The sequence below is a fragment of the Methylobacterium sp. E-046 genome, from assembly GCF_022829625.1.
GTDB classification, from domain to species: Bacteria; Pseudomonadota; Alphaproteobacteria; order Rhizobiales; family Beijerinckiaceae; genus Methylobacterium; species Methylobacterium longum.
Window position 1 is genome coordinate 339,435 of sequence record NZ_JAKSYP010000290.1, and the last position, 54,065, is coordinate 393,499.

Here is a 54,065-nt window from a genome sequence, read left to right on the forward strand (position 1 = left end):
CTCGGAAGCGCGGCGATCCGTGGATCGCGTACACGGAGGTCGCGCAGTCCCGTCAGGCGGACGGCGGCACCGGCATCGTACGGCCGGATCGAGATCCTTGCAGCCGATCGTCGAGGAGGCCGTGCGTGGCCCCTCCCATATGGCTCCGCGCGCGTGGTGCAGTTCCCCGCCGGCTGCTTCGCGTGGGCCGCAACGACACCGGATCGGAGAGGCGGGCGGCCGACCTCACCCGTGATCGTGCCCGGCATGATCCTCCGGATCCGGCAGGGTCAGCCCGAAATGGCTCACCAGATCGGCGATCTGCCCGGGACTCAGTTGCCGCGGGTTGAGGTTGCGCAACAGCAGGTAAAGCTTGGCGGTCTCCTCCAGCTCCTCCGTGGCGAAGACCGCGCCCTCCAGGCTGTCGCCGGCCACCACCGGTCCGTGGTTGGCGAGCAGCACCGAGCTGTACTTCCCCGCGAGGCCCCGGATCGCGTCCGCCACGGCCGGGTCGCCCGGACGGTAATAGGGCACCAGCGCCGTGCCGCCGGTGCGCATCAGGTAGTAGGGCGTCAGCGGCGGCAGCACCTGACGCGGGTCGATCTCCGGCAGCATCGAGACCGCCACCGCGTGGGTCGAGTGCAGGTGCACGATGGCCTTCGCGTCTGTCCGGCTCTCGTAGAGCGCGGTGTGCAGCGGGATCTCCTTGGTGGGCTTGTCGCCCGAGACGAGGCGGCCCTCGCCGTCGAGCCGGGAGATCCGCGCCGGGTCGAGGAAACCCAGCGACGCGTTGGTCGGCGTCACGAGCCAGCCGCCGTCGGGCAGGCGGAGCGAGATGTTGCCCGACGAGCCCGGCGTCAGGCCGCGCTCGAACAGCGAGCGGCCGTAGCGGCAGATTTGTTCGCGCAACGCCGTCTCGTTCATGCGGTCGCTCCCTCGATCAGCTCGTATCCGAGATCGATTCTCTTCGGACCGCCCCCCGTCAGGCAGGCGGCGGCCTGCCGGCCGATCTCCAGCCGCGGTGTGCGCACCGTCGACAGGGGCTGAGGCATCGCGGCTGCAAAGTCGAGCCCGTTGAAGCCGAACAGCGCGATCCGACCCGGCACCACCAGCCCGGCCGACAGGCAGGCGAAATAGCCCCCGAGCGCCATGTCGTCATTGGAGAAGTAGACCGCGTCCAGATCCGAATGACGCGCCAGCAGCGCTTCCAGACCCGCCCGCCCGGAGGCCGGCGAGGACGGTCCCGGCCGGATTTCCCGGCCGAGAAGTGCCAGCCCGACATCCGCCAGAGCCTCCTCGAAACCCGCCAGCCGCTTGCCCGCGCGCAGGTCGACCGCGAGATCGTGGCCGAGATAGGCGATGCGGCGATAGCCCCGCCCCGCCAGATGGCGGGCGCTCGCCGCCCCGACGGCCCGGTTGGAGAAGCCGACCACGGCGTCGATCCCGTCACCATCCGTGTCGATCATCTCGACGACGCGCACGCTTCCGGCCCTGGCCAGGGCGACGGTCCCGGGATTGTGCTCCAGGCCGGTGAGCAGGAGCGCGGCCGGGCGCCACGACAGGAGCGCGGCCACCAGCGCCTCCTCCCGGTCCGGATCGTAGTCGCTCACGCCGATCACGCACTGGATGCCCTCGGCGTCGAGGGAGGCGGTCAGGCCGCGCAGCAGGTCCGGGAAGACCACGTTGGCGAGGGAGGGGATCACGACGCCGACGAGCTGCGCGCTCGCCCCCGACCCGGCCAGATTCCCGGCCAGGCGGTTCGGCACGTAGCCGAGCCGAGCCACGGCTTCCGCCACCCGCTCGCCGGCGCGCTTGGAATAGGACCCGTGGTTGCGCAGGACCCGCGAGACCGTGCTCTCGCCGACACCGGCCGCGCGGGCGACGTCGGTGAGGGTCACGAGCCGCCCCGGCGGCTGAATGTCGTCCATGACCCGGTTCTCCCGACGCGGTCTCGTCTCGCGACGCCCTTCGTACCTCCCGCCCCTCGCCCTCATCCCGAGATGCCCGCCCGAGAGGCCCGCGCCAGCGGCCCCGGAGAGGAGCCCTCCGGCTGGCCGCGCGATCCCGGGAGGACGCCTTCGAGGCCTCCGCTGGGCTTTGGCACCTCGGGGTGAGGGGAGGGATGGGACGACCGTCCTCGGCGATCCGCCAGCCGACATAGCCGCCTGCATTATCGCGCACAACCGCATTGGCAGCGCTGCCAAAAGGAGATATGGCACCGGTCAGCGCCGCCCGACGAGCGGCGAAGACCATCGTCCGGCGACCGCACGGTCCGGATCAGGGAGTACGCCATGCCGGTCCGAGCCGCCCCGCTGGGGGGCGCCACCCAACAAGCAGACGAGAAGACCTTCGACGACCGCACCTACGCGAAGGTCTTCTGGCGCCTCGTGCCGTTCCTGATGCTCTGCTACGTCGTGGCGTATCTCGACCGGGTGAATGTCGGCTTCGCCAAGCTCCAGATGTCGCAGGAGCTGAAATTCTCCGAGACGGTCTACGGGCTGGGCGCCGGTATCTTCTTCCTCGGCTACTTCCTGTTCGAGGTACCCTCGAACGTGATCCTGCACCGGGTCGGCGCCCGGGTCTGGATCGCCCGGATCATGATCACCTGGGGGATGATCTCGGGGGCGTTCCTGTTCGTGAACTCCGAGTGGAGCTTCTACGGGATGCGCTTCCTGCTCGGTCTCGCCGAGGCCGGCTTCTACCCGGGGGTGATCCTCTACACGACCTCGTGGTTCCCGGCCCATCGCCGGGCCAAGGTGATCGCGGTGTTCATGGCGGCGATCCCGATCTCCGGCATCTTCGGCAACCCGCTCTCGGGCTGGATCATGGACGCGCTCAACGGCGCCCACGGCCTGTCCGGCTGGCAATGGATGTTCCTGATCGAGGCGGTGCCGGCGGTGCTGATCGGCGTCGCGGTGTTCCTCTACCTCGACAACCGCCCCGCCGAGGCGAAGTGGCTCACCGACGCCGAGAAGCAGCTCTTGGAGCGCGACATCGCCGCCGACAACCACGGCAAGGAATCGAGCCCGCACTCCATCGCCACCGTGTTCCGCAACGGCCGCGTGTGGTTCATGAGCCTGATCTACTTCGCCTTCGTCACCGGCCAGTACGGGCTGACCTTCTGGATGCCGACCATCGTCAAGGCATCGGGCGTGCAGGGCAACTTCAACATCGGGCTGATCAGCGCCATCCCGTTCGTCTGCGCGGCGATCGTGATGGTCCTCCTGGGCCTCTCCGCCGACCGGATGCGCGAGCGCCGCTGGCACCTCATCATCCCGGCCCTGCTCGGCGCCGTCGGCTTCGTGGTCTCGGCCAATGCGGGCTCGACCACGGTCGCGGTGGCGGCGCTCTCAGTGGCGGCGGCCGGCGTGCTGACCTGCTCGCCCCTGTTCTGGTCGCTGCCCACCGCCTTCCTGAGCGGAGCCGGCGCGGCGGCCGGCATCGCGCTGATCAACTCGGTGGGCAATCTGGCGGGCTTCGTCAGCCCCTACGTGATCGGGGCACTGCGCGACGCCACCGGCAGCACCGCCACCGGCATGTACGCGTTGGCGGTGATGCTGGTGGTCGGCTCGATCTGCGTGTTCGTGACGCCGGCCCGGATGGTCAATCGCTGAGGAGATGCTCCCCCTTCCCCCCGGGGAAGGGCCAGGGGCGGGGTGGCGCGGACGGCACCGCATCGCCCCATCCCGTACCACCCCACCTCTCACTCCTCCCCGCCAGGGGGAGGAGCGCGCGTCGCCCGCGGTGACGTCGCGTCGGCCATGCCGGCCTTGAAGCTCGTGAGGCATTCGATGACCACCGACACGCACATCCGCCGCGCCGCGGTGATCGGCCTGGGCTCCATGGGCTCCGGCATGGCCGGCTCGCTCCTGCGGGCCGGCTTCACGGTCGCCGCCTGCGACGTGAACCCGGACGCGGTGGCACGGTTCGAAGCCGCCGGCGGTCGCGGGGCCGCGAACCCCGCCGCCGCGGCGCAGGACGCCGACGTGGTGGTGAGCGTGGTGGTCAACGCCGCGCAGACCGAGGCGGTGCTGTTCGGCGCGAACGGCGCCGCCGCCGCGATGCCGGAGGGGGCCGTGTTCGTCTCTTCCGCCACCATGGATCCGGCCGTCGCCCGGGCGCTCGCGGCCCGGCTGGAGGCCACCGGCCGCCACTACCTCGACGCCCCGATGAGCGGAGGCGCCGCCCGCGCGGCGGATGGAGGGCTGACCTTCCTGGCCTCGGGCTCGGCGGCGGCCTTCGCGAGGGCCCGGCCCGCCCTCGATGCCATGGCGGGCACGCTCTACGAACTCGGCGACGCGGCCGGCCAGGGTGCGGCCTTCAAGATGATCAACCAGCTGCTCGCGGGCGTCCACATCGCCGCCGCCTGCGAGGCGATGAGCTTCGCGGCCAAGCAGGGCCTCGACCTGGCGCGCGTCTACGAGGTGATCACCAAGTCGGCCGGCAATTCGTGGATGTTCGAGAACCGAGTGCCGCACATCCTGGAGGCGGATTACGCTCCGAAGAGCGCGGTCGACATCTTCGTCAAGGACCTCGGCATCGTGCAGGACATGGCCCGGGCGGAGAAATACCCGGTCCCGGTGGCGGCGGCGGCGCTGCAAATGTTCCTGATGGCCTCCGGTGCCGGGATGGGCCGGGACGACGACGCCTCCGTGGCTCGGCTCTACGCGCAGGTCTCGGGGGCGAAGCTTCCGGGGACGAAGTGACCAGCGGCGATCCCCCCGCGCCCGCACCCTGAGGTGCCAGCGTCGGCAGGCTTTCGAGAAGGGGGCCGGGGACCGCGCGGCGGGCTGGCGGACTCCCGCGAGGCTGCGGCGCAGCACCTCGGGATGAGGGAATCGGGGATGACGGTTCGCTGAGCGGATCGGACGGGTGTCGAGAACCGGGCAGGGAGGCCCAAGAGAATGCCGCGCTTTGCCGCAAACCTGAGCCTGATGTTCAACGAGGTGCCGTTCCTCGACCGGTTCGAGGCCGCCGCCCGGGCCGGATTCGACGCCGTCGAATTCCTGTTTCCCTACGAGCATTCACCGGAGGCGGTCGGCGCGCGGCTCCGGGACAACGGCCTGACCCAGGCGCTGTTCAACCTGCCGCCAGGCGATTTCTCAATGGGCGAGCGCGGCTTAGCGGCGTTTCCTGAACGGTTCGACGAGCTGAAGGCCGGGGTCGACACGGCGTTGCGCTACGTCGAGGCGACCGGCGTCGGCCGGTTGCACCTGATGGCGGGCCTCGCCCCGCACGACGATCCCGGCGCCGTCGCGGCCTACCGCCGGGCTGTCACCTGGACGGCGGAGCGGCTGGCGCCCGCCGGCCTCGACCTCGTTCTGGAACCGATCAACGGCCGGAACATACCGGGCTATTTCCTCAACGATTTCGGCCGCGCCGCGGACCTGATCGAGGATCTCGGGCTGTCGAACCTGAAGCTGCAGTTCGATCTCTACCACTGCCAGATCCTGCACGGCGACGTGACCATGCGTCTGCGCGCCCTGATGCCGATCATCGGCCACGTCCAGACCGCGAGCGTGCCCGAGCGGCACGAACCCGGAACCGGCGAGGTGAACGACGTCTTCCTGTTCGACGAGCTGGATCGACTCGGCTACGCCGGCTTCGTCGGCTGCGAGTACATCCCGGCCGCCGACACCGTCTCGGGTCTCGGCTGGCTCGCCGCCTACAAGGGGAGAAGCGCCCGATGAGCCTCGCGCTGGGATGCGTTGCCGACGATTACACGGGCGCCTCGGACCTCGCCAACACGTTGACCAAGGCGGGCCTGCGCACGATCCAGACCATCGGCGTCCCGGAGGATGACCGCGCCCTGCCGGAGGCCGACGCGGTGGTGGTGGCGCTGAAGAGCCGCTCGATCCCCGCCGACCAGGCCGTGGCGCGCTCCCGCGAGGCCGAGGGCTGGCTGCGGGCGCGGGGCGCCGCCCACGTGATGTTCAAGGTCTGCTCGACCTTCGACTCCACGGAGGCCGGCAATATCGGCCCGGTCATGGACGCCCTGCGGGGGGATGCGGGCGAGGCCATCGCGCTCGTCACCCCGGCCTTCCCGGAGACGGGGCGCAGCGTCTACCAGGGCAACCTCTTCGTCGGCGCCGTGCCGCTGAACGAGAGCCCCCTCAAGGACCACCCGCTCAATCCGATGCGCGATGCCAACCTGGTGCGCGTGCTCGAGCGCCAGAGCGCGTATCCGGTCGGGCTCGTGGATACCGCCACGGTCGCCCGCGGCGCCGAGGCCGTCGCGGCCCGCCTCGAAGCCCTCGTGGCGGAAGGTAAGGGCGCCGCCATCGCGGACGCGATCTTCGACAGCGACCTCGCAGTGCTCGGCCGGGCGATCATCGAGCGGACATTCTCGGTGGGCGCGTCCGGGCTCGGACTCGGGCTCGCCCGGGCACTGGTTGCCGCGGGACGCGGCACCCGGGACGCGGCCGGAGCGGCGATCGGCGAGCCGGTGGGCGGATCCGCCGCCTGCCTCGCCGGCAGTTGCTCGCAGGCGACGCTCCAGCAGGTCGGCGCCGCCGAGGCGCTGATGCCGGTGCTCCGCCTCGATCCGGCGCGGCTCCTCGCCGGCGCCGACGTGGTGGGCGAGGCCCTGGCCTTCGCGGAGGAACGGCTTCCTTCCGGCCCGGTGCTGATCGCCTCCTCGGCGCCTCCCGAGGCGGTCCGGGCCCTCCAGGCCGCCCATGGGGTCGACGCCGCCGGCCACGCCATCGAGGCGGCGCTGGCCGCCATCGCCGAAGGCCTCGTCGCCCGCGGCGTGCGCCGGCTCGTGGTCGCCGGAGGCGAGACGTCCGGCGCAGTGGTCGACCGGCTGGGCCTCACCGCCTTCCTGCTCGGGCCGGAGATCGCCGCGGGCGTTCCGGTCCTGCGCACCGCCGGACGGCCCGAGCCGATGCTGCTCGCCCTGAAATCCGGCAATTTCGGCGGTCCGGACTTCTTCGGCCGCGCCCTCGACATGATGGCCTGACGCCGCACAACCCGACGGGAGGTTTTCCATGCATGCCCTGATTCTCGGCGCCGCCGGCATGATCGGCCGCCGCCTCGTGGACACCCTGGTGAAGGCGGGTCAGGTCGGCGGTCAGCCGCTGAGCGCCCTGACCCTGCTCGACGTGGTGCAGCCCGCCGCGCCCGGGGGCTTTTCCGGCCAGGTGCGGGCCGACGCGGCGGATCTCACCGCCCCCGGCGCCGCCGAGGCCGCCATCGCCGAACGGCCGGGCGTGATCTTCCACCTCGCCGCGGTGGTCTCGGGCGAGGCCGAGGCCGACCTGGAACTCGGCTACCGGGTCAATCTCGACGGCACGCGGCTGCTCCTCGACGCGATCCGCAAGGCCAACGCGGCGGACGGGTACCGGCCGAAGCTGATCTTCACCTCCTCGCTCGCGGTGTTCGGCCCCCCCTTCCCCAAGGTGATCCCGGACGACCACATCCTGCGTCCGGCCTCCTCGTACGGGGTGCAGAAGGCCATGGGCGAGCTGATGCTCGCCGACTACGCCCGGCGCGGCTTCCTCGACGGGATCGGCCTGCGCCTGCCGACCATCTGCGTGCGGCCCGGCAAGCCCAACAAGGCGGCCTCCGGCTTCTTCTCGGGCATCATCCGCGAGCCGCTGGCCGGCCAGGAGGCGATCCTGCCGGTGCCCGACACGGTGCGGCACTGGTTCGCCAGCCCCGACGCGGCGGTCGGCTTCTTGGTCCACGCGGCCGGGCTCGACCTCGCGGCGATCGGCCCGCGGATCAGCCTGACCATGCCGGGCGTCTCGGCGACGGTCGCCGAGGAGATCGAGGCCCTGCGCCGCGCGGCCGGCGACAGGGCCGTGGCGCTGATCCGGCGCGCCCCCGACGCCACCATCGCGCGGATCGTCGGCTCCTGGCCGGAGGCGTTCGAGCCGGAGGCGGCCCTGGGTCTGGGTTTCCGGGCGGATGACTCCTTCGACGCCATCGTGGCGCAGCACGTGGCCGAGTTCCACGGCGGCTGAAGCGTCAGGACCGGGCTGAGGGATGTCGGTCTGATGTCGGTCTGCGGACGGCCGTCGCCGACACCGCGCAGCGGGACGCCGTCGACTTGCGCGCCGGCCGAGGCGACGCGGTCGCCGAGGCGCAGGCCTGCGGGGGGCGGCCCGTGCCGTGGCCGGCATGGGCGGCGGTGGCGAGGTGCCTTTGCTGCCCGTGATCGGGGCCAGCGCACGTCCCTTGCGTCCAGGACGCTGTCCACGACGGATCCGGCCCTGTGTGGCTCGCTTCTCCGGCGTCGCGCAAGGGCGAGCACCGCCTCATGGACGGCGACACCGCGCGCGAGCCGCGCGGGTATCGCGCGCAGGCAATGCCGCAGATCCTCATGGCCCGGCTCCCGGAGCGGGATCGCCACGATGGCCCGGGCATCGACGGACGTCACGCGACGTTCGGGCCGTCGTCGAACGCCTCGTCGGCCTCGGGACCGGATTTCGGCGAGGAGGCGCGCGTCCTGAACCCGCCGATGCGCGCCGGGAGCGCATCGCTCCCGCGGTACTGGCGGTCCAGCGCGTTCGTTAGCGCGATCCGCGCCGCCTCGGCCTTGCTCACGCCGGCCCGCGATGCCAGCTTCTCGGCGCGGGGCTTCAGCTCTTCGCTGCGGATGTTGAGCGGCACGACCGCCTCCGTGTAGACGCGCGGGGGCTAGGGTCTCCATATCCGCGCCGCAGACTCGGTGCCGACACCCGATCAAGGATTCCGATGACCCGCCTCGACGAGGCCCGCGCCGCGCTCAAGAAGACCTTCGGCTATGAGGATTTCCGACCCGGCCAGGACGAGGTGATCGGTGCGGTGCTGGACGGCGCCGACGTGTTTGCCGTCATGCCCACGGGCTCGGGCAAGTCGATGACCTACCAGCTCCCGGCCTTGGTCGATCCGGGCCTCACGGTGGTGGTCTCCCCCCTGATCGCGCTGATGCACGATCAGGTGCAGCAGATGAAGAGCGTCGGCATCCAGGCCGCGACCCTCAACTCGTCGGTCGCGGAATCGGATTCGCGCGAGACGTGGCGCGCGTTGCGCTCGGGCGACCTGCGGCTCCTGTTCGTCTCCCCCGAACGCCTGCTCATGGAGGGCTGCATCGAGGCGCTGCGCGGGGCGGGCGTCCGGCGCCTGGCGGTCGATGAGGCGCACTGCGTCTCGCAATGGGGCCACGATTTCCGGCCCGAATATCGGGAGATCGCCCGGGCCCGGACGACGCTCGGCGACGTCCAGACCCTGGCGCTGACCGCCACCGCCGACGCCGCCACCCGGGCCGAGATCGCCGAGCGCCTGTTCCCGCAGGGGCGTCCGCCGAAGATCTTCGTCCATTCCTTCGACCGGCCGAACATCCGCCTGACCTTCCAGCCCAAGGACAATCCCGCCCGGCAGATCGAGCGGTTCCTGAAGCACCGGCGGGCGGAGAGCGGGATCATCTACTGCTCGTCGCGCAAGCGCACCGAGCAGCTCGCCGAGACCCTCAAGCGGGACGGGTTCGACGCGCTGCCCTACCATGCCGGCCTCGATCAGGGCACGCGGATGCGGAACCAGGATCGGTTCCTCCAGGAGGACGGCGTGGTGATGACCGCCACCATCGCGTTCGGCATGGGCATCAACAAGCCCGACGTGCGCTTCGTCTGCCACGCCGACATGCCCAACAACGTCGAGGGCTACTACCAGGAGATCGGCCGCGCCGGCCGCGACGGTCTGCCCGCCGACACGCTGACCCTCTACGGCCTCGACGACATGGCGCTGCGCCGCCGGCAGATCGACGAGAAGGAGATCTCCGACGAGCGCCGCCGGGTCGAGCGGCGCAAGCTCGAGGCGATGATCACCCTGTGCGAGGGGGCCAATTGCCGCCGCCAGTCGCTGCTCGCCTATTTCGGCGAGGCGAGCGGTCCCTGCGGCCGCTGCGACCTGTGCCGCGGCGGCGTGACCCTGGTGGACGGGACGGTCTCGGCCCAGAAGGCCCTCTCGGCCATCGTGCGCACCGGGCAGCGCTTCGGCGCGGCGTATATCTGCGACCTCGTCCACGGGAAGGAGAGCGAGCAGATCCGCCGCAACGGGCATGCCGGCCTCAAGACCTTCGGGGTCGGCGCCGACAAGCCGGTGGCGGCCTGGCGGGCGATCCTGCGCCAGCTCTTCGCCGCCGGGGCCATCGCCGAGAATGCCGACGGCTACGGCGGCCTGTCCATGACCGAGAAGGGCGAGGCGATCCTGTTCGGGCGGGAGCCGGTCCAGCTCCGCCCGGATCCGGAGCCGCGGACGGAGGCCCGCGAGCGCCGCCGTGCCGCCCCGCGCGAGGACGGCGAGATCGCCCTCTCCGAGGCGGACGAGGCCCTGTTCCAGCACCTGCGCGGCCTGCGCGCCACGCTGGCCCGGGCCGAGGGGATCGCCGCCTTCATGGTCTTTCCCGACCGGACGCTGATCGAGATGACCCGCCAGAAGCCCGTCGACCTCTGGGCCCTGCGCACGGTCCACGGGGTCGGCGAGCGCAAGCGCGAGGCCTACGGCGACAAGTTCGTGTCGGCCATCGCGGAGTTCCTGGCTCAGCCCCCGGCCCCCTGACGACGCAGGTTCGCACTGGCGCGCCGGGCCGGTTCGTGTAGGCAGGCGGCCCCCAACCCGCACCGATCGGATCGACCATTTCGACACCCGCACATCCCGCCGCGGCCCCCATCCAGGACGCCCCGCAGGTTCCGGCGGCCGAGCCGGACAGGACCGCGCCGTCGTCGCTGACCTCCCGGATCGTGTTCTACATGCCGGGTTTCGACCCGCGCGATCCCGAGACCTACTGGGGCCTGTTCCGCCGTGAGGCCCGGCTCACCGGGGCGCGGCGCGGGGCGGCGATCACGGTCGGCGATCCGGTCCGCTCGGCGGACGGGATCGAACTCACCTGGACGGCCGAGGCGCACGGCGTGTCGACGCGCTACGTCCTCCTGCGCTGGGAGGAGATTGTCCGGGCCCGCTTCCCGCAATCCGACTGGACGCGCCTGACGGGGGTCCCGGCGCTGCTCTGGCGATTGTGGCGGTCGGGCTACAAGGCGGATCTGCAGCGTGAGGGCTGGCGCTTCGCCACGGTGATCTTCTGCGTCCACTACATCTACATCGCCCTCGCGCTCCTCAGCCTTGCGGCGGCGGCGAGCCTGGCCGCCCTGGCCCCGTCCGCGCTGCAGCCCTGGTCGATCCTGGCGGTCCCGCCGCTGGCCTTCGCGTTCCTCGCCGTCCTGATGCGGGCGACCCGCGGCAAGCCGCTCTACGTGCCCCACCTCGTGGACGACACCGCCTTCACGCATGCCTATGCGGCGGGTGCGGCCCCCGAGATGCAGCCCCGCCTCGATGCCTTCGCGGCGCGCATCGGCGCGGCCGAGGGCGAGGCCGACGAGGTGGTCGTCGTCGGCCATTCCACGTCGAGCTTCCTCGGTATCGAGGTGCTGGACCGGGTGCTCGCCCGCGATCCCGGCTTCGGCCGTCGCGGCACGCCGGTCTCGTTCGTGAGCATCGGCAGCGTCATCCCCTGGCTCGGACTCGATCCGGCGGCGGTGGGGTTCCGCGACACCCTCGCCCGCTTCGCGCGGGCGGCGCAGATCGGCTGGCTCGACGTGCGCGCGCCCTGGGACTGGCTGTCGATCCACAAGCGGAATCCGCTCACCGCCTGCGGCCTCCCCGTGCCCGATGCCGGCCGGCCGGCCGAGCTCTGGGTCATGATCCACGACCTGATCACAGGCTCCGACGTGGGGCGGCGCCAGTGGAACCTGTTCCAGATGCATTTCCAGCTGCTCATGGCGAGCCAGAGCGCCACCGGGTTCGATTATCTCGACATGGTCACCGGGCCGGAACCGGTCCACACGCTGATCGCCCGGTGCCGGGCGCGCGTCAGGACCCGGGCGACCGCCGCCGAGGCGGGGATCTGATCGCCGACCCCCGCGTCGGCGGTGATCCCTCGCCCGCCGCCATCCGCAGACCGTCCCGACCTGGGATGTTGCCACCGTGGGCGCTTCCGCTCTAGAGCCGGGGCAGCCTGGATCCCCGCCCGGTTCGGGTTCGCCGCGGCCACGGCCTCCGGCACGGACCGCTCTCGCCGAGACCCTTCGCATGTTCCGCAACGACGTTCCGATCACCCCCGAACTCGTCGCCCAGCACGGCCTGACGCCGGACGAGTACGCGCGCTTCCGCGGCCTGATCGGGCGCGACCCGACGCTGACCGAACTCGGCATCGTCTCGGCGATGTGGAACGAGCACTGTTCCTACAAGTCCTCGCGCAAGCACCTGCGCGGTCTGCCGACCTCGGGCCCTCACGTGATCCAGGGGCCCGGCGAGAACGCGGGCGTCATCGACATCGGTGACGGTCTCGCCTGCGTCTTCAAGATGGAGAGCCACAACCACCCGAGCTACATCGAGCCCTACCAGGGCGCGGCGACGGGCGTCGGCGGCATCCTGCGCGACGTCTTCACGATGGGCGCCCGGCCGATCGCGGCGCTCAACGCCCTGCGCTTCGGCTCCCCCGACCACCCGCGCACGCGCAGCCTCGTCTCGGGGGTCGTGGCGGGCGTCGGCGGCTACGGCAATTCCTTCGGCGTGCCCACCGTCGGCGGCCTGACCGGCTTCCACAGGCGCTACGACGGCAACATCCTGGTCAACGCCATGGCGGTGGGCCTCGCCCGCACCGACGGCATCTTCTACGCGGCCGCCGCCGGCGTCGGGAACCCGATCGTCTATCTCGGCTCCAAGACCGGCCGTGACGGCATCCACGGCGCCACCATGGCGTCCGCCGAATTCGACGAGGCCTCGGAGTCGAAGCGGCCGACCGTGCAGGTCGGCGATCCCTTCGCCGAGAAGCTCCTGCTGGAGGCGTGCCTGGAGCTGATGGCCTCGGGCGCGGTGATCGCCATCCAGGACATGGGCGCGGCGGGGCTGACCTGCTCGGCGGTGGAGATGGGCGCCAAGGGCGACCTCGGCGTCGAGCTCGACATCGACAAGGTGCCGGCCCGCGAGGAGGGCATGACCCCCTACGAGATGATGCTCTCCGAGAGCCAGGAGCGCATGCTCATGGTGCTCAAGCCCGGCATGGAGGCGGAGGCGGAAGCCATCTTCGTGAAGTGGGGCCTCGATTTCGCGGTGATCGGCCGGACCACCGACACGCTCCGGTTCGTCATCAAGTGGCATGGCGAGACCGTGGCCGACCTGCCGATCAAGGAGCTGGGCGACGAGGCGCCGCTCTACGACCGGCCGCATCGCGCCAACACCCACCAGCCAGTGATCGCGGTCTCCGAGGTGCCGGCCCCGGCCTCGCTGACCGACGCGCTCAAGCGCCTCGTCGGCTCCGCGGACCTCGCCTCGAAGCGCTGGGTCTTCGAGCAGTACGACCACTTCATCCTGGGCAACACGGTCCAGAAACCCGGAGGCGACGCCGCCATCGTGCGGGTCGAGGACGGGCCGAAGGGCCTCGCGCTGACCTGCGACGTCACCCCGCGCTACTGCGAGGCCGACCCGGTCGAGGGGGGCCGCCAGGCCGTGGCCGAGGCGTGGCGCAACATCACCGCGGTGGGCGCGAAGCCACTCGCGATCACCGACAACCTGAACTTCGGCAATCCCGAGAAGCCCGAGGTGATGGGCCAGCTCGTCGGCTGCCTTCAGGGCATCGGCGAGGCCTGCCGGGCGCTGGACTTCCCGGTCGTGTCCGGCAACGTCTCGCTCTACAACGAGACCAACGGCGTCGGCATCCTGCCGACCCCGACCATCGGCGGCGTCGGCGTCCTCGACGACGTGGCGCGCCACGCGACCATCGCCCTCAAGCGCGAGGGCGACGTGCTGGTGCTGGTCGGGGCGGGCGAGGGCTGGCTCGGCCAGTCCGCCTACCTGTCGGTCATCGAGGGCCGCGAGGAGGGCGCGCCGCCTCCGGTCGACCTCGCCCTGGAGCGCCGCAACGGCGACTTCGTCCGCACCCTGATCCAGGCGGGCACCGTCGACACGGTCCACGACATCTCCGACGGCGGCCTCGCGGTGGCGCTCGCCGAGATGGCCATGGCGGGCGGCCTCGGCGCGGCGCTCCCGGAGGTCCCGGTGGACCTCGCCCCCCACGCCTACCTGTTCGGCGAGGATCAGGCCCGCTACCTGCTGGCGGTCGAGCCGGAGGCGGCCAGCGACCTCCTGTACAGCGCCTCGGCACAGGGTATCGCCGCGGCCGTGGTCGGCGTCACCGGCTCCGACCGTTTGACCCTGCCGGGTGGCGAGACCATACCGCTCGCCGAACTGACCGCGGCGCACGAGGGCTGGCTGCCCGCCTACATGGCCAGCCAGCCGGCCGCTCCGGCGTCCTGAGCCCCGTTTACCACAAGGAGTTTCCCGATGCCGATGGATGCGGGCGAGATCGAGCGCATGATCCGCGAGGCCCTGCCGGACGCGCAGGTGGAGATCCGCGACCTCGCCGGCGACGGCGACCATTACGCGGCCACCGTCCTGTCGGCGGCCTTCAAGGGGAAGAGCCGGGTAGCGCAGCACCAGATGGTCTACGGCGCTCTCCAGGGCCGGATGGGCGGCGTGCTCCACGCCCTTGCGCTGACCACGGGCGTCCCGCAGGATTGAGCCCTCTCGCGGCAGTTCTCCCTATGGATCGACCGAGTCTCTATGACGACGATATCGTGACCTGGGCCGAGGAACAGGCGGCGGCCCTGCGCGCGCTCGCTGAGCGGCCCGACCTGTCGAATGCGGTCGATTGGGAGAACGTTGCCGGGGAGATTGAGAGCGTGGGGCGTGCGCATCTGCGGGCCGTCGAAGGGCTGCTGATCCAGACGCTCGCCCACCTCCTCAAGCGCGCGTCCGCCCCGCTTGCGCCGGCAAGCTTGCATTGGCGGGCAGAGATCGCGACATTCCAGATCACGGCCTGGAATGCCTACGAATCGTCGATGCGGCAGAGGTTAAACTGGCCCAGGATCTGGACATCCGCGGTCACAGCCGCGGAGGCCGGTCTTGGTGCCCTTGGGAACCAGCTTCTTCCGGGATTGCCGGATTCGTGCCCGATCGTGCCCGAGGATCTTCTTAACGACCGCTTTGATGTCGATCATGCACTCCGCGTGATCGCTGCCTCGGTTGCGCGCCGCTGATCGAGACAGCACATACGAGACCGAACAGCTGAGGACAGAACGATGACCGACGCCAACACGACCATCCAGAACGAGATCGCCTCCCAGGACGTGGTGGTGTTCATGAAGGGCACGCCGCAGATGCCGCAATGCGGCTTCTCCGGTCAGGTGGTGCAGATCCTTAACTACCTCGGCGTGCCGTTCAAGGGCGTGAACGTGCTGGCCGACCAGGAGATCCGCGAGGGCATCAAGGCCTTCTCGAACTGGCCGACGATCCCGCAGATCTACGTGAAGGGCGAGTTCGTCGGCGGCTGCGACATCACCCGCGAGATGTTCCAGTCGGGCGAGCTGCAGACGTTCCTGTCCGAGAAGGGCGTGCCGGTGAAGACCGCCGCCGCCTGATCCTTTCAGGATTGACCGGACGGATCGGGGCGCCTGCGGGCGCCCTTTTTCGTGTTCGAGGTCGGGGGCCGGATCAGCGCGGCTCCCGCGCCACGAAGAGGGCGACGCAGCCGACGACCGTGATCTCCACCGACCGAAACCGCTGGTCCAGCGCCGCCCGCAGGGCCGGCAGGGTGTCGGCGGCGTTCGAGAACACCCCCTTCCGGTTATAGACCCGCATCAGCGCCCGCGCCGCGGCACCGAGCGGGACGCCGCCCGCCAGGATCGTGGCGCCGAACACCACGCCGTCGCCGGCCAGGCACGGACGCACCGCGTCGAAGGCTCTCGCCTTCGCGGCGATGTCCCCCGGCAGGCAGTGCAGCAGGTAGGTCATCCCGATCGAGTCGAACGGCGCGATGCCGGTCACCGGGGCGCCGAGCACGTCGACCCGGTAGGTCTCGGGCCGGTGGCGCGCGATGCGGCGGGCCGCGAAGGCGAGGCTGTCGGCGTTGAGGTCCATCAGGCCGATGCGCGGCGCAGGCGTGGGGAAGCGGCACCGGTCGAGGTACCAGCCGGTCCCGACCCCGACATCGAGATGCGCGAGGCCCACGTGCCGGTCGTAGAGGTCCAGGATCCGCGCCGTGGGGCAGCGCCAGATCAGGGGGTTCGACAGGCGCAGCACGACGAGGTCGTAGACCTGCAGCGTCCGCGGCGTGTAGATCGCCTGCCCGGCTCGGGTGTCGGTCGCCATGGCTCTCCGTCGGCCCCCCTGTGGGCGGCGCGCATTCGCCTTCGCCGCCGCGATCGCCTATACCAGACCCTTTCCAATCGTATGGATCGTTTGAACGCCATGGCGACGCCGTCGCTCGACAGCGCCCGCGCGGCCGATGCCGCGATCGAGAAGGCGCCGGATCCCCTCCCCGAGGCCCTGCCCGGCCGGCGCCCGTCGCTGGTCGGCCTGACCCGCGACGCCCTCAAGGCACAGCTCATCGGGATGGGCGTGCCGGAGCGCGAGAGCCGGATGCGCGCCGGCCAGCTCTGGCACTGGGTCAACTTCCGCGGGGCGACCGACTTCGCCGAGATGACCAATGTCGGCAAGGCGTTGAAGGCGCAGCTCGCCGAGCACTTCACCCTGGAGCGGCCCGAGGTGGCCAGCCGGCAGGTCTCCCGCGACGGCACCCGGAAGTGGCTCCTGCGGATGGCCCCGACCAACCGCCAGGAGCACAACCGCGGCGCCGAGATCGAGTGCGTCTACATCCCCGGGCCGGACCGGGGCACGCTGTGCGTGTCGAGCCAAGTCGGCTGCACGCTCACCTGCTCGTTCTGCCACACCGGCACGCAGCGCCTCGTGCGCAATCTCTCGGCCCCCGAGATCGTGCAGCAGCTCGTCACGGCGCGCGACGAACTCGGCGACTGGCCCGGCCAGATGCCGAGCCGCGACGCGGGTGGCTCCGGCGAGGTCGGCCGGCTGGTGACCAACATCGTGTTCATGGGCATGGGTGAGCCCCTCTACAATCTCGACGCGGTGGTGGATGCCGTGGGCGTGATGTCGGACCAGGAGGGGCTGGGCCTGTCCAAGCGGCGGATCACGGTCTCCACCTCCGGGGTCGTGCCGCAGATCCCCCGGCTCGGCGAGCAGGCCAACGCCATGCTGGCGGTCTCGCTCCACGCCGTGCGGGACGAGCTGCGCGACGAGCTGGTGCCGCTCAATCGGAAATACCCAATCGCCGAGTTGCTCGCCGCCTGCCGGGCCTATCCGGGCTTGAGCAACGCCCGCCGGATTACCTTCGAGTACGTGATGCTGAAGGGCGTCAACGATTCGGACGCGGACGCCCGCGAGCTGGTGCGCCTGCTCAAGGGCATCCCGGCCAAGATCAACTTGATCCCGTTCAACCCCTGGCCGGGCAGCCGCTACGAGTGCTCCGACTGGGACCGGATCGAGCACTTCTCCGAGATCGTGTTCAACGCCGGCTACGCCTCGCCCGTGCGCACGCCCCGCGGCCGGGACATCCTGGCGGCCTGCGGGCAGCTCAAGAGCGAGACCGAGAAGCTGCGCGCCCGCGCCCGGATGATGCAGGAGGAGGGCATCGGCGTGGAGGGTTTCTACGCCGGCGCGGACGATTGAGGACCCGCCCGGCGCCGCAGACCCGACCCCGTCAGGGCGGACCGCGACGGAGCTGCGCGGATGCGGTGGCGAATGGTGCGGCGCGGGTGCGCCTCACCCCTCGATCTTCGCGAACTCCGCCACCTCCCGCGTCGCGGCCCGGAGGGCGTTGAGCAGCAGCAGGCGATTCTCGCGCAGGCCCGGATCGGGGGCGTTGACGGTGACGTCCTGGAAGAACGCGTCCACCGGCGCCCGCAGGGTCGAGAGCGCCTGCATGGCCCCGGCGAAATCCTCCCGTGCGACGGCCGCCGAAGCCGTCTCCCGCGCCCAGCCCAGGGCCTCGGCGAGGGCCCGCTCGGCCGGCTCGCCCGCGGCGGCGAGGCCTGCATCCGGCGCGGCATCGTAGGCGCGGCCGTCCTTCTTCTCCTCGATCCGCAGGATGTTGGCCGCGCGCTTGTAGCCCGCGAGCAGATTCCTCCCGTCCTCGGTGTCGAGGAACGTCTGCAGAGCCTCGACACGGCGAACGACCATCAGCAGGTCGTCCTGGCCCGGCAGGGCGAAGACGGCGTCGATCAGGTCGTGGCGGGCGCCCTGGTCGCGGAGATAGACCTTCAGGCGGTCGGCGAAGAAGGCGAGGAGGTCCTTCGCATCCGCGCCACCCCGCCCGGCGAGCCCCCGATCCGCCGCGCCGACCTGCTCCAGCAGGCGGAGGCGCAGCGAACGGTCGAGGACCAGCCGGATCACGCCCAGCGCCGCTCGTCGCAGCGCATACGGGTCCTTGCTCCCCGTCGGCTTCTCGCCGATGGCCCAGAACCCGACCAGCGTATCGAGCTTGTCGGCCAGTGCCACCGCGATCGAGACCGGGTCACTCGGCACCCGGTCGGAGGGGCCGAGCGGCTTGTAGTGCTCCTCGATGGCCGCGCAGACGCTGTCGTGCTCCCCTTGGAGCGCCGCATACTTGCGCCCCATCAGCCCCTGGAGTTCGGGGAACTCGCCGACCATCTCGGTGACGAGGTCGGCCTTGGCGAGCCGCGCGGCACGCGCGGCGAGCGCCGGGTCGGCCCCCAGCAGCGGCGCCAGATCCTGCGCCATTGCGCCGATGCGGGCGATCCGCTCGCCCTGCGTGCCGAGCTTCTCGTGGAAGACGATGGCGTCGAGCTTGGGCAGACGGTCTTCCAAGGGCACCGCCCGGTCCGTATCCCAGAAGAACTTCGCGTCCGACAGGCGGGCGCGGACCACCCGCTCGTTGCCGGCGGTGATCGCTTGCCCGCCATCCGAGGCCACGAGGTTCGAAACCAGGATGAAGGCCGGCGCCAAATCCTCCAAACCGCTTTTCCGCAGCACGAAGCATTTCTGGTTCGCCCGGATCGTCGCGCGGATCGCCTCGGCGGGGATGTCGAGGAAGGCTTCGTCGAACGAGCCCATCAGCACCACCGGCCATTCCACGAGGCCCGACACCTCGTCGAGCAGGCCCTCGTCCTCCACGAGGTCGAGGCCGCGGGCGAAGGCGAGGTCGCGGGCGTCGTGCAGGATCACGTCCTTGCGCCGCTCGGGGTCGAGGATGACCTTCGCGCGCTCTAGGGCCTGGATGTAGTCGTCGAACCGGCGCACCTCGATCGCCTCGGGCGCCAGGAACCGATGCCCGTAGGTCACCGTGCCGGCCGCGATCCCGCTCACCGAGAACGGCACCACCTCCGGCGTCTCGGTCTCCGGCCCGAAGGTGGCGACGATGGATTGCAGCGGCCGCACCCAGCGCAAGCTGCCGGGCTCCGCCGAGGCCGCACCCCAGCGCATGGATTTCGGCCAGGGGAAGGTCCGGACGATCTCGGGCAGGAGTTCGGCCAGCACGTCGAGGGTCTCGCGGCCGGGACGCTCGATCACCGCGAGGTAGAACGCACCCTTCTTCGGATCGGTGACGGTCCCCGCCTGGTCCAGGCTCGTCAGGCCGGCGCCCTTCAGGAACCCCTGGACGGCCGCCTCGGGGGCGCCGACCCGCGGGCCCCGGCGCTCCTCCCGGACGGCCTCGCCGCGGGCGGGCAGGCCGGCGATGTGCAGCGCCAGCCGGCGGGGCGTCGAGAACGCCTTGGCGCCCTCGTACAGGAAGCCGCGCTCCACCAGGGCGTCGGTGACGAGCTTCTTGAGATCCTCCGCCGCGCGCCGCTGCATGCGGGCGGGGATCTCTTCCGAGCGGAGTTCGAGCAGGAGGTCGGGCATGGCGCGGCCATATCGCCGCGCCGCAGGCCTGTCGAGGGCTATGGCGCCGGGGTCAGTGCGCCTCGCCCTTCAGGATGGCCGAGAGCTGCCACTTGCGGTCGCCGATCGCATGGGCGTCGGACACCTTCCAGTTCCCGTCCTCGCGCACGAGATCGTAGACCACGGCGTTCGCGCCGTTCCCGCCCTTGCGCTCCACGGTGACCTTCGCCTGATCCTTGCCCTCGGTGGCCTCCCTGAAGGTGAGGTTCTTCACCGTGTCGGGCTTCAGGGGCTCACCGTTGAGGCGGTAATCGAAATCGAGGTTGCCGGTGGCGCCGTTGGCCTGCTTGGCGTCGGCGTCGAACAGGCTCTGCAGACGCTTCGTGTAGACGGCGGAGTGCTTCGGGTGTGGCTCGGCATAGAGTTTCTTGACCACGGCCTCCGGGCCGGGATCGGCCGCCAGCGCGGGCGCGAGGGCGAGCCCGAGGGCGCCGAAAGTCAAAAGAATCTTCTTCATCTTACTTGTCCCGCGTCTGCGGACGCGCCGGAGCGCGCCGGTTGGCGGGGGTTGCAACGCGCGAGGGCGCCAGGGGCTCCGCCAACCAGCATCCCGCGAAGGCGAGCCGGCGGGCTGCGCCGCCTTGTTCGGGCTTGTTCGGGAGGGCCTCACGCCCCCCCGGCCGCCGTCCGCAGCCACGCCGCCCCGCAGGCCTTGGCCAGTTCCCGGACGCGCAGGATGTAGCTCTGCCGCTCCGTCACCGAGATCACCCCGCGCGCGTCGAGCAGGTTGAAGACATGGCTCGCCTTGATGCACTGGTCGTAGGCCGGCTGCGCCATGCGGTGGCGCGCGCCGTCCGAGTCGGGCGCGCCCGCGTCGAGGTAGGACCGGCAGGCCGCCTCCGCGTCGGTGAACTGGCGGAACAGCATGGCGGTGTCGGCCGCCTCGAAATTGTGGCGGGAATATTCCTGCTCGGCCTGCAGGAACACGTCCCCGTAGGTGATCCGGTCCGGCCCCTCGGCGCCGTTGAAGTCGAGGTCGTAGACGTTCTCGACCCCCTGGACATACATGGCCAGCCGTTCCAGCCCGTAGGTCAATTCGCCCGCCACCGGCGCGCACTCGAAGCCCGCGACCTGCTGGAAATAGGTGAACTGCGAGACCTCCATCCCGTCGCACCAGCATTCCCAGCCGAGCCCCCAGGCGCCCAGGGTCGGGCTCTCCCAATCGTCCTCGACGAAGCGGATGTCGTGCAGCTTCAGATCGACGCCGATCGCGTCGAGCGAGGCGAGGTAGAGTTCCTGCAGGTTCGGCGGGTTCGGCTTCAGGATCACCTGGAACTGGTAATAGTGCTGCAGCCGGTTGGGGTTCTCCCCGTAGCGGCCGTCCTTGGGCCGGCGCGAGGGCTGGACGTAGGCCGCCTTCCAGGGCTTCGGCCCGAGCGCCCGCAGGGTCGTGGCCGGATGGAAGGTCCCGGCGCCGACCTCCATGTCGTAGGGCTGGAGGATCGCGCAGCCCTGCGCGGCCCAGAACTCCTGAAGCGTCAGGATCAGACCCTGGAAGGATTTTGTCTGGGACATGGGATTCGAAGGCTCGGACTCGCGCGGCGGGTCGGGCCGCTGGCGGGTCGGTTTAGGTGCGGGGGGGCGGGGGTGCAAGGCGCAGATGTCCGGCGGCGGCATCCCGGCGAAGGCGATCAAGGCGGCGCGCCCGGGTTGCGCATCCGGGGCGGATGGTGGTCCCATCCCGGGGGACGGCGCCCGGAGGGAACCATGGACAGCGACACGGCCGGCATCGCGATTCGCCCGATCGGCCCCGGCGACCGCGAGGCGTGGCTCCCGCTCTGGCGGGGCTACCAGGCCTTCTACAGGGTCGACCTCTCGGCGGCGGTCACCGACACGACCTGGGCCCGCCTCAACGACCCGGCCGAGCCGGTCGACGGCGCCCTGGCCTGGCGGGGCGCCGAGGCCTTGGGGCTCGTCCACCACATCCGCCATCGCTCGGCCTGGACGGTCGGCGATTACTGCTACCTTCAGGACCTGTTCGTGGCGGACGGGACCCGCGGTCTCGGGATCGGGCGGCGGCTGATCGAGCACGTCTACGCGGCGGCCCAGGCGGCCGGCTGTTCCCGCGTCCACTGGCTGACGCACGAGACGAATGCCGACGCGATGCAGCTCTACGACCGGATCGCGGAGAAATCGGGCTTCGTGCAGTACCGCAGGAACTTCTGAGCCCCGGCGTCCCACGTGCGGCGGGACACCCAAGCGTGGCGGTTTTCGGGCAATAAGCCGGAACCGCCGAGCTGACGGCCAAGTTATCAGCGCAACAGGGGATCTCGGCACCTCAGCGCTGCCGAAGCGAATACGTCGGAAGACCGATCATGCGCACGACTCGCACTCTCAACACCAGCGGCCGCAAGAACATCGCCGTCCTCGCCGCGCTCGCGATCTCGTCTCTGGTCGCCACGCCCTTCGTGATGAGCGCCAGCCGCGCGCTGGCCACCTCGGAGGAGCAACCCGTCGCCGCGACCCTGCGGGTCGAGCCGGTGGAGGTCACCCCCGTGGCGGCCGCACCCAAGGCTGAGGGCACCTGCCTGCGCAAGGTGCGGGTCGTCTACAGCGGCTACGGCAAGCCCGCGGACGGCTGCGCGGCCCATTGAGGGGATCGCCCCGGCCTAACCGTGGGCCGCCGTGGTCCCGGCCAGACGCTTGAGGTGGAGTTCCTCCAAGTCGATCTCCGCCTCCAGCTGCCGCAGCACCGAGCTGTGGATCCGGTTCTCCCTGTGCAGCCCGATCAGCGCCGACCGGCCTGACCGGACGGCGAGCAGCGCGGCGGCGAAGTGCTCGGTCTTCTCGGCCTCCAGGGCCTTGCGCTCGTCCCGGTCCCGGGATGTCGCCCGCACCCGCCGGCGGTACTCGTCCACGAGGCGGGGATGCTGCAGCCCCCCGGTCTCGGAGAACACCAGCCCTTCCAGGGCGGCGAGGCCCGCCTCGTTGACGACCACGCGGGCCATGGGCGCGTCCAGATGGCCGTCGGGCAGGTGCGCCGTGGGGTCGAGGCGGAGCCGGCGGATCAGCGGGCCCAGCGTCGAGCCCTGCACCAGCACGGTGAACAGGATCACCCCGAAAGCCGCGATCAGGATCGCGTCGCGGCCCGGGAAACCGGCCGGCAGCGCCAGGGCGGCCGCCAGGGTCACGACCCCGCGCATGCCGGCCCAGCCGATGATCAGCGGCACCGCCGGGTTCGGCGGCGGCTCCTGCGCCCGCACCCGCGCCGAGAGGATGCGCCGCAGGTACACGGCGGGGAACACCCAGAGCAGGCGGGCGGCCACGCAGGTCGCCGTGACGGCGAGTGCCAGCGGCAGGTTCGCCGAGACAGCCCCGAACTCGCCCCCGGTCCGGGCCAGCACGCCGCGGAGCGCCAAGCCGATCAGCACGAAGACCAGGGCCTCCAGCACGAAGACCACGAACGCCCACACCGCCACGGAATGGCGGCGGGCCTGAGCGTCGAAGGTCTCGTGCTCCCGTCCGCCCATCATCAGGCCGCAGGCCACGACGGCGAGGACGCCGGAGGCGTGGACCTCCTCGGCCAGCAGGTAGGCACCATAGGCGGCCAGGAAGCTCAGCACCGTGATGGCGTTGGCCTCGTGCAGCCGCCGCATCACGGTGTTCACCGCCAGGCCGCACGCGATGCCCACCGCGACGCCCGCCACGGCGAGCCACGCGAAGCTGCCGCCCGCCGCCCAGGCGCTGAAGCTGCCGGTCAGCGCCGCCGCCACGGCGAACCGGTAGAGCACGAGGCCCGAGGCGTCGTTGACGAGGCTCTCGCCCTCCAGGATCGTGATCATCCGGCGGGGCAGGGCGACGCGGGCGAGCACCGCCTTGGCGGCCACCGCGTCCGGCGGCGAGACAATGGCGCCCAGCGCGAAGCAGGCGGCCCAGGGCAGGGCGGGCACGAGCAGGTGCGCAACGAGCCCGACCACCAGGGTCGTGAACAGGACCGCGCCCAGCGAGAGGGACAGAATCGGACCGAGGCTCGCCCGAAAGTCGCGCCAGACGGTGAAGTAGGCGGATTCGAGCAGGAGCGGCGGCAGGAACAGGACCATGATCAGGTCCGGATCGAGGTCGAAGGCCGGCAGGCCCGGCGCCACCGCCAGGGCCATGCCGCCGATGACCAGGGCGGCGGCGGGCGGGAAGCCGAGGCGCCCGGCCGCGAGCGACAGCAGCAGGGCGGCGCCGAGGAGACCGAGGATCAGCTCGAACAGGGCGACGGATGTCATGGCTCGATCGGTCCCGGCGCCGGACCTCCGGCAAGCGCGGCCGTTCTAGGCTGTTTCCGGGTCCTGTGAAGACCGGGCCGCCGCGTTCCGCCCGCCACGCAGACGGGACGCTACAGCGCACCCTCCCGCACGGCACCCGGATCGGCCAGGGCGTGCAGGATGCGGGCGGCGCTGTGGGCGAAGCGGAGCGTCACGGCCTTGCGGCGGGCGCCGCTGAGCGGGTGCTCGGGGGGCTCCCGCAGGATCCCGGCGCCGTAGGCGTCCGCGACGATCAGGCCGCATTCCTCGGGGATCAGCGTTTCCGGCACGTCCTCGGGGATGGCGAAGAAGAAGCGGTCGCAGAAGTCGCGGTAATCGGGCCATTTCCGGTCGGCGCGGAAATCCGCCACGCTCGACTTGATCTCCACGATGGTGAGCTTGCCGGCCCCGCACAGGGCGATCACGTCGGCGCGGCGGCCGTTGACCAGGGAGAATTCCGGCAGCGTGACGCAGCCCATCTCCGAGAACAGGCGGCGCACGCCGCGCTGGATGCGCAGGGCCGTGGGCGACTGGCGTCGATCGGGCGGCAGCAGCGCCTCGGGGATCGGGGGCGGGGAACCGGGGAGACCGAGGGAAGCGGACATCAAGCTCGGGGGATGCGTCTGTACCGAATCGGGACATCCTGCCAATCCGGGCGCCGTCCGTCACCTGCGGCGCGGGATCGCCCCGCCGGCCGTCATGCGAGACAGGCGCGGATCGCGTCGAACCCGTCGGTCAGCGCCGCCGGCCCCGGCTGGAGGATCAGCGGCGACTTGATCTCGTGGATGCGCCCGTCACGCACCGCCGGGATCGCGTCCCAGCCGGGCCGGGCGCGGATCCGCGCGACGTTGACCCGCTTCCCGCACCACGAGGCGAGGATGACATCCGGCGCGGCCTCGATCACCTGTCCGCTGGTGACGATCCTGTCCTTCGCGGCCGGCTGCCGGCTCAGGTCCGGGAAGACGTCGCGACCGCCCGCGAGGCCGATCAGGTCCGAGACCCAGCCGATGCCGGAGATCATGGGCGCGTCCCATTCCTCGAAGTAGACGCGCGGGGCCGGACGGTCCCGCACCGCCGCCGCGGCCTCCGCCAGCCGGGCCGCGAAGCCGGCCGCCAGGGCCTCGGCCCGCTCCGGCAGGCCCACGAGGGCGCCGAGGGTCCGGATCATGGCGAGGCAGCCCGCCACATCGCGCTGGTTGAACAGGTGGACCGCCACGCCGGCCCGGGCGAGGTCGGCGACGATGTCGGCCTGAAGGTCGGAGAAGGCCAGGACCAGGTCCGGCGCCAGCGCCAGGATTTTCGGGATGTCGGCACTGGTGAAGGCCGAGACGCGCGGCTTCTCCCGCCGGACCCGGGGCGGGCGCACCGCGTAGCCCGAGACGCCGACGATGCGATCCTCCGCGCCCAGCAGGTACAGGGTCTCGACGGTCTCCTCGGTGAGACACACGATCCGCTCCGGTGGGAAGCGGCGCATCAGCGGGGGAGCCGGGTCATCGGTCGAGCCAGGTCAGCAGACCGGCCCCGGGGGCCACGAGCACGAAGGCCCAGACCAGCGCCGACGCGATGTTGGCCGCCTGGAACGGCAGGCGCGACAGGCCGAGGATGCCGGCGAAGAGCGGGACGAGGGCCCGGGCCGGGCCGAAGAACCGCCCCAGCGCCACCGCGGCGATGCCCCAGCGCCCGATGAAGGCCTCGGCCTTCGCCATAAGCTCGGGGTAGCGCCGCAGCGGCCACTTGGTCTTCGCGCCGGGCCCGAGCCAGCGCCCGGCCTCGTAGGAGATCCAGTCGCCGAGGGCGGCACCGATCGCGGCCCCGAGGACCACCGGCCAGAACGCGATGTCGGCGCCGCCGACGAGGGCGCCGATGCCGACCAGGATGACGGTCGCCGGCACGAACAGCGACAGGACCGCGATCGATTCGCAGAAGGCGAGGCCGCCCGCGATCAGCGGCGTCCAGGCCTTGTGCGCCTCGACGAAGGCGAGGGCCGAGGTGCGCAGGGCTTCGATGTCCATGGAGGCTCGGAGGCAGACGGGAGGGATCGATCCCATCTGAGGCGCGCGGGGGAGGGCGGCAAGAGACGGGGGGTGCGGCCGGGGCGAGAAGCGGCTAACCGTAGCGTGACCGCAAGCGAGTCCCGCGTTGAACGTCCTGTCGATCCAGTCCCACGTCGCCTACGGCCATGTCGGCAACGCCGCGGCCGTGTTCCCGATGCAGCGGCTCGGGGTCGAGGTCTGGCCCGTGCACACGGTGCAGTTCTCCAACCACACCGGCTACGGCGCGTGGCGCGGCCCCGTCTTCGACGCGGCGATGATCCGCGACGTGGTGCAGGGCATCGGCGAGCGCGGGGTGCTTTCCAGCTGCGACGCGGTGCTGTCGGGCTACATGGGCTCGGCCGAGATCGGTGCCGCTATCCTGGAGGCGGTCGCCGCGGTGCGGGCCGCCAACCCGGCGACGCTCTACTGCTGCGATCCGGTGATCGGCGACGTGGAGGAGGGGGTCTACGTGCGGCCCGGCATCGCGGCGTTCCTGCGCGAGCGCGCCGTGCCGGACGCCGACATCCTCACCCCCAACCAGTTCGAACTCGGCCTCCTCACCGACCTCCCGAGCCGCACCCTGGCGGAGGCCGCGGCCGCGATCGCGGCGCTCCAGGCGCGCGGGCCGCGGGTGGTCCTGGTCACCTCGGCGCTCTGCACCGACACACCCTCCGACAGCATCGACCTGCTGGCGGGGGCGGAGGGACGGGTGTTCCGCGTCCGGACCCCGCGCCTCGCCATCGCGGTGAACGGGGCGGGCGACTGCATCGCAGCCCTGTTCCTGGTCCATTACGCCCGCACCGGCTCGGCCGAAGCGGCCCTCGGCGCGGCGGCCGCCTCGGTCTACGGTCTGCTCAAGCGCACCGCCGAGGCCGGGTCCCGGGAGATCCTGACGGTGGCCGCGCAGGAGGAATACGTGAACCCCAGCGCGCGGTTTCCGGTCGAGGCGGTCTGAGGCGTCCCCCGACCGCCACACTTGCACGCGGCTGAGCGAGAGCAGGAAGGTCCGACACGATGGCGCGCCGCTTCGTCACCCTCGACGTGTTCACCGAGCGCCGGCTCGCCGGCAACCCGCTCGCCGTGGTGCTCGACGCCGAGGGCCTCGACACGGCCGCCATGCAGGCCGTCGCGCGGGAATTCAACCTGTCCGAGACGGTGTTCGTGCTGCCGCCCGGGGAGGCCCGGCACCGGGCGCGTTTGCGCATCTTCACGCCGGCCCGGGAGTTGCCGTTCGCCGGCCATCCCACGGTCGGTGCGGCGGTGCTGCTGGCCCTCGAGGATCCGGCCCGGGGCGACGCCCGCGCCTTCGGCCTGGAGGAGGGGATCGGGATCGTGCCCTGCGTGGTCGAGACCTCGGGCGACGGGACGGGCGGCCGGGCCCGGTTCCGGCTGCCGGTCCTGCCGGAGTATCTCGGCCCTGGGCCCGATCCCGCGGTGCTGGCACCGCTCCTCGGTCTGGAGCCCGGGGATATCGGCACCGGCCGGCATCGCCCGAGCCGCCACGGCGTCGGGCCGAGCTTCACCTGCGTGCCCGTGGCGTCGGTGGCGGCCCTCGACGCCGCCCGGCCGGCCCAGGCGCCGGATTCGTCGGACGGCCTCTACCTCTACACTCCGGATCCCGTGGCGTCGGGCCGGGGCTGGCGGGTGCGGATGTTCGCGCCCCATCTCGGCGTGCCCGAGGACCCCGCCACCGGCTCGGCGGCCTCCGCCTTCGCGGGGGTGCTGATGGAGTTCGAGGCGCTCGGCGACGGCACCCACGACGTAGCGATCCGCCAGGGTGAGGCGATGGGCCGGCCGAGCGCGATCGCGCTTCAGCTCACCGTCGAGTCCGGCGGCCTGCGGGGTGTGGAGATCGGCGGCGACGCCGTGATCGTCTCGGACGGCGTCCTGCATGTCTGAGCGCCGCTCCGAGGGCTTCCGGATCACGCGCCTCGCGGACGTCGCGGCGCGGTTCGTGGATCACGACTGGGCCTTCCCCCGGGAGAACGCGGCCGCGATCGCGGCGCACTGGCAGGCGCGGATCGCCCGCAGCCCCGGAATGTTCGACGGGACCGTGCTCCTGTGCTGCGCCCAGACGGTCGTCGGCGGGGTCGCCCGCCTCGATCTCTTCGCCACGCGCTACGCGACCTTCACGTACTACCGGCACATCCGGCACGCCGATCCGGCCATCATCAACGCCTTCGCGGCGGTCGTCCCCTGGACGGTCGACGGCGCCGTCCTGCTCGGCGAGATGGGTGCTCACACGGCCAATGCCGGCCAACTCTACTTCCCCTGCGGCACCCCGGATCCGGACGACGTGCGGGGCGCGGGCGTCGACCTGACCGGCAGCGCCGCGCGGGAACTGACCGAGGAGACCGGCCTCGTGCTGCCGGAGGGCGCCGAGACGGCGTGGGTGCTCCTCGAGGGTGAGAACCAGTTCGCCTTCCTGCGGCCGGTGCGCTTCCCGGAGACGGCCGCGGCGCTCGTCGCGCGCATCGCGGCGCATCTCGACGGCGAGGCCGAGCCGGAACTCGCCGGCATGCACGTCGTGCGCGGCGCAGGTGACATCGATGCCGTGCGGATGCCGGGCTTCGTGCGGGCCTATCTGGCGGATGCGTTCCCGGCGGGTTCCTGACGCGCATCGGCCCCGGGTGGCGGCCGGAAGCATCGGCCTTCCCGAGCGCATCGCGGCGAGGGGATATTCTCGCACGACGCAGGACCAAGACGGATTTTCATTTCATTGACCGCCGTCGATGCGATTCTAAACTTGGCCGCCACCCGGACATGCTCGCGTCCCGCGGGCCCCACACTGCGACAGGCCCCATGCGCTTCGGATCCCACCCCCGTCCCGCCGGCCGCCGGCTCGGGGCCGCCCTGCTCGCCGCCGCCGTGACGCTGGCGTCGGCGGCGGCCGCCTTCGCGGCCGACACGGTCGTCCTGAGGGTCGGGGACCAGAAGGGCGGCAACCGGTCGCTCCTCGGGATCGCCGGGGTCGCGAAGGACCTGCCCTACCGGATCGAAGGGTCGGAATTTCCCGCCGCCGCGCCGATCCTGGAGGCGCTCAACGCCGGCGCCCTCGACGTCGGCTACACCGGCGACCTGTCATTCCTGACGGCCTACGCATCGGGGGCGCCGATCAGGGCGATCGGCGGCACGCGGTCGGATGCGCGGACGCAGGCCATCCTGGTCCGCCAGGATTCGCCGATCCGCTCGGCCACCGACCTCAAGGGGAAGCGGCTGGCCGGCACCCGCGGCGGCTGGGGCCAGTTCCTGATCAGCGCGACCCTGGAGAAGGCCGGGATCGCCCCGCGGGAGGCCACCTTCGCGCCGCTCAACCCCGTGGACGCCAGGGGGGCGCTGATGGCCGGTTCCGTGGATGCCTGGGCGGTGTGGGAGCCCTACGCCTCGTTCGCGACCCTGAAGGACGGCGCCCGCCCGATCGCCGACGGCGAAGGCCTGACGCCGACCATTACGTTCATCGTGGCGTCGGACAGCGCGATCGCCACCAAGCGGGTCGCCGTACAGGATTTCCTGACCCGCCTGAACAAGGCGCGGCTCTGGTCGCTGGACCACCTCGATGAGTACGCCCGGAACACGGCCGGCCTCACCAAGCTGCCCGAGGATGTCGTGCGCGCGGCCTACGCGGCGCAGCGGTCGAGCCCGGTGGCGATCGACGACGGCGTCGTCAAGGAGATTCAGGAGGCCTCGGACCGGGCGACACGCTACGGCATCCTGTCACGGACGCTCGACGTCGGGCGGGCCGTTGACCGGAGCTTCACGGCCGCGGCCTCGCACTGAGGCGCGGTCGCCGGCGCGCACGGCCGGGATTCTCGCACGCCCGGGATTTTTGCGGCGCTGCGGGAGCTTCGCTGTTTGCGGCACGTTCTCCAGACGCTCCCCGCCGCGGCACGTGCCCGGGCGGGTCGCGCTCCGGAGTGTCCATGCCTGAATCTCGTCGTCCCGCCTCGCAGACCCGTGCCGCCCGCTCGCGCATCCAGGAAGGCCAACCCTATCCGCTCGGCGCCACCTGGGACGGGCTCGGCGTCAACTTCGCCCTGTTCTCGGCCCACGCCACCAAGGTCGAACTCTGCCTGTTCGACGACCAGGGCGAGCAGGAGATCGAGCGGATCGAGCTGCCCGAGTACACGGACGAGATCTGGCACGGCTACCTGCCCGACGCCCGCCCCGGCACGATCTACGGGTACCGGGTGCACGGCCCCTACGAGCCGAAGGCCGGCCACCGGTTCAACCCCAACAAGCTGCTGATCGACCCCTACGCCAAGGGGCTCGTCGGCTCGATCACCTGGAACCCGGCCCTGTTCGGCTACCAGATGGAATCCGGCGACGACCTGACCTTCGACGAGCGCGACAGCGCCCCCTACACCCGCCGCTCGCGGGTGATCGATCCGGCCTTCACCTGGGGGCGGCACCAGAAGCCGCTGGTCCCGTGGGAGAAGACCATCGTCTACGAGACCCACGTCAAGGGCATGACCAAGCTCGACCCGCGGGTGCCCGAGAAGCTGCGCGGCACCTATGCCGGCCTCGGCACGCGGGACGTGCTCGACTACATCAAGAGCCTCGGCGTCACTTCGGTGGAGCTCCTGCCGGTCCACGCCTTCGTGCAGGACGACTACCTCGAGCAGAAAGGGCTGGTGAACTACTGGGGCTATAACACCATCTCGTTCTTCACCCCCGCGCGGCGCTACGCGGCGGTGCCGGATTTCGCCTTCTCCGAGTTCAAGGAGATGGTCTCGCGCTTCCACGGCGCCGGCCTCGAGGTGATCCTCGACGTGGTCTACAACCACACCGCCGAGGGCAACGAGAAGGGTCCGACCCTGTCGTTCAAGGGCGTGGACAACGCATCCTACTACCGGTTACTGCCGAACGACCCGCGCTACTACATCAACGACACTGGCACCGGAAACACCTTCAACCTGTCGCATCCGAGGGTGCTACAGCTCGTCACCGATTCCCTGCGCTACTGGGCGCAGGAGATGCAGGTCGACGGGTTCCGCTTCGACCTCGCCACGATCCTGGGCCGCGAGCCCTACGGGTTCGACGAGGGCGGCGGCTTCCTCGACACCTGCCGGCAGGACCCGGTGCTCAACAACGTCAAGCTCATCGCCGAGCCGTGGGATTGCGGCCCGGGCGGTTACCAGGTCGGCGGCTTCCCGCCCGGCTGGGCCGAGTGGAACGACCGGTTCCGCGACGACGTGCGCGCCTACTGGAAGGGCGACGGCGGGCTGCTGCCGGATCTGGCGGCGCGCATCGCGGGCTCGGCCGACAAGTTCAACAAGCGCGGGCGCAAGCCCTGGGCCTCGGTGAACTTTCTCACCGCCCATGACGGATTCACCCTGCACGACACGGTCTCGTACAACGACAAGCACAACGAGGCGAACGGCGAGGGCAACCGCGACGGCCACTCGCACAACCTCTCGTACAATTACGGCGTCGAGGGGCCCACCGACGACCCGGAGATCCGGGCGGTGCGCCTGCGCCAGATGCGCAACATGCTGGCGACGCTGTTCCTGTCCCGCGGCACGCCGATGCTGCTGGCCGGCGACGAATTCGCCCGCACGCAGAACGGCAACAACAACGCCTATTGCCAGGACAACGAGGTCTCCTGGCTGGACTGGGAGGCGATCGCCGCGGAGGAGCGGGACCTCGCCGAGTTCACGCAGCGGCTGATCATCCTGCGCAACGCCCTGCCGATCCTGAGCCGCGGGCGGTTCCTCACCGGCCAGTACGACGAGGAGTTCGGCGTCAAGGACGTGGCGTGGCTGCGCCCGGACGGGAGCGAGATGACGCCGGAGAACTGGACCGACGGGGGCGCCCGCGCCTTCGCGGTCCAGCTCGACGGGCGCGCCCAGGCCACCGGCCTGCACCGCCGCGGGGGCGACGCGACCCTGCTGATCATGTTCAACGCCTACCACGACCTCGTGACCTTCACGCTGCCGGAATCCGTGGGCGGCGTGGCCTGGACGCGGCTCCTCGACACCAACCTGCCGGACAGCCAGGACGTGGAGAGCTTCACGTTCGACACCGGCTACGACGTGACCGGCCGCTCGCTGCTGATGTTCGTGCTCAAGCCCGAGGACAGCCCGGGCGACGGCGACAACGCGATGGAGCGCTCGTACCAGCACGTGATGCAGGCCTTCGAGCGGGCGAACGTGGAGCATGTCCGCTTCCACCTGGACGCCGAGGGATGAGACCGGCGGCCGGGCGGTTTTCGTGCCGCCCGGCCCCGCGCGCCTTGCACATGGCGGCGCACCCGGCTAACAGCACGGCACCGCGCGGCCCTGGCCGCGCCCGGCAGCCCGCGGGCGCGCCCGGTTCGCGGACGGAGGGGTGGCCGAGTGGTTGAAGGCGCACGCCTGGAAAGTGTGTATACGGGAAACCGTATCGCGGGTTCGAATCCCGCTCCCTCCGCCAACTCAACTGGCTAAATTGCTGTGTTGGTTGAAGCGTCTAGGCCCATCGGTGTCGGCGCCCCAACATCGGCCCCAGCGCTGTCGCCGGATCGCCGCGAACTCCTGTGAACGGTGGCAAGATGCGGCCGCTTTGAGCCGGCCTGCGTCGTGTGTGCCCTTGGGGATCGCCTTCACCCCGCTCACGGCAACATCTCCACCGCGATGACCGGGACCTGACGTTCACCCCCGAGACCGGCGGCGGGGCCGGGATCTGGTTCCTGGATCGGAAGGAGTAGATAACCTCAGACTGCCCTGCAGCAGGGCTTCTGAGAGGCTCTCGCGATGAACCAACGCCTCGACTACAACAGCTTCGCGCCCGATGGGATGAAGGCGTTGGGCGGTGTGCATGCTTATGTCGGTCGATGTGGGTTGCCGAAGGAACTGATCGATCTCGTCTATCTGCGGGTCTCGCAGATCAACGGCTGCGCCTACTGCATCGACATGCACGCGCGCGACATCCTTACGGCGGGATTGGCCACCGAGAAGCTGGTTCTCGTCCCGGTCTGGCGAGAGGCGGGCATGTTGTTCAATCCGCAGGAGCGCGCCGCGCTGGGCTGGGCCGAGTCGGTGACGCGCGTCTCGGAGACCGGCGTGCCGGACTCAGCCTTCGCGGCGGTGTCGCGCGTGTTCAACGGAAAGGAACTCGCTGATCTGACCATCGCGATCAGCCTCATGAACGCCTACAACCGCATGGCGATCAGCTTCCGAGCCATGCCAGCAGCGGGACACGATTAAACGGTGACCTTGTGCGCCGTCCCGGCCCGGAACAGCCGTCCTCGAAGTCAGCACAGAGGCCGCCAACCGCCCGCCGTACTCCTGTCTCCGAGCCGCGGTGCGTATCGGCTCGGCTCACCGCGGGTGAGATCGGACGCTCCCCCGCCCGTGAGCAGATCGGGTAAGGGCGAACGAACCGCTCGTTAAGGCTGTGGCTCTACCGCGGCGGGCATGTCATCCAGCCTCGCACCCGCCGAACTCTCGCCCGCCGTCGCCTCCTGGCGCGATCAGATCGAGCGCCTGTCCGAACACGCCTCGCCGTGCCGGTATCTGGCGCCGGCGAAGTGGGCCGCGATCCGCACCAACGCCATGGCCTTCTGCGACCAGCACGGCGCAGAGGCCCACCGGCTCGGCTGGACGGCGCCGCAGCTCTTCGGCGTGCATGCGGACCACGGCACCCTGCGGGTCGATTATTGCGGGGCCCTGATGGTTGGCGGCACCCCGGCGCGTAGCGTCGAGGCGCACCGCATATTGTTCGAGCAGACGGCGGCCTACCGCGACCGGCAGGGGCAGGTCTGGGGCGTGCCGGTCTGGGAGTTCGCTCGGAAGGCTGCCAGCCGATGAGGCGCTGAGTTCAGGCCAGGTTCGGCGGCAAGGGCTCACGGGCCGGCTTCACGGTGCTGGCGCGCCCCCCTCGCGACCTTCTCGACGATCTGCCGCGGGGTCGCTTCGTCGAAGCCCACTCCACGTGCGAACCCGTCCAGGCGCCGTGTCATGTCCGGGATCGCGTCGCGCCGGAGCGCGGCGTCCGGCGCGACGCTCATGCCTCGATGCGAAGCGGAAGGCGGCGGCCTTACCGGTCCCTCGCGGCATCGTTCAGCGGGGGCTGACACAGGCCGATGACGGTCGGAAACCGGTCTTGGCGACCCCACGATCATCAGCGCACAGCATGTCGGGGCGCTCAGGCGGGAGCGGCACAGGACGTCGCTCGTCACCGAAGCGGGCCTCCTCCCGTTCTGAGCCGCCGAGCCCCAGACCTGCCACTCTTACCCGATGGGCAGTCTGCTGGGCCCGTGCCGCGAGCAGGGCATGCCTTCTTTGGGCTTGAAGGAGCGCCAAGCGCCTCTGATGCCGGATCAGGCGCAGGCGTGCATACCGTGCGTACCGCCGCGCCTTGGCCGTCAAGCGCACGTGGGTTGAGCTGGACCGCACCACACGCGTGCGCGCCCCTTCATATTCTCGCAAGGCTGCGCTCTGAACCGAAGCCGGCCGCGCGGCGTGCTTGGAGGCCGTTGTCGCAGGAGGGGGCGGCGCTGCAGCGGCCTCGCGTTGCGCCCGCACATACGACGGCGTGGCGTTAGCAATCTCCAGCGGTGGGGGAGGCGCACCACACCCGGCGCAGATCGAAGCGGAAAGGCGCTTCCAGCTCTTCTCGTCGCGATCCAGGATGTTCTTCAGGCGCGCCTCGTAGGGCGTCACTTGGGTCTCCGCCTGCTGTCCACCTTGCGTTGCGGTCAGAGAGGCAGCTTGAGCGGCGTCTGCCATGATCAGGCTGGCCGCCATGATCGTGCGCACGAGAACGCGCATGAATGCCCCCATCAAAACCATGCGGCCTTGGACCAGGCCGCTCGGTTCTTACGGCGAGCCTCGCGATACCGTTCCCATCATCGTGGCGGGTTGGTCCCCGAGATGACGTTCAGGACGAGGAGCGCGTTGCCAAGCTGAACTGGATCGGCTCCTGCCTGCGCCTGTATCGTGGCCGCGCGTGAACGCGTCGTGGCGTATAGGCCCGTTCGCCTATGAGGCGCCGCCTGATGAGGATGTCCGGACGCGCCACCCTGCGGATCTGCGAGAGACCATCCGGGCGGTCGACAGGTCGAGCGTGGCCCAGGTCCGGCACGATCGCTGTGGAGAGGCTCTCCTCCCGGACCGGCAGATCGCTGGCCGACACGGGGGCTTCACGCGGCAGGTCGGCCCACCGTCGTGGCGGTGAGGCTTCCAGTTCGAAGTCTGCGCTCGTCGCGCCTTCGGACGTGCTCACCTCCCACTTGTGGGAGGAGGCGGGCGCATGGTTCGGCAACAGGGCGGTGTAGACACCGACCCAGAGCGCCACACCGGCGAGGACTGAACCCGCGAGAGCCACATGGTAGGTCATCGCGGCAGGAACGGCTAACGCGCTACTCCGTTCCTGCCATATCGGACGTAGCCTCGAAGGTCAGCGTAAACTGGGCAGCTGGAAGGCGTGTCGCCATTGCCGCGTGGCGGCCGCACGCCACAGATCGCTTCGCGCGCGCATCCCGTCGCGCTGCGTTTGATCGCCTCGTGAAGTTGATCCGTCCGGCGGATGACAGCACTCGGTTCGTGTGCCGGTGTTGCAGGCAGCGTGTCATGATCCTCGCCGAACACCTGGACACAAAGGGCCCTATGAAATGAATGACACGCCGGATCTCGATCGTGCCGCCCGCACCATTGCCGAGAACGTCTACGTGGCGTTCTGCCGGCAGGCGACGATGCCGGCTCACCCGCTTGAGGAACAGACGATCCTGACGCGGCTCGTCGAGGCGATCCGTCCGCAGATCGGCAGCGGCTCTCCGGGAGCGATTGTCGAGGCAGCCAACGGCGCCCTGTCGGCCTGGGAGCAGCGGGAGCCAGAGGTTCGGGGTCCTCGCGTGATCGCAGTCAATCAGATCGACGGCGCGGTGACCCTAGGGTAGCCATTCGCTGCCCCACACGGGAAGCCTCGAAGGCGAAGCGCTCTTAGATGCTGGACGAGGGCCTTGCTTCGGGCGGCTGAAGTGAGCCGAAACTGTGGCAACCAGATCACGCCGCCCGTGAGTTAACGTTCTGCTAACCTATGAATGTGGCGTGCCGCCTGGCCTGCAGGATCCTACAGTCTCGCTCGATCGGGGCTGCCTGCAATGCCCATATCCATCTACGATCGCCTGCACGCCTACATCGTAGTCGCCTTGATGATAGGCGGCGGCGCGATGATGGGAGCGGCGTGGATGTGGGACGCGCTATGACCGCCCGACTTCAGTCGATAGTTTGGTTCTTCGGCCAAAAGAGCCGGGACCACGCCGAGTTCAACGGGCATCACCGCGCGTGACATTCGCTTGAGACAAACGACCTTGAACCGCACTGACTACGTCTGCTCGCCATGGGCCGTGATCGCCTAGGCTCAGCCCTTTGATGGCCGGTCGGCATTAATGGAGTTCAGAGCGCCGCGGCTTCGATCCCGGATCAAGCTGCGCGACTATCAACGCACCGACCCGCCGCGCGGCTTCCGAAGTACGGAACATGGGCTCTGACCGATCGGCCGCAAGCCAGGTATCCGAAGAGTAGATCGCCCACGACCACGGCTTTGAGCCCCGTCCACAAAGCTCGGCCTCCACGCGCCAGCACGATTGGCAGTGTGGGCCGAGATAAGTGCTGTGACGGCCAGCGCGCCGCGTATCCAGCAGCGTTACGCTATCAGAGCCCTTGCATTGGAAAAAGAACATGCGGTCCTCCTGCCGAAATAAGGCGGGAGCACACGTCTCTCTCAGCCACCGATGCCCGAGGGTCTCGATCAGTGATGTGTCAATCTATCAGAGAGCACGAGGGTTAGCGAGCGCCGATCCCGGATCCGCCTACGCCATCCGCCGTCCATAGTTCTGCACCCCGTCGCGGAAGAGTTCGCCGGCACCATGGCGCCAGCCGCGTGGATGGAGCGTCATCTGAATAGGGGTCGTGCTTCAGAGCACATCGCGGAATGACGCACGGTGATCAACCATATCGCGCACCGTCATCGCCGATGAGACTCTGCGGAGTCGGTGCTGGAGGGTCTCCACCATGTCGCCTCGCACCGCTATCGGCCTCGCCGCTCCGCTCCTCCTCGTCACCGCCTGGGCTGCCCCGTCGTTGGCACAGCCCGCCGCCAATGGCGGGCCAAAGCTTCTCATCCACGGCAACTACTGTGGCCCGGGCAACAACGCACCGCTGCCACCGATTGACGCTCTCGACGCGGCCTGTGCCCGCCACGATGCCTGCACGCCGGATGTCGGCCTGCCCTCGAAGGCTTGTAATCTTCGGCTCGAACGGGAGGCTGCCGCGGTCGCGCGGGATCCGCGCCAGCCGGACGATGTTCGCTCCCTGGCCGGCTTCGTCGCCTCCTTCGCCGCGTCCAACGCGTCGCGTGCCGCTCCGTCGATGATGCCGGCGAGGTACGGTCCCTAAGAGGGGGGCTCAGCCCCCCGCCGGCCGAAGCCATCGTCCGACCCCGGCTGCGACACCCGGTCGTGGAAGAGATTGCCGGGAACCGAGGCCGCGACCCGCGCGGCCCAACAATTAAGTATCTGCCCCACGTCGCAATCACGATGACAGTCTCTACCTCATGCCGATGGTCCTGGATTGCGATTACGTGCATCCATATACACGGCACTTCGATTGGTTAAAGCACACGCTCCGACCACGAATGACGCGTCCAGGCTTCGAATTTCAAGGACGCGCGCGAGAGGAGGACATGCATGTTGAGCAGGCGGATGTTTACCGGCTGCGCGGTCTGCGCAGCAATCGGCTTGGCAGCGGATGACGCGTCGGCACAAGCGCCGAGCGGCATAAAGCGGGCGATTACTTCTCGGGTCGATGGTCCCGTGGAGGGCTACGAGACCCTTCAGGTCGTGGTCGATCTGGAACCGAATTTTGTCCTTGATTGGCACACGCATCCCGGCACCGAGGCAGGCTACACGGTCGGAGGCGTCGGCGAGCTGCGCGTCAAGGGCAAGGAAGCGCAGATGCTCAAGCCCGGCGCATCCTGGGTAACCGCAGCCGAAACGCCGCACATGCTGCAGAATGGATCCGAGGCGACCAAGCTGTTCGTCACGTTCACGGTGCAGAAGGGGAAACCTCTGTCGTTACCGGCCCCGGCCCCAACCGAGTAGGCGTGCGCCGATCAAGCCGCCGCATATCAGGCTGGCTCCGCCGGAGCCGTCGGGCGCCCTCGGCTCGGCCCCACAGCCTTGAACCGGTCGCCAGAAACCGAGGGCCATTCCCCCTTGGCCCTCTGCCGCCCAAGGCAATGGGCGATGTTGCACAGGAGCTGCCGATGAGGAGTCGACATCTAGTATTCCCGTCAAGATAGATAAAATTTCTATTTGACGACCTCAATCATCGGCCTAGGATGCACTCCAATTACTGCGGCGCGCCGAATCGCCCTGCCGGCCCGGTGCGTGGCCGTGGACCGCATCAATCGAAGGTCCTGCGTCCGTTGCGTTTGCGTCCAATCTCGGACTTGGAGTGCGCAAATGTTACAGAGCCCCGTTCTCCATCGCCGCGCGGACGGATCCGTCCACTACACCCACTGCCATGGCGAATACGACGCGACCCTCGACGCCCGGGCCCGCGTCCGCATTGAGGAGCCCGCGCGACGCCGGCTCGGGCGGGTGCGTCTGTTCGTGCTCTCCTTTGGCATCGCCACCGCGGCGTTCTGGGGCGTGATGCTCCTCTCCCCACCCCTGACGCAGGCCCACAACACGCCGGCGCGCCTCGCTCCGTGCCTTACGGCGGCGGCCGAGGTCGCTCCCTGGTTCGAGCGCGAGATCCAGCGCCGGGCCAGCCTCGGCAACGCGACGTTCGAGCGTGGAGGCTTCAAGGTGATGCTGCTCGACTACCGGTCCGCCCAGGGCCAATGCGCGGCCGGTCGCGTTAAGGCCGCGGTGCAGAGTTACCGCCAGTTGGCGGAACGAGTGGCCGGCCTGTACGAGCGGATCGAGCCGGACGAGCGTTGAGGCGCCTGCGGGCGGGCCGAGGAACGTCTCGCCCTCGTTCCTGAAGACCTTACGGCCCGTGGAGTCTTGCTCCGCCTTCCGCATCCGCGCCGTACCGCTTCGCGACGTCGAGCGCGATCTGCCGCGGCCATCCTCCGCCCTCGGCTCAGCACCACGTCCTTGAAGAGGTTGCCGGAAGCGGCTGGCGCGGAGGGCAGCCTGGCAACGCCTCACGCGAGAAGATCGTGATGCGCGCTGTGCCTGCGCAACCAAGCCCTGGCGTAGCCGCACAGAGGCACGATCCGGTCTCCTCCTGATCGGGCGCGCACCATCACGCCTTCCATGAGCCGGTCGGCAGCCCCGGTGCCGCGCAGGACGGGCGGTGCGTAGACGTAGGTGACGACGAGTTTGCCGGGTTCGCGTCGGTAGCTCGCAAAGGCGATCTTACCGTCGACCTCCAGTTCGAACCGGCTCTGGTCGGGATTGTCGCGCACCGCATCCGTCATTCTCGTCCTCACGCTTCCGTGCCGAACCGGGCTACCCGCGCCTCGGCGGTCAGTTCCACGCCGATGAGGCACAGCGCGCCCATGCTCACGGTGGCCTTGCCCTGCGCCACCCAGCGTTGCCAGTTCACCAGGCCCCCGGTAGCCCGCAGATCGCCGGCTGCGTCGTCGATCGGATGATCCGCGGAGGGCGGTCGGAGCACTGGTCCGGCGGGCCGCCTCGATGCGGGCGAGGCGTTCGGCCAGATCCGCCAACTTGATCGCGTTCCCGTGGGCGTCGACCAGCTTGGACAGCGCGCCGGCTTCGGACGGGGTGATCTCACCGGCAGCCACGCCCTGCATCAGGGCATGGGTCGCGCGTGTCAGATCTGCCGGCCTGTCGATCGGCGGCAGGACAAGGGTGAGGGGCCGATCTCGGCGGACGGGCAGCAGCCGGTCCAGTCAAAGCCGCAGCGCCGGGCCGTCTCCGTCCAACGCCAATTCGTTTGCCTCGCGGAACAGGGCTTCCGCCTTGCCCTCGAAATTGGCCTCAAGGGCGAGTGTCGGGCGGTTGCGGCTGCCCTTGGGACGACCGGCGGTGTTGCCGCTGCGGCCAGGCTCGAACTGAGTTTCGTCCTCCGGTGTCACGGGCACCCCGGTAGGGCGGCCTGCAAACGGCAGGTCAAGGATCGGTTGGATGCATAGCACTAGCTATAATGTTCCACGAGTGGCCTTGTGACGGCTCGACGGGCCTTCGCATGTGCCCTGACGGCATCCGACCGGACCTGAGCCGACACGGGCCGCGTTGGCATGAGGAGCGCGAACTGGGCGCCTGAAGGGGCACAACATGGCCGATAAACCCACCAACACGCAGGCGCAGCGGATGCCCCAGGGCAAGCCGCCCAGCGAGGGCTTGGCTAATACTCCGCGGGACACAGCGACCGGCGCGATCAAGCCGCAGGACGGCCCGATGGAGCGGGCCGGCACCGAGAAGGAGGAGGCTGCCCGGGGTGGGACGAGCCTCGGGGCAGAGCGCGACAGATCAAAGTGAAAGCCGGATGGTTCCGCACGATGCCTTGGGATCTCCTCGAACCCAAATCGGTGCGAGGCTTCAGGAAGACCGGCGATATCGTCCCCCGAACACGCGGCTGGCAGGCGGCCATAGCGGCGGCAGGGATGGCGGAGTCTCCATTCCTACGAGTCCGCGGCGAGATCGAACTCGGCAATACAAACGAGCAGCCTCGCCTCGGTCTTTCGAAGCCACAAGGTGACGATCCCCACGTCCTGAACTTGGACGTGGAAGTCGTCATCGAGGGGGCGAGCGCACCAGCGATGCGCTGATCGGTCGTCGAGTTCGAACATCCGGTACAGGAAGCGCCGCCCGCTGGCGTTCGCCTACTCTGGATGGGCGTGGAGGTCGCTTTCCTAACGGTGACTAGCGGGTCGAGGGCTCCACGCGCGAGTGTCCGGCGCCGGCCGTCGACACGTCGTTGTCCGACCGGCGGGTGGTCGCTCGCGGAACCGATCAGCCGCTCGCGTGTCTACAGAGTACCCCAAGCGTAGACTCACCTATGCCCGCCCGGCCTAGCGCCGCGGCGGGTTTTCGTCATTTTTGTTCAGAGAGCTCGATTTGATCCGTTTTGCAGTTTCCTATGCCATGGGCACAGATGAGATCACCACAAATCATGAGACCACCAGAGCAGCCATGGAGGAGGCGCGGGAGTTTATCCGCAAAGGCTACCATGATGTTTCGCTGACCGATCTTGGGACGGGGATGCGCAGCAGCGCTGGAGACATCAAGAAGAGCCTTGACCGTGTCGATGAATTCTACCGCGACAGCTGGTAGGGTCAGGCCTCAGAACTCCGGTGCAGGCTTCGTGTCTGCATCGCCCGCATCCAGCGCCCTCGTCCGCGACGGGGCGCAGAACCCAGAGCGCCAAGTGGCTCAGGTGGTGTAGCGGTCCAGCGGCCCGATCTGTCAGCGCGGCAGGCCTCCCTGTCTTCGATGCGCCGGTAGATCGCTGTTGCGCCTCTCCTTTCTATCGCGGGGGCGCACAACCTTCCGCCCGCCCGGCTCGCCGTGGCGGGTTTTCTTTGTGCGCGAGCGTGTTGAGCATCGCGGTAGCATCGGTTCCCGCTTCCTCACGGTGGCGCGTGCCGTGAGCAGGCACGAGAGCAGATGTGACGCCGAGCACATCGGATGTGTTGGCAGGAAATTATTGATCTTCGTGCCGCGAACTCAATCACGGCACTGAAGGGTCGCCGCCATGGGCAGGATGAGCCGCCTCACCGAGATCGCCACCCTGGTGGTCGGCGCAACGGCGATCGGCGCCGCCGGTCAGCTTCTCCTGATGCCTGAGTTCTACACGTGGGAGAACGAGTTCGTCGCGGCGTTCCTACACGGGCTCCCGCGGTGAGCCAGGTTCAGAGCGCCGAACACACCCGACGTTCGATGAAGCGCCAGGCGACGACGGCCGCGGCCTCAAGGGCGGTCGCGCTCAGAACGCCGCGACAAACACGACGCCGATGATCATCAGCACACCGCCGAAGATCCGCCAGAGAGTGGCTGGGTGTGCCTCGAAGCCCACCCAGCCATAGTGATCCAGAAGGATCGAGGTGACGACTCCTGCGGTCACAAGCAGCCCGAGGAAGGCGCCCGCTCCGACTTGGCGCGCGATCAGCACCTGCGTGATGACGACGCCGCCGCCAAGGACACCGCCCAGCCAAGCCCACCAGGGCACTTGAGCCGCCTCTGACATCGACGGCCACGCCAAGCGCCTCGTCGCCAGCCCCGCGATGAGGACCGTCAGGCCGGCGCCGATCCCGACGACGAGGCCAGCGGTAAGCGGCTGAGACAAGCCTCTCGCCAGAGTACTGTTTTGGCCGGGCTGGATCGCATTGGCGATGCCGGCGAGGAGGACGACGCCGTAGAGGTACCACATGGTGGAGATCCGTTCCGTGAGATCTCGCTAGGTAGGGCGGTCGACGCCTCATCCACGAGGCGGGAGGGCGATCGGTGCGGGCCTAGCTTTCCAGCGGCAGGGCCAGAAGAAGCGCGGATTTGACCGCGGCTCGCCGGCTTCCGCCCTTGGCGGTCGGTTCCGTGAGGATCGCCGTAGCGTGCCGGTCTGCCTTGACCGCCGCCGTGAGGTCGACGGTCAAGCCGGACGCCAGGGCGAACGGCCCGATCTTCGGGTTGGCGAGGAAGGCCTCGATCGCGGCATCAAGGTCGGCACGGGTGAAGGCTTTGGCCTGGAGCAGGTCGCCAACACTCACAGGACCGGTTTGCGATTTGGCCACGGCGATCTGTCCATGCCGTTGGTGGAGCTACGTCCAACCCCTCATGACCGCACCGTGTTCAGCGCCTTTTCTACGAAGCGGAGGAAGGCTTCCAAACAGCCCGATGATGAAGCGCTCCGGTTGTCACCGCTGGCTGGCGTCGGCCTCGAACCCGCGAAGTGGCGTCGGGTTTAGTCTTAGCGTGACATGTACACAGCCGCAGTGGCTCAAATATCCAGAAGCCAAGCGGCGAGGAGAACGCCCATGGCTAGCAAACTTGAACGGGTCGAGTTCGCTCAAGCGGCCCTCGATGCCTACATCCATGCTGAGGGGGCCGCCCGGCGCTGGATCGGTGGGGTGCCAGCCTGTGATGTCGTGGATCTCATCACAGACCTCCTGCTGCTCGCAAAGACCAGAGGGCACGATCCCTGTTCAGTGCTCGCGAGGGCCAAGAGACACCTGGAGGCCGAGGCCTCGGAGCGTTGCTAGAGCACCGAAGGAGCATCACTCATCTCAGGTAACCCGTCGCCGTCAGGTGCGCGGTGAGAACTGCGCGGATCGCATCGGGACGCGAAGGCTTCGGATCAGGCTGGTCGGCAATCCAAGCGTCTAGCGCGTCCGACAAGGCCGACGGCAAGTCGTGCCCAGACGCGATCGCTTCGGACATCGCCTCTCCGAGAACCTTGGCGATGCTCGCAGCGATCTTGTCCATCAGGATCGCCGCGCCTTCAGGGCTTCCTCGACGAGGCGGCGGATCCTTTCAGGGTCGGGCGGGGCATCAAGCGACAATCCCGGCTCCGCCGTAAGGTGCACGGCAAGCGTGGTCGTGCAGACGCCCCCCGGTGGGCGACCGCGTCTTTTTTCGTCCGCCAAAACTGGTACCGGCATGATTCAGGCATTCACGAAAGGCGGACTGGGAGGAAAGGCTGGAGCGGCGGGCCGTCCCTGATCACAGACTGACAGGCTATCCCAGTCATGGCTATCCAGCACAATCCCTACACCGCCCCTCGGCGGCGGTGAACGCCCCTGCGCCGCCACACGGCGTCATTCCAGCCCAGAACCAAATTCTGGGGGTCCGTCACCCAGGTCAGCCGCGCGAGGCCGGCGGCTGACCTGGGCCTCACGCCGTTCATGCGGCGCAGATCACCCGCGGCATCCGCATTCTGTCGCGCAGCGAAGTCGAGGATCTGGTTGGCAGCCTGGTCGGGCCTCCCCGACGCCAGGGTTGGCGATACCGACCGCGCCGTCGAGAACGAGCAGGGCGGCACATCCGGGACGCGCGATCCATCCCGAGCGCCACCAGAGGCCGCCTGAGGCGTGGACGGGCAAATGCGGACTGGTTTCGCCTATCCGCAACGGCTGCGTTTCGCGCTCCGCGGAGCCGGGGAGGCCCTACACGACACCGTGTCGCTTCCGGACAACGAAACCTGGTTCCGCTTTGCCGCGCGCACGTCGTCAGTCCAGGGCGGCCATCAACGTAGGTTCGCCGCCCTGATCTAACTGATAGGACATGGCGATGTTTGTCCCATGGCTGATAAGTTGGGCCTGACCGAGCAGCATCAGGAGAGCGAACGCGCCCCAGAGCGCAACGAATTTGATTGGGGGACCGTCGTTGACCATTGTCGTCGCTCCTCTGTGGCGCGCGAGGAAAAGGTACTCCCGGAAGCGTAGCCGAACGTCCCCCATACGGGGTACAAGCACTATCGGCCCCAGTCTTGTCGGCTGGTATACTGAATGTCTCAGAGCGAAAGCTTGGTAATAAATGAGATAATCAAGTTTTCGTGAGACGGGCGCGCGGGCTTGCGAATCCTTCGCAAACGCGGCCGCACAGCCGGTGCGGGGCGAAGCGGCGCCTCCGTGACGCAGCGGAGGCGTTCGACCGGCGAGGCCGAACCATCCGCGAGGGTCAAGAACGAGACCGGCGAGCGGTACGTGCCGGTGCATCCGACACGATGGCGGCCCCCCTCGGCCGCCGTCACCGCATCGATCCTGCCCCCTGCCGCCTCCGCCTGCTTTCGCTGGTGTGCGATTGTTTGGACCGCGGTCGGGACCGGGGCTCAGAGTGCAGTCTGCAGGGGGGATGCGCGGCCGTTGCGTTGGCGTCCGCGTGACCGCATGTCCGAAAGCCGGAGGAAACTCTATCGGCCCCCCCCTGCGCTGACCTTTCACGGTGTCCGGAGCATGCTCCAACGGCCGAGCCGGAACATGCGCCAGCCGCATGATCGTTCCAGCGGGATGAAGTCCGTTCGCCAGGGCGTTTCCGACGCCCAGCCGAAACTGCGCGGCCGAACCGAAACGCGTCGCGATCCGTCGAGCCGGTGTCCCGTTCGATCAAGCGGACCCGCTCGGCGTCGGTATGCTGCCCAGCGCCGCGGACCGGCCGAGTTCCCGACATCGGCCCGTGGTCGCGCCGACGGCGGGCGAAGTCGGCCGGGCAGCCGGGCGCTGCATGCAGCCTGCCTGAGCGGGCGCGTTCGGGAGGCGGTCATGGATGTCACCAGACGGATCTTCGCTACCGGCGCCGCCACGATCCCGCTTCTCGGCTCGGGCCTGCCGCTCGCTCGCGCGCAGAGCACGGCTCAGGACGCGCCGCTCATCGGCAAGAACGGCGTGGCCGATCCGCTGGAACACGCGATCGACGCCTACATCTACGGCTACCCGCTCGTCACCATGGAGATGACCCGGCGCGTCCTCACCAACGTGGCCGCCCCCGAAGGCAAGGGTGCCCCGATGGGCCAGTTCGCCAACATGCGAGAGTACCCGGACGCGAAGTTCCGGGCCGTCACCGCTCCGAACGCGGACACGCTCTACTCCAGCGCCTTCGTCGATGTCGGCCGGGAGCCCCACATCCTCACCGTTCCGGACGAGGACGGGCGCTACTACCTCATGCCCATGCTCAGCGCCTGGACGAACGTCTTCGCGGTGCCGGGCAAGCGCACGACAGGGACAGGGCCGCAGACCTACTTCATCGCCGGACCCGGCTGGAGCGGCAGCGTGCCCTCCGGTGCCAAGCTGATCCAGGCCCCGACCAACCTGATCTGGATCCTCGGCCGAACCTACTGCACGGGCACGCCCGGGGATTACGGGGCCGTCCACGCCCTGCAGGACCAGTACCGGCTCATCCCGGCGAGCGCGGCCGGCAAGCCGTACACGCCACCCGCAGGCCGGATCGATCCGAGCATCGATACCAAGACGGCGGTGCGCGAGCAGGTCAACCGCATGGACGCGACGACCTACTTCAACCTCGTCGCCGCCTTGATGAAGGACAATCCGCCAGCGCTCGCGGACGGGGTTCCGGTTGCCAAGATGGCCTCGCTCGGGATCGTGCCCGGTCAACCCTTCGATCCGGCACGCCAGCCGCCCCCCATTCGGGAGGCCCTCGAGCGGGCGCCGAAGGAGGCCATTCCCCGCATCATGGGACACCTGAAAGCCACAGGCCAGCATGTGAACGGCTGGACCTTCACGACCGACGGCGGCGACTACGGCAAGGATTACCTGCAGCGCGCGCTCGTGACCGCGGTGGGCCTCGGCTGCAACCTGCCGCAGGACGCGGTCTATCCCTTGACCACGACCGATGGTGCCGGCCGGCGGCTGAACGGCGCCTCCAAGTACGTGATGCGCTTCCCGGACGGCGAACTGCCACCGGTTCACGGATTCTGGTCGCTGACGATGTACGATGCGGACTACTTCTTCGTCGAGAATCCGATCAACCGCTATTCGGTGAGCCCGCGCGACAGCCTCAAGGCCAACCCGGACGGCTCGGTCGATCTTCACATCCAGAACGAGAGCCCTGGTGCGCAGCTGGAGTCGAACTGGCTGCCGGCGCCGAAAGGACCGTTCATCCTGATGTTGCGCACCTACTGGCCGAAGGACGCTCTGCTCGACGGATCCTGGGCCCCACCGCCGGTCACACGCAGCGCGAGCGCAACGCTCTGAGCCGCCGGGCTGCAACCGTCCGGGTCAGCCGGCAGGTCTCGGTTCCTCGCTGCAAACGCTCCCGGCTCGGGCGCGGATTTCGGCGGCGTGCCCAGAGCGGCGACCGCCAGCCCTGCGGCCGTGCCGTCGAAACGGTTCCGCGTGTCGACCACGCGATGCAACCGGTTGCACGAGGGTCGAGCTGACGTCGCGCGTGAGACGGATCGATCGGCGGTCTGATCCGTCCCTCGATAAGACTCGGAGGACGACACGCGGTCATCCCGCTTCGCGCCGATCACCGACACGCAACCCGAGCCGCCCCCGGAAAGCCGGTCCCGGACTCCCGCGGCACGACCCCGAAACCAGCCCTTGCCTCCCCGACGAGGACGAAGGACCGAGCGGCATTCGGCGCAGGGCCGGCGCTCAGCCGAGTGCCAGTGCGCGGATGAGCAGGATGGCGATGGCGAGGAGCACGAGGAGCGAGGCGGTGACGGCCATCGTCACCCGACCGCCGACCTGCGCCAGCACGCGCACATCCACCCCGAGGCCCAGCGCCGCCATCGACACGATCGTCAGGAAGCCGGCCAGCCGGGAGATCGGCGCGATCCCGGCATCCGGGATCAGCCCGAGCGAGCGCAGGGTGGCCAGGGCCAGGAAGCCGAGGATGAACCAAGGCACCAGCTTGAAGAAGCCGGGCCGGGCCGGAGCGATCCCCGGCGCAGCCCTGGTGGTCGCGCCCGCCGCCGGCAGGCGCGGGGCGAGGAGCGAGAGGGCCAGCACCACCGGCCCAAGCATCAGCACCCGCACCAGCTTGACCAGCGTGCCCACCTGCGTGGCCAGCGGGCCCACCGGCACGGTGGCGGCCAGCACCTGCGGAACCGCGTAGACGGTCAGCCCCGCCAGAACGCCGTACTGGTGCTCGCTGAAGCCGAGAAGCGGCACGAACAGCGGCAGGCCCAGCACCATCAGCACGCCCAGCACCGCCGTGAAGGCGATGGCGGCCGCCACGTCCCGGCTGTCCGCGCCGATCACCGGGGCGACGGCGGCGATCGCCGAGTTGCCGCAGATCGCATTGCCGCAGGCGATCAGCAGCGCCATGCGCACTGGCAGCCCGAGGCTGCGGCAGAGCGCGCAGCTCGCCAGGATGGTGAGCGCCACCGCCCCGACGATGCCGGCCAGCAGCGCCGGACCCGAGGCGACGATCGCCCCGAGGCTCACCGCGGCACCCAGCAGGGTGACGGCCACCTCCAGCACCTGCTTGGCCGAGAAGGCGATCCCGGCCTTGAAGCGCGCGCCCGGCACCCAGACGGTGCGCAGGGCGGCGCCGAGCAGGATCGCCAGCACCAGGGCTTCCACGTAGGGATGGCCGGTCAGATGCTCCTCGCCGGCCTGCAGACCCTGCGAGACCCCGGTGATGGCCAGGCACACGAGCAGGCCCGGCAGCAGCGAGCTGGCCGTCCCGATCCAGCCGGAGGCGCGCGCCCGCCCCGAAGGCGCGGGCGGGCACGGGGCCGTCTCGGCGGTTCTGGCGATCATCGCGCGGCCTCCCGTCCGGTGCCGGCGCTCAGTAGGTCGCGCCAAGATAGGCGGCGATCGCCTTGGCCTGCTCCTCCGCGATCGGCGCGCGGTAGACCTTGATCATCTTGGTCACCTCCGCGTCCCAGAAGGCCTGCCCTTTCTTCGGCGGCTGCATGGCGATGTAGTCGGCCGAGTGGCAGGTCATGCAGGCCTCCTGCGCCGCCTGGAAGCCGGCCGCGTGGGCGGCATCCGGTGCCGGCCGGAACTGCGCCGTCGGCTCCGGCAGCGCGTAGGTGTCCGGCGCGGCATGCGCGACCGTCGTGGAGAGTGCGGCGGCGAGGGCGAGCGACGCCGCGAGGGGCAGGGGAATGCTGGACATGCCGATCCTCCTCTAGGCCGCCTGCACGTGGGTCGTCTCGACCACGTTGCGCATGTAGCCGGCCGGGTTCCAGCGCGGCGCCATCGGCTGTGTGCCGCCGTCGTTGCCGGTGGCCCGGACGCGAAGCGCGTGGCCGCCGGGCGTCAGGTCGGCTTCCGCGGTCCAGGTGCGGAAGGCGTAGGGTCCGAGATCCTGACCGAGACGAGCGGGGCTCCAGGTCCGGCCATCGTCGGCCGAGACCTCCACCGACCGGATGCCCGATCCGCCGTCGAAGGCGATGCCGCGCAGAGGCACGCGGCCGGCCTTCACCTGGGCGCCGTCGGCGAGGTTCGTGAGGAACGAGCGGACGTTGAAGCGGGCGATCGGCACGGTCTTGTCGGGCGCCTTGCCGGGCTCGGTGCAGGCGCAAGCGTTGTCGGGGATGCGGTAGGCCGTCTTCATCCAGAAGCCCTCGAACGGCTTGTCGAGGACGGTGATGCTGTTGAGGTGCTTCACCCAGTAGGTGCCGTAGTAGCCCGGCACGACGAGGCGCAGCGGGAAGCCGTTGAGCCAGGGCAGGTCCTGCCCGTTCATGGCCCAGGCCAGCATCACCGCGCCGTCGCGGGCGTGATCGAGGGTGAGCGCCTTGGCGAAGTCGGGCGTCTCCGGCAGGACCGGCCCGTCGAGGCCCTCGAAGGCGACCTGGACGGCGCCGGCCGTCACGCCGGCCTTGTCGAGCACAGCCTTGAGCGGCACGCCGGTGAAGCGGGCGCAGCCCATGGCGCCGTTGGCGAGCTGGCCGCCGGCGACGCGGGGCTCGAAGAAGCCGCGGGAATTGCCCGAGCACTGGTTGACCGCGACGATCTCGGATCCCGGCATCGCCTTGAGCTCGGCCAGCGAGAGCTGGAGCGGGCGCTCGACGTGACCCTGCACCGCCACGCGAAAGGCCTGCGGATCGATCTCGGTCGGGATGTCGGCGAGGTGGTAGCGGACGAAGAAGGCGTCGTTGGGCGTGATCGCGCCCTCGTCGAAGACGGAGAACGGCGTCTCCAGCTGCGGTGGGCGCGCGGTCAACTGCAGCAGCGACCGCTTGCCCGGATAGGCCACGAGCGGACGCTCGCCGTTGCCGAAGGGAAGCGTGGCGGTGCCCGCCGCCCTGGCGCGCGGCACGCCCCCGAGGGCGGCGAGCGCGCCGAGCGCCGTCATCCGCACGAAATCTCGTTTTCCGCGGTCGATCATCGCGCCCCCGTCCTGGTTCTCGCAGAGGATGTCGGTTCAGGCGCGGCGCCCGCGCCCAGGCGGCTCCCGGTCAGCGCAGGACCGAGAGGTAGTGGATGTCCTGCGTCAGGCAGGTCGAGAGGCGCCACTCGACCGGCCGCTCCTCGAGATCGATGGCGACGCGGTCGATCTCGAGGGCAGGGGTCCCGGCCGGCACCTGGAGCAGCTCCGCCTCGTGGGGCCCGAGCGCCACGGCCTTCAGGCGCTCCTGGGCGGTGGCGATCGTGATGCCGTAGCGGGTGGCGTAGAGGCTGTAGAGGGTGTTCGGCAGCTCGATCTGGGCGATGCCCGGGAACAGGCCGGCGGGCACGCTGATCGTCTCGACCACGCAGAGCTTCGCGTCGACGGCGCGCACGCGCTCGATCCGGACCACCCGGGCCGACCGCACGAGGTCGAGGCGCCCGCGCTCGTCGGCGCTGGCGGCCGCCTCCGCGATCCCCGTGACCCGGCTCGTGGGCATGCCGGTGCCGTCGCCGTCCGGCCGCAGCTTCAGGAAGCGGAAGACGCTCTGCTTGTCGTCGTGATCGGCCACGAAGGTCCCGCGGCCCTGGCGGCGCACCAGCAGGCTGTCGGCGGTGAGCGCGTCGAGGGCCTTGCGCACCGTCCCCTGGCTGACGCCCAGCTCGACGGCGAGCTGCCCCTCGCTCGGCAGGATCTGGCCGGGCTGCCAGACCGCGTCGGCGAGGCGCTTCAGCAGCGTGTCGTAGACCTGCCGGTAGAGCGGGCGGAAGCCGACCGTGCGGGCGCCTCCCGAACCTGCGCGCCCCGAACCTGCCTGCCCTTCGCCTGACCGTTCCATCGCGTGACGACGCAGAGCCCCATCCGTGGGTAGAGCGTCGAAGGTTGTGTCCAGCACCTCTCCCTCCTCTGGCTTACGTGGCTCTGCCGATGGGAGCAATCACAGGTTTTTCCTCCGCACAGGCGATCCGCGTCACAGCGCCCGGATCTCGGCGACGAGGGCTTCGGCGACGTCGAGGCCCGCCTCGGCGGCCCGGCGACGGAGTGCGAGCCGGCGGCTGCCCGGGAGCCGGGCGCCGTCCTGCCTCTCGATCGCGTCCGCCAGCGCCGCGAAGCGCTCCGGCGCGTCCGGGCTGAGCGCCGCCGCGTCGAGGACGAGGATCAGCTGCCCGGTGCCCGGCGGGTCGCCCGCGGCGTCGAGGAACGAGGAGGCCTCGCCGGCAAAGCGCGCGCCGACGAGGCCGGCGGCAAGCAGCTCCACCATCAGGGCGAGCGCCGTGCCCTTGGCGTCGCCCAGCGGCACCATGGTGCCGTCGAGGGCCGCCTTGGCGTCGGTCGTCGGGCGCCCCTCGGCGTCGAGAGCCCAGCCCTCGGGGATCGGTTCGCCGCGCTTGGCCGCCCCGACGATGTTGGCGCGGGCCACCTTCGACAGGGCGAGGTCGACGACGATCGGCGCGCGGCCCGGCAGCGGGCAGGCGAAGGCCAGCGGGTTGGTGCCGAACACCGCTTGGCGCCCGCCCCAGGGCGCCATCGCGGCGGGCGTGTTGGCGAAGAGCAGGGCGACGCAGCCCTGCTCGGCCAGGACCTCCACCGGGCGTCCGGCCGCGCCGCAATGGTGCGAGCGGCGGATGCCGGCCGCCGCCACGCCCTGTTGGCGGGCGAGGTCCGGCAGCGCCTCCAGGGCGAGGTCGATGGCGGGGTAGGCGAAACCGTGGGCGGCGTCGACCGCGAGCAGGCCCGGGCGCGGGCGCTCCGCCCGCGGGACCGCGTCGCCCACGACCTTGCCGGCACGCACCTGCGCCGCGTAGGGCGCGACCCGCGACAGGCCGTGGCCCTTCAGGCCATCCGCCTCGGCGCCGACCAGGGCGCGGGCGACGCTCCGCGCCGCGGCCTCGGCCGTGCCGCAGCGGACGAGGGCCTCCGCGGCCAGGGCCTCGGCCTCCGACAATGTGAGGTTCGGCATCGGCTCAGCGCTCCGTGAGGTGGCGACGCACCGCCGCCGCAGTGACGGCGGAGACGCGCACGTTCGATTCCTGCGTCACCCCGGCGATGTGCGGGGTCAGGATCAGGTTCGGCACGTCCGCGAAGACGGCGCCGGCCGACGCGTCAAGGGGCTCCCGGTCGAACACGTCCAGCGCCGCGCCGCCGAGATGGCCGGCGCGCAGGGATTCGGCCACGGCGGCCTCGTCCACCACGCCGCCCCGGGCCGCATTGATCAGGATCGCGCCCTTGGGCATCCGGGCCAGCGCCGCCGCGTCGATCAGGCCGCGCGTCCGATCGGTGAGGGGCACGTGCAGCGAGAGCACGTCGCTCTGGGCGATCAGAGCTTCGAGCGCCTGCCGCTGCACGGGACCGGTGGCCGGGTTCCAGGCCGGATCGCCCTCGGCGACGAAGGGGTCGTGGGCGGCGACCGCCATGCCGAGGGCCGCAGCCCTCTGGGCGGTCTCGCGGGCGATGGCGCCGAAGCCCACCAGGCCGAGGCGTTTGCCGGAGATCTCGCGGCCCATCAGGGCGTTGCGCGGCCACGTGCCGGCCGCGACGCGGGCCGTCGCCCCGTAGGCGCCGCGCAGGAGCAGCATCGCGGTGGCGAGCACGTACTCGGCGACCGCGACGTCGTTGGCGCCCGTCGCCGGATAGACCGCGATGCCCCGGTCCCGGCAGGCCGCCCCGTCGATGTTGTCGAGGCCGACGCCGAGGCGGCCCACCACCTTGAGGTCGCGGGCGGCGGCGAGCAGGGCGCCGCGCACCTGCGTCCGGTTGCGCACGATCAGGGCGTCGGCCTCCGCAACCGCGGCGGCGAGATCGTTGGGCCGGTCGACGAGGCCGGGATCGTACACCACGTCGAAGCCGGCGAGCTCGGCCGCGATCGCCGCCTCGTCCATGAACTCGCTGATGATGACCTTGGGCATGGAGGGTCCTTCTCAGGTCGCCGGCACGGCAGCGGGGAGGGGGCGGCGGAAGGCGACCGCCGGCTCGCGGGCGGGGATCGCATCCGCCACCGCGTCCTCGTCGTCGAGGAGGTCGAAGTCCGGGGTGATGCGGCCGTCGAGCACCGCGCGGGCATGGGCGAGGTCGATCTTGCCCTCCCAACGGGCGATCACGAGGGTCGCCACCATGTTGCCGATCGCGTTGGTCACGCAGCGCAGCTCGTTCAGGATGCGGTCTACCCCGATGATCAGGGCGATGCCCGCCACCGGCAGGAGCTGCGAGGCCTGGAGCGTCGCGGCGAGCACGAACAGGATGGCACCCGCCACGCCCGCGACGCCCTTCGAGGTCACCAGCGCGATGGCCAGGATGCCGAGTTCCTGCTCCCAGGTCAGCGGGATGTTGAGGGCCTGGGCGATGAAGCCGATCGCCATGGTCAGGTAGATGCAGGAGCCGTCCATGTTGAAGGACAGGCCGGCCGGCATCACGAGGCCGGTGACGCTCTTGTCGACGCCGAGCCCGTTGAGCTTGGCCATGATCCGCGGCAGCACCGATTCCGTGCTCGTGGTGCCGAGCAGGATGAACAGCTCCTCGCGGCTGTAGCGGAACAGCTTCCACAGGCTCAGGCCGACGTAGAACCGCATCACGCCGCCGAGGAAGACCGCGATGAACACGATGAAGGTCAGGTAGAGCGAGACGATCAGCATCCCGTACTGGGCGAGGATGCCGAGCCCGAACTTGCCGATGGTGAAGGCCATCGCGCCGAAGGCGCCGATCGGCGCGAAGTGCATGATCAGCCCGACGACCTTCATCAGCACGTCGCCGAAGGCGTGGACCACCTTGAGCGGGAACTCGCCGCGCCGGCCCAGCATCGCGAGCCCCATGCCGACGAGCACCGAGAAGAACATCACCTGGATCAGGTCGCCCTTGGCGAAGGCGTCGACCGCGCTGTGCGGGATGATGTTGGCGACGATCTCCATCGGCGACTGCGCGTGGGCCTTTCCGGCGATGCCGGCGACCAGCTTGGCGTCAAGGCTGTCGACCGTGGCGTTCACGCCGTCGCCCGGCCGCAGCAGGTTCACGAACAGGAGGCCGGCCCCGAGCGCCACCGTCGTGGCGGCCTCGAAGTACAGGATGGTCTTCAGGCCCATCCGGCCGACGCTCTTCATGTCGCCGACATGCGCGATGCCGACGACGACCGTGCAGAAGATGACGGGGGCGACGATCATCTTGATCAGGTTGATGAACATGTCGCCGAGGATCTTGCAGCCCACGGCGAAATCGGGAGCCACCACCCCGACCGCGATGCCCAGCGCGATGCCGAGCAGGACCTGGCCGTAGATCGACCGAAGCAGCCTCATGCGTTCCTCCACAGTGACAGGACGGAGGCCGACGCGGTTCCGCCCG

At 70.1% G+C, this 54,065-nt stretch carries 58 protein-coding genes and 1 tRNA gene; 32 read left to right on the plus strand and 27 right to left on the minus strand.

The genetic code is table 11. From position 1 onward, the window contains the following. Positions 1 to 225: 225 nt before the first annotated feature. Together MKK82_RS33180 and MKK82_RS33185 are read right to left on the minus strand one after the other, a co-directional pair. Positions 226 to 903 carry an aldolase gene (locus MKK82_RS33180; RefSeq protein WP_238284792.1) on the minus strand — a complete coding sequence of 226 codons (678 nt, stop codon included), beginning with the start codon at positions 901 to 903 and terminating at the stop codon, positions 226 to 228. After that, positions 900 to 1,907 carry a LacI family DNA-binding transcriptional regulator gene (locus MKK82_RS33185; RefSeq protein WP_238284793.1) on the minus strand — a complete coding sequence of 336 codons (1,008 nt, stop codon included), beginning with the start codon at positions 1,905 to 1,907 and terminating at the stop codon, positions 900 to 902. Before MKK82_RS33185 ends, MKK82_RS33180 begins: the two co-directional genes overlap by 4 nt. A 363-nt stretch (positions 1,908 to 2,270) precedes the next feature. Here MKK82_RS33185 and MKK82_RS33190 point away from each other — a divergent pair, with 363 nt between their 5' ends. The 5 genes from MKK82_RS33190 (at position 2,271) to denD (ending at position 7,946) form a co-directional block, all read left to right on the plus strand. Then, entirely contained in the window at positions 2,271 to 3,593 is a 1,323-nt protein-coding gene (locus MKK82_RS33190; protein WP_238284794.1) for an MFS transporter, read from the plus strand. A 177-nt stretch (positions 3,594 to 3,770) separates the two neighbouring features. Continuing rightward, positions 3,771 to 4,685 (plus strand): L-threonate dehydrogenase, encoded by a 915-nt coding sequence (gene ltnD / locus MKK82_RS33195; RefSeq protein ID WP_238284795.1) that lies wholly within the window; start codon positions 3,771 to 3,773, stop codon positions 4,683 to 4,685. Positions 4,686 to 4,883: 198 nt separating this feature from the next. After that, entirely contained in the window at positions 4,884 to 5,669 is a 786-nt protein-coding gene (gene otnI / locus MKK82_RS33200; protein WP_238284796.1) for a 2-oxo-tetronate isomerase, read from the plus strand. After that, the gene (otnK, locus tag MKK82_RS33205) at positions 5,666 to 6,940 is read left to right on the plus strand and encodes a 3-oxo-tetronate kinase (RefSeq protein WP_238284797.1); all 1,275 of its coding nucleotides are present in this window, start codon (positions 5,666 to 5,668) and stop codon (positions 6,938 to 6,940) included. Before otnI ends, otnK begins: the two co-directional genes overlap by 4 nt. Positions 6,941 to 6,968: 28 nt before the next feature. Further along, positions 6,969 to 7,946: a D-erythronate dehydrogenase gene (denD, locus tag MKK82_RS33210; protein WP_238284798.1), complete on the plus strand. Its 978-nt coding sequence runs from the start codon at positions 6,969 to 6,971 to the stop codon at positions 7,944 to 7,946. 412 nt (positions 7,947 to 8,358) lie between these two features. On the opposite strand, the gene MKK82_RS33215 is transcribed toward denD, so the two are convergent. Beyond that, complete coding sequence (locus MKK82_RS33215; protein WP_238284799.1) at positions 8,359 to 8,595, minus strand: type II toxin-antitoxin system VapB family antitoxin; 237 nt, start codon at positions 8,593 to 8,595, stop codon at positions 8,359 to 8,361. Positions 8,596 to 8,679: 84 nt separating this feature from the next. Between MKK82_RS33215 and recQ the strand changes: the two genes are divergently transcribed. The 6 genes from recQ to grxD all read left to right on the plus strand — a co-directional run bounded on the left by recQ (position 8,680) and on the right by grxD (position 15,437). Then, the gene (gene recQ / locus MKK82_RS33220; protein ID WP_238284800.1) at positions 8,680 to 10,521 is read left to right on the plus strand and encodes a DNA helicase RecQ; all 1,842 of its coding nucleotides are present in this window, start codon (positions 8,680 to 8,682) and stop codon (positions 10,519 to 10,521) included. A 191-nt stretch (positions 10,522 to 10,712) separates the two neighbouring features. After that, entirely contained in the window at positions 10,713 to 11,867 is a 1,155-nt protein-coding gene (locus tag MKK82_RS33225) for a hydrolase (RefSeq protein ID WP_238284801.1), read from the plus strand. 181 nt (positions 11,868 to 12,048) lie between these two features. Continuing rightward, entirely contained in the window at positions 12,049 to 14,274 is a 2,226-nt protein-coding gene (gene purL / locus MKK82_RS33230) for a phosphoribosylformylglycinamidine synthase subunit PurL (RefSeq protein ID WP_238284805.1), read from the plus strand. 27 nt (positions 14,275 to 14,301) lie between these two features. Continuing rightward, entirely contained in the window at positions 14,302 to 14,538 is a 237-nt protein-coding gene (locus MKK82_RS33235; protein ID WP_043383516.1) for a BolA family protein, read from the plus strand. A 23-nt stretch (positions 14,539 to 14,561) separates the two neighbouring features. Next, a complete protein-coding gene (locus tag MKK82_RS33240) occupies positions 14,562 to 15,056 on the plus strand; it encodes a DUF29 domain-containing protein (protein WP_279603398.1) in 495 nt (164 codons plus the stop codon). Positions 15,057 to 15,098: 42 nt separating this feature from the next. Continuing rightward, a complete protein-coding gene (gene grxD, locus MKK82_RS33245; RefSeq protein WP_010685583.1) occupies positions 15,099 to 15,437 on the plus strand; it encodes a Grx4 family monothiol glutaredoxin in 339 nt (112 codons plus the stop codon). Between the two features lie 73 nt (positions 15,438 to 15,510). Here the strand turns inward: grxD and MKK82_RS33250 are convergent, their stop codons facing one another. Then, complete coding sequence (locus MKK82_RS33250) at positions 15,511 to 16,167, minus strand: class I SAM-dependent methyltransferase (RefSeq protein ID WP_238284807.1); 657 nt, start codon at positions 16,165 to 16,167, stop codon at positions 15,511 to 15,513. A gap of 99 nt (positions 16,168 to 16,266) precedes the next feature. Here MKK82_RS33250 and rlmN point away from each other — a divergent pair, with 99 nt between their 5' ends. Further along, entirely contained in the window at positions 16,267 to 17,541 is a 1,275-nt protein-coding gene (rlmN, locus tag MKK82_RS33255; protein ID WP_243988035.1) for a 23S rRNA (adenine(2503)-C(2))-methyltransferase RlmN, read from the plus strand. Between the two features lie 93 nt (positions 17,542 to 17,634). Here rlmN and glyS read toward each other — a convergent pair whose 3' ends face one another. The 3 genes from glyS to MKK82_RS33270 all read right to left on the minus strand — a co-directional run bounded on the left by glyS (position 17,635) and on the right by MKK82_RS33270 (position 21,288). Then, on the minus strand, positions 17,635 to 19,734 hold the full coding sequence (gene glyS / locus MKK82_RS33260; protein WP_238284812.1) for a glycine--tRNA ligase subunit beta: 2,100 nt from the start codon (positions 19,732 to 19,734) through the stop codon (positions 17,635 to 17,637). 52 nt (positions 19,735 to 19,786) lie between these two features. Beyond that, positions 19,787 to 20,230 carry a DUF3828 domain-containing protein gene (locus MKK82_RS33265; protein WP_238284813.1) on the minus strand — a complete coding sequence of 148 codons (444 nt, stop codon included), beginning with the start codon at positions 20,228 to 20,230 and terminating at the stop codon, positions 19,787 to 19,789. Positions 20,231 to 20,379: 149 nt separating this feature from the next. Continuing rightward, positions 20,380 to 21,288 (minus strand): glycine--tRNA ligase subunit alpha, encoded by a 909-nt coding sequence (locus tag MKK82_RS33270; RefSeq protein ID WP_238284815.1) that lies wholly within the window; start codon positions 21,286 to 21,288, stop codon positions 20,380 to 20,382. A 192-nt stretch (positions 21,289 to 21,480) separates the two neighbouring features. Between MKK82_RS33270 and MKK82_RS33275 the strand changes: the two genes are divergently transcribed. Both MKK82_RS33275 and MKK82_RS33280 read left to right on the plus strand, forming a co-directional pair. Beyond that, positions 21,481 to 21,939, plus strand: a complete 459-nt coding sequence (locus tag MKK82_RS33275) for a GNAT family N-acetyltransferase (RefSeq protein ID WP_243988037.1) — start codon at positions 21,481 to 21,483, stop codon at positions 21,937 to 21,939. Between the two features lie 149 nt (positions 21,940 to 22,088). Then, on the plus strand, positions 22,089 to 22,367 hold the full coding sequence (locus MKK82_RS33280) for a hypothetical protein (RefSeq protein WP_238284817.1): 279 nt from the start codon (positions 22,089 to 22,091) through the stop codon (positions 22,365 to 22,367). A 15-nt stretch (positions 22,368 to 22,382) separates the two neighbouring features. On the opposite strand, the gene MKK82_RS33285 is transcribed toward MKK82_RS33280, so the two are convergent. The 4 genes from MKK82_RS33285 to MKK82_RS33300 all read right to left on the minus strand — a co-directional run bounded on the left by MKK82_RS33285 (position 22,383) and on the right by MKK82_RS33300 (position 26,017). Then, positions 22,383 to 23,987, minus strand: coding sequence for a Na+/H+ antiporter (locus MKK82_RS33285; protein ID WP_243988038.1), 1,605 nt, complete (start codon positions 23,985 to 23,987; stop codon positions 22,383 to 22,385). Positions 23,988 to 24,097: 110 nt separating this feature from the next. Next, the gene (locus MKK82_RS33290; RefSeq protein ID WP_238284820.1) at positions 24,098 to 24,610 is read right to left on the minus strand and encodes an MmcB family DNA repair protein; all 513 of its coding nucleotides are present in this window, start codon (positions 24,608 to 24,610) and stop codon (positions 24,098 to 24,100) included. Between the two features lie 92 nt (positions 24,611 to 24,702). Then, a complete protein-coding gene (locus MKK82_RS33295; protein WP_238284821.1) occupies positions 24,703 to 25,479 on the minus strand; it encodes a cobalamin-binding protein in 777 nt (258 codons plus the stop codon). 16 nt (positions 25,480 to 25,495) lie between these two features. Next, positions 25,496 to 26,017 carry a DedA family protein gene (locus tag MKK82_RS33300; RefSeq protein WP_238284822.1) on the minus strand — a complete coding sequence of 174 codons (522 nt, stop codon included), beginning with the start codon at positions 26,015 to 26,017 and terminating at the stop codon, positions 25,496 to 25,498. Between the two features lie 127 nt (positions 26,018 to 26,144). Between MKK82_RS33300 and pdxY the strand changes: the two genes are divergently transcribed. The 8 genes from pdxY (at position 26,145) to MKK82_RS33340 (ending at position 33,825) form a co-directional block, all read left to right on the plus strand. Next, positions 26,145 to 26,993 carry a pyridoxal kinase PdxY gene (gene pdxY, locus MKK82_RS33305; RefSeq protein WP_238284825.1) on the plus strand — a complete coding sequence of 283 codons (849 nt, stop codon included), beginning with the start codon at positions 26,145 to 26,147 and terminating at the stop codon, positions 26,991 to 26,993. A gap of 59 nt (positions 26,994 to 27,052) precedes the next feature. Beyond that, a complete protein-coding gene (locus MKK82_RS33310) occupies positions 27,053 to 27,937 on the plus strand; it encodes a PhzF family phenazine biosynthesis protein (RefSeq protein WP_238284826.1) in 885 nt (294 codons plus the stop codon). After that, entirely contained in the window at positions 27,930 to 28,652 is a 723-nt protein-coding gene (locus MKK82_RS33315; RefSeq protein WP_238284827.1) for an NUDIX hydrolase, read from the plus strand. Before MKK82_RS33310 ends, MKK82_RS33315 begins: the two co-directional genes overlap by 8 nt. 188 nt (positions 28,653 to 28,840) lie before the next feature. Next, a complete protein-coding gene (locus MKK82_RS33320; protein WP_243988039.1) occupies positions 28,841 to 29,815 on the plus strand; it encodes an ABC transporter substrate-binding protein in 975 nt (324 codons plus the stop codon). A 143-nt stretch (positions 29,816 to 29,958) separates the two neighbouring features. Then, positions 29,959 to 32,226: a glycogen debranching protein GlgX gene (gene glgX, locus MKK82_RS33325; RefSeq protein WP_238284829.1), complete on the plus strand. Its 2,268-nt coding sequence runs from the start codon at positions 29,959 to 29,961 to the stop codon at positions 32,224 to 32,226. A 133-nt stretch (positions 32,227 to 32,359) separates the two neighbouring features. Continuing rightward, a tRNA-Ser gene (locus MKK82_RS33330) sits at positions 32,360 to 32,449 on the plus strand. 320 nt (positions 32,450 to 32,769) lie between these two features. Then, on the plus strand, positions 32,770 to 33,222 hold the full coding sequence (locus MKK82_RS33335; protein WP_243988040.1) for a carboxymuconolactone decarboxylase family protein: 453 nt from the start codon (positions 32,770 to 32,772) through the stop codon (positions 33,220 to 33,222). A 210-nt stretch (positions 33,223 to 33,432) separates the two neighbouring features. Then, a complete protein-coding gene (locus MKK82_RS33340) occupies positions 33,433 to 33,825 on the plus strand; it encodes a hypothetical protein (RefSeq protein ID WP_243988041.1) in 393 nt (130 codons plus the stop codon). Between the two features lie 35 nt (positions 33,826 to 33,860). Here MKK82_RS33340 and MKK82_RS33345 read toward each other — a convergent pair whose 3' ends face one another. The 3 genes from MKK82_RS33345 to MKK82_RS33355 form a co-directional block, all read right to left on the minus strand. Beyond that, positions 33,861 to 34,025 (minus strand): hypothetical protein, encoded by a 165-nt coding sequence (locus tag MKK82_RS33345; protein ID WP_238291121.1) that lies wholly within the window; start codon positions 34,023 to 34,025, stop codon positions 33,861 to 33,863. Between the two features lie 52 nt (positions 34,026 to 34,077). Further along, entirely contained in the window at positions 34,078 to 34,788 is a 711-nt protein-coding gene (locus MKK82_RS33350; RefSeq protein ID WP_238291120.1) for a hypothetical protein, read from the minus strand. Between the two features lie 109 nt (positions 34,789 to 34,897). After that, a complete protein-coding gene (locus MKK82_RS33355) occupies positions 34,898 to 35,356 on the minus strand; it encodes a hypothetical protein (RefSeq protein ID WP_238291119.1) in 459 nt (152 codons plus the stop codon). Positions 35,357 to 35,630: 274 nt separating this feature from the next. On the opposite strand from MKK82_RS33355, the gene MKK82_RS33360 reads away from it, so the two are divergent. From MKK82_RS33360 to MKK82_RS33375, 4 genes are all read left to right on the plus strand, one after another. Then, entirely contained in the window at positions 35,631 to 35,915 is a 285-nt protein-coding gene (locus MKK82_RS33360) for a hypothetical protein (protein ID WP_238291118.1), read from the plus strand. A 1,117-nt stretch (positions 35,916 to 37,032) separates the two neighbouring features. Next, positions 37,033 to 37,416, plus strand: a complete 384-nt coding sequence (locus MKK82_RS33365) for a hypothetical protein (protein ID WP_243988042.1) — start codon at positions 37,033 to 37,035, stop codon at positions 37,414 to 37,416. A gap of 290 nt (positions 37,417 to 37,706) precedes the next feature. Next, a complete protein-coding gene (locus tag MKK82_RS33370; RefSeq protein ID WP_243988043.1) occupies positions 37,707 to 38,120 on the plus strand; it encodes a cupin domain-containing protein in 414 nt (137 codons plus the stop codon). A gap of 363 nt (positions 38,121 to 38,483) precedes the next feature. Further along, entirely contained in the window at positions 38,484 to 38,966 is a 483-nt protein-coding gene (locus MKK82_RS33375; RefSeq protein ID WP_238291115.1) for a hypothetical protein, read from the plus strand. Between the two features lie 209 nt (positions 38,967 to 39,175). Here the strand turns inward: MKK82_RS33375 and MKK82_RS33380 are convergent, their stop codons facing one another. Both MKK82_RS33380 and MKK82_RS33385 read right to left on the minus strand, forming a co-directional pair. After that, positions 39,176 to 39,451, minus strand: coding sequence for a GNAT family N-acetyltransferase (locus MKK82_RS33380; RefSeq protein ID WP_238291114.1), 276 nt, complete (start codon positions 39,449 to 39,451; stop codon positions 39,176 to 39,178). A gap of 438 nt (positions 39,452 to 39,889) precedes the next feature. Continuing rightward, positions 39,890 to 40,075: a DUF5681 domain-containing protein gene (locus MKK82_RS33385; RefSeq protein ID WP_238291113.1), complete on the minus strand. Its 186-nt coding sequence runs from the start codon at positions 40,073 to 40,075 to the stop codon at positions 39,890 to 39,892. 199 nt (positions 40,076 to 40,274) lie between these two features. Between MKK82_RS33385 and MKK82_RS33390 the strand changes: the two genes are divergently transcribed. The 4 genes from MKK82_RS33390 (at position 40,275) to MKK82_RS33405 (ending at position 41,844) form a co-directional block, all read left to right on the plus strand. Further along, positions 40,275 to 40,478, plus strand: a complete 204-nt coding sequence (locus tag MKK82_RS33390) for a hypothetical protein (protein ID WP_238291112.1) — start codon at positions 40,275 to 40,277, stop codon at positions 40,476 to 40,478. 20 nt (positions 40,479 to 40,498) lie between these two features. Continuing rightward, the gene (locus MKK82_RS33395) at positions 40,499 to 40,768 is read left to right on the plus strand and encodes a hypothetical protein (protein WP_238291110.1); all 270 of its coding nucleotides are present in this window, start codon (positions 40,499 to 40,501) and stop codon (positions 40,766 to 40,768) included. A 289-nt stretch (positions 40,769 to 41,057) separates the two neighbouring features. Beyond that, positions 41,058 to 41,273 (plus strand): hypothetical protein, encoded by a 216-nt coding sequence (locus MKK82_RS33400; RefSeq protein WP_238291109.1) that lies wholly within the window; start codon positions 41,058 to 41,060, stop codon positions 41,271 to 41,273. Positions 41,274 to 41,703: 430 nt separating this feature from the next. Beyond that, positions 41,704 to 41,844, plus strand: a complete 141-nt coding sequence (locus tag MKK82_RS33405) for a hypothetical protein (protein ID WP_238291108.1) — start codon at positions 41,704 to 41,706, stop codon at positions 41,842 to 41,844. Between the two features lie 81 nt (positions 41,845 to 41,925). Here the strand turns inward: MKK82_RS33405 and MKK82_RS33410 are convergent, their stop codons facing one another. Together MKK82_RS33410 and MKK82_RS33415 are read right to left on the minus strand one after the other, a co-directional pair. Next, on the minus strand, positions 41,926 to 42,369 hold the full coding sequence (locus tag MKK82_RS33410; RefSeq protein WP_238291107.1) for a DMT family transporter: 444 nt from the start codon (positions 42,367 to 42,369) through the stop codon (positions 41,926 to 41,928). Between the two features lie 82 nt (positions 42,370 to 42,451). Beyond that, positions 42,452 to 42,727, minus strand: a complete 276-nt coding sequence (locus MKK82_RS33415) for a hypothetical protein (protein WP_238291105.1) — start codon at positions 42,725 to 42,727, stop codon at positions 42,452 to 42,454. Between the two features lie 243 nt (positions 42,728 to 42,970). Between MKK82_RS33415 and MKK82_RS33420 the strand changes: the two genes are divergently transcribed. Then, on the plus strand, positions 42,971 to 43,195 hold the full coding sequence (locus tag MKK82_RS33420) for a hypothetical protein (protein ID WP_238291104.1): 225 nt from the start codon (positions 42,971 to 42,973) through the stop codon (positions 43,193 to 43,195). 19 nt (positions 43,196 to 43,214) lie between these two features. On the opposite strand, the gene MKK82_RS33425 is transcribed toward MKK82_RS33420, so the two are convergent. Both MKK82_RS33425 and MKK82_RS33430 read right to left on the minus strand, forming a co-directional pair. Further along, positions 43,215 to 43,418, minus strand: coding sequence for a hypothetical protein (locus MKK82_RS33425; RefSeq protein WP_238291103.1), 204 nt, complete (start codon positions 43,416 to 43,418; stop codon positions 43,215 to 43,217). 743 nt (positions 43,419 to 44,161) lie between these two features. Beyond that, a complete protein-coding gene (locus MKK82_RS33430; RefSeq protein ID WP_238291102.1) occupies positions 44,162 to 44,326 on the minus strand; it encodes a hypothetical protein in 165 nt (54 codons plus the stop codon). An 867-nt stretch (positions 44,327 to 45,193) separates the two neighbouring features. On the opposite strand from MKK82_RS33430, the gene MKK82_RS33435 reads away from it, so the two are divergent. Next, positions 45,194 to 46,642, plus strand: coding sequence for a DUF1254 domain-containing protein (locus tag MKK82_RS33435; RefSeq protein WP_238291101.1), 1,449 nt, complete (start codon positions 45,194 to 45,196; stop codon positions 46,640 to 46,642). Between the two features lie 402 nt (positions 46,643 to 47,044). Here the strand turns inward: MKK82_RS33435 and MKK82_RS33440 are convergent, their stop codons facing one another. The 7 genes from MKK82_RS33440 to MKK82_RS33470 all read right to left on the minus strand — a co-directional run bounded on the left by MKK82_RS33440 (position 47,045) and on the right by MKK82_RS33470 (position 54,019). After that, positions 47,045 to 48,157 (minus strand): YeiH family protein, encoded by a 1,113-nt coding sequence (locus tag MKK82_RS33440; protein WP_238291100.1) that lies wholly within the window; start codon positions 48,155 to 48,157, stop codon positions 47,045 to 47,047. A 28-nt stretch (positions 48,158 to 48,185) separates the two neighbouring features. Next, on the minus strand, positions 48,186 to 48,518 hold the full coding sequence (locus MKK82_RS33445; protein ID WP_238291099.1) for a cytochrome c: 333 nt from the start codon (positions 48,516 to 48,518) through the stop codon (positions 48,186 to 48,188). Positions 48,519 to 48,530: 12 nt separating this feature from the next. Further along, the gene (locus tag MKK82_RS33450; RefSeq protein WP_243988044.1) at positions 48,531 to 49,736 is read right to left on the minus strand and encodes a molybdopterin-dependent oxidoreductase; all 1,206 of its coding nucleotides are present in this window, start codon (positions 49,734 to 49,736) and stop codon (positions 48,531 to 48,533) included. Positions 49,737 to 49,806: 70 nt separating this feature from the next. Then, on the minus strand, positions 49,807 to 50,631 hold the full coding sequence (locus tag MKK82_RS33455; protein WP_238291097.1) for a GntR family transcriptional regulator: 825 nt from the start codon (positions 50,629 to 50,631) through the stop codon (positions 49,807 to 49,809). Between the two features lie 75 nt (positions 50,632 to 50,706). Next, positions 50,707 to 51,696, minus strand: coding sequence for an Ldh family oxidoreductase (locus MKK82_RS33460; protein WP_238291096.1), 990 nt, complete (start codon positions 51,694 to 51,696; stop codon positions 50,707 to 50,709). A 4-nt stretch (positions 51,697 to 51,700) separates the two neighbouring features. Further along, entirely contained in the window at positions 51,701 to 52,642 is a 942-nt protein-coding gene (locus MKK82_RS33465) for an NAD(P)-dependent oxidoreductase (protein ID WP_238291094.1), read from the minus strand. A gap of 12 nt (positions 52,643 to 52,654) precedes the next feature. After that, positions 52,655 to 54,019, minus strand: coding sequence for a cation:dicarboxylate symporter family transporter (locus MKK82_RS33470; RefSeq protein WP_243988045.1), 1,365 nt, complete (start codon positions 54,017 to 54,019; stop codon positions 52,655 to 52,657). Positions 54,020 to 54,065 lie beyond the last annotated feature (46 nt).

What these genes read in the sequence shown, in the direction of transcription:
- MKK82_RS33370 (WP_243988043.1), top strand. Translation starts at nt 37,707, where the DNA reads ATGTTGAGCAGGCGGATGTTTACCGGCTGCGCGGTCTGCGCAGCAATC.
- MKK82_RS33190 (WP_238284794.1), top strand. Translation starts at nt 2,271, where the DNA reads ATGCCGGTCCGAGCCGCCCCGCTGGGGGGCGCCACCCAACAAGCAGAC.
- MKK82_RS33275 (WP_243988037.1), top strand. Translation starts at nt 21,481, where the DNA reads ATGGACAGCGACACGGCCGGCATCGCGATTCGCCCGATCGGCCCCGGC.
- MKK82_RS33300 (WP_238284822.1), bottom strand. Translation starts at nt 26,017, where the DNA reads ATGGACATCGAAGCCCTGCGCACCTCGGCCCTCGCCTTCGTCGAGGCG.
- MKK82_RS33345 (WP_238291121.1), bottom strand. Translation starts at nt 34,025, where the DNA reads ATGAGCGTCGCGCCGGACGCCGCGCTCCGGCGCGACGCGATCCCGGAC.
- MKK82_RS33270 (WP_238284815.1), bottom strand. Translation starts at nt 21,288, where the DNA reads ATGTCCCAGACAAAATCCTTCCAGGGTCTGATCCTGACGCTTCAGGAG.
- MKK82_RS33310 (WP_238284826.1), top strand. Translation starts at nt 27,053, where the DNA reads ATGGCGCGCCGCTTCGTCACCCTCGACGTGTTCACCGAGCGCCGGCTC.
- MKK82_RS33250 (WP_238284807.1), bottom strand. Translation starts at nt 16,167, where the DNA reads ATGGCGACCGACACCCGAGCCGGGCAGGCGATCTACACGCCGCGGACG.
- MKK82_RS33180 (WP_238284792.1), bottom strand. Translation starts at nt 903, where the DNA reads ATGAACGAGACGGCGTTGCGCGAACAAATCTGCCGCTACGGCCGCTCG.
- MKK82_RS33470 (WP_243988045.1), bottom strand. Translation starts at nt 54,019, where the DNA reads ATGAGGCTGCTTCGGTCGATCTACGGCCAGGTCCTGCTCGGCATCGCG.
- MKK82_RS33430 (WP_238291102.1), bottom strand. Translation starts at nt 44,326, where the DNA reads ATGGTCAACGACGGTCCCCCAATCAAATTCGTTGCGCTCTGGGGCGCG.
- MKK82_RS33290 (WP_238284820.1), bottom strand. Translation starts at nt 24,610, where the DNA reads ATGTCCGCTTCCCTCGGTCTCCCCGGTTCCCCGCCCCCGATCCCCGAG.
- MKK82_RS33465 (WP_238291094.1), bottom strand. Translation starts at nt 52,642, where the DNA reads ATGCCCAAGGTCATCATCAGCGAGTTCATGGACGAGGCGGCGATCGCG.
- MKK82_RS33355 (WP_238291119.1), bottom strand. Translation starts at nt 35,356, where the DNA reads ATGACCTACCATGTGGCTCTCGCGGGTTCAGTCCTCGCCGGTGTGGCG.
- MKK82_RS33185 (WP_238284793.1), bottom strand. Translation starts at nt 1,907, where the DNA reads ATGGACGACATTCAGCCGCCGGGGCGGCTCGTGACCCTCACCGACGTC.
- MKK82_RS33225 (WP_238284801.1), top strand. Translation starts at nt 10,713, where the DNA reads ATGCCGGGTTTCGACCCGCGCGATCCCGAGACCTACTGGGGCCTGTTC.
- otnK (WP_238284797.1), top strand. Translation starts at nt 5,666, where the DNA reads ATGAGCCTCGCGCTGGGATGCGTTGCCGACGATTACACGGGCGCCTCG.
- MKK82_RS33440 (WP_238291100.1), bottom strand. Translation starts at nt 48,157, where the DNA reads ATGATCGCCAGAACCGCCGAGACGGCCCCGTGCCCGCCCGCGCCTTCG.
- MKK82_RS33450 (WP_243988044.1), bottom strand. Translation starts at nt 49,736, where the DNA reads ATGATCGACCGCGGAAAACGAGATTTCGTGCGGATGACGGCGCTCGGC.
- MKK82_RS33335 (WP_243988040.1), top strand. Translation starts at nt 32,770, where the DNA reads ATGAACCAACGCCTCGACTACAACAGCTTCGCGCCCGATGGGATGAAG.
- MKK82_RS33340 (WP_243988041.1), top strand. Translation starts at nt 33,433, where the DNA reads ATGTCATCCAGCCTCGCACCCGCCGAACTCTCGCCCGCCGTCGCCTCC.
- MKK82_RS33360 (WP_238291118.1), top strand. Translation starts at nt 35,631, where the DNA reads ATGAATGACACGCCGGATCTCGATCGTGCCGCCCGCACCATTGCCGAG.
- MKK82_RS33420 (WP_238291104.1), top strand. Translation starts at nt 42,971, where the DNA reads ATGGCTAGCAAACTTGAACGGGTCGAGTTCGCTCAAGCGGCCCTCGAT.
- purL (WP_238284805.1), top strand. Translation starts at nt 12,049, where the DNA reads ATGTTCCGCAACGACGTTCCGATCACCCCCGAACTCGTCGCCCAGCAC.
- MKK82_RS33315 (WP_238284827.1), top strand. Translation starts at nt 27,930, where the DNA reads ATGTCTGAGCGCCGCTCCGAGGGCTTCCGGATCACGCGCCTCGCGGAC.
- rlmN (WP_243988035.1), top strand. Translation starts at nt 16,267, where the DNA reads ATGGCGACGCCGTCGCTCGACAGCGCCCGCGCGGCCGATGCCGCGATC.
- MKK82_RS33295 (WP_238284821.1), bottom strand. Translation starts at nt 25,479, where the DNA reads ATGCGCCGCTTCCCACCGGAGCGGATCGTGTGTCTCACCGAGGAGACC.
- otnI (WP_238284796.1), top strand. Translation starts at nt 4,884, where the DNA reads ATGCCGCGCTTTGCCGCAAACCTGAGCCTGATGTTCAACGAGGTGCCG.
- MKK82_RS33405 (WP_238291108.1), top strand. Translation starts at nt 41,704, where the DNA reads ATGAGCCGCCTCACCGAGATCGCCACCCTGGTGGTCGGCGCAACGGCG.
- MKK82_RS33240 (WP_279603398.1), top strand. Translation starts at nt 14,562, where the DNA reads ATGGATCGACCGAGTCTCTATGACGACGATATCGTGACCTGGGCCGAG.
- MKK82_RS33320 (WP_243988039.1), top strand. Translation starts at nt 28,841, where the DNA reads ATGCGCTTCGGATCCCACCCCCGTCCCGCCGGCCGCCGGCTCGGGGCC.
- MKK82_RS33445 (WP_238291099.1), bottom strand. Translation starts at nt 48,518, where the DNA reads ATGTCCAGCATTCCCCTGCCCCTCGCGGCGTCGCTCGCCCTCGCCGCC.
- MKK82_RS33285 (WP_243988038.1), bottom strand. Translation starts at nt 23,987, where the DNA reads ATGACATCCGTCGCCCTGTTCGAGCTGATCCTCGGTCTCCTCGGCGCC.
- MKK82_RS33425 (WP_238291103.1), bottom strand. Translation starts at nt 43,418, where the DNA reads ATGGACAAGATCGCTGCGAGCATCGCCAAGGTTCTCGGAGAGGCGATG.
- recQ (WP_238284800.1), top strand. Translation starts at nt 8,680, where the DNA reads ATGACCCGCCTCGACGAGGCCCGCGCCGCGCTCAAGAAGACCTTCGGC.
- MKK82_RS33350 (WP_238291120.1), bottom strand. Translation starts at nt 34,788, where the DNA reads ATGCGCGTTCTCGTGCGCACGATCATGGCGGCCAGCCTGATCATGGCA.
- MKK82_RS33395 (WP_238291110.1), top strand. Translation starts at nt 40,499, where the DNA reads ATGCCTTGGGATCTCCTCGAACCCAAATCGGTGCGAGGCTTCAGGAAG.
- MKK82_RS33390 (WP_238291112.1), top strand. Translation starts at nt 40,275, where the DNA reads ATGGCCGATAAACCCACCAACACGCAGGCGCAGCGGATGCCCCAGGGC.
- MKK82_RS33265 (WP_238284813.1), bottom strand. Translation starts at nt 20,230, where the DNA reads ATGAAGAAGATTCTTTTGACTTTCGGCGCCCTCGGGCTCGCCCTCGCG.
- MKK82_RS33235 (WP_043383516.1), top strand. Translation starts at nt 14,302, where the DNA reads ATGCCGATGGATGCGGGCGAGATCGAGCGCATGATCCGCGAGGCCCTG.
- MKK82_RS33460 (WP_238291096.1), bottom strand. Translation starts at nt 51,696, where the DNA reads ATGCCGAACCTCACATTGTCGGAGGCCGAGGCCCTGGCCGCGGAGGCC.
- glyS (WP_238284812.1), bottom strand. Translation starts at nt 19,734, where the DNA reads ATGCCCGACCTCCTGCTCGAACTCCGCTCGGAAGAGATCCCCGCCCGC.
- MKK82_RS33410 (WP_238291107.1), bottom strand. Translation starts at nt 42,369, where the DNA reads ATGTGGTACCTCTACGGCGTCGTCCTCCTCGCCGGCATCGCCAATGCG.
- MKK82_RS33280 (WP_238284817.1), top strand. Translation starts at nt 22,089, where the DNA reads ATGCGCACGACTCGCACTCTCAACACCAGCGGCCGCAAGAACATCGCC.
- MKK82_RS33380 (WP_238291114.1), bottom strand. Translation starts at nt 39,451, where the DNA reads ATGACGGATGCGGTGCGCGACAATCCCGACCAGAGCCGGTTCGAACTG.
- ltnD (WP_238284795.1), top strand. Translation starts at nt 3,771, where the DNA reads ATGACCACCGACACGCACATCCGCCGCGCCGCGGTGATCGGCCTGGGC.
- MKK82_RS33365 (WP_243988042.1), top strand. Translation starts at nt 37,033, where the DNA reads ATGTCGCCTCGCACCGCTATCGGCCTCGCCGCTCCGCTCCTCCTCGTC.
- denD (WP_238284798.1), top strand. Translation starts at nt 6,969, where the DNA reads ATGCATGCCCTGATTCTCGGCGCCGCCGGCATGATCGGCCGCCGCCTC.
- glgX (WP_238284829.1), top strand. Translation starts at nt 29,959, where the DNA reads ATGCCTGAATCTCGTCGTCCCGCCTCGCAGACCCGTGCCGCCCGCTCG.
- MKK82_RS33435 (WP_238291101.1), top strand. Translation starts at nt 45,194, where the DNA reads ATGGATGTCACCAGACGGATCTTCGCTACCGGCGCCGCCACGATCCCG.
- MKK82_RS33375 (WP_238291115.1), top strand. Translation starts at nt 38,484, where the DNA reads ATGTTACAGAGCCCCGTTCTCCATCGCCGCGCGGACGGATCCGTCCAC.
- grxD (WP_010685583.1), top strand. Translation starts at nt 15,099, where the DNA reads ATGACCGACGCCAACACGACCATCCAGAACGAGATCGCCTCCCAGGAC.